The organism is Burkholderia pseudomultivorans (assembly GCF_902499075.1).
Classification (GTDB): domain Bacteria; phylum Pseudomonadota; class Gammaproteobacteria; order Burkholderiales; family Burkholderiaceae; genus Burkholderia; species Burkholderia pseudomultivorans.
This window is the reverse complement of record NZ_CABVPP010000002.1, coordinates 56900-111458: the sequence shown is the minus strand read 5'-3', so window position 1 is coordinate 111458 and position 54559 is coordinate 56900. Positions and strand designations below refer to the sequence as shown.

Sequence of the window (54559 nt, the reverse complement as noted above, 5' to 3'; positions counted from 1 at the left end):
GCCGCCCTTGTGCAGAATCGCAAGCCCCGCGCCCCGAGCGGGGCTTTTCACATCCGGCGGACTGCGCGATGATGACGAGTCGCGTGACTCGGAGCATGCCATGCCTGCCATCAAGCTGCGTATCCCTCGAGAAGACGTTTTCGAGTTCAACGGCGATCTGTCCGCCTGGTCGGCCACCACCGGCGTCGATCCCAAACTGGCAGTTGCCCCTCAGATGGAGACGACAAATCCTGAGTCGCCGACGCTGTACTCTGCCTTCGTCGACGAACGCTTCTTCGAGCAGTATCCCCGGTGGCGTCAGTTCGTCGAGCATTGATTGACTTCCGTCTGATCGGCTGACGACGTCGAACGTCAAGGCGGCGCCCGAGAGGTATGTAGCCGGTACGCCGACGGCCGGCTGTCACGATAAAGGAGCAATCCATGCACGCTGCCGATGCATATTGAGCACAGAGGCGATCACAGGGATTGATCGATTCTTGATGTTTTTCAATTTAAGAGCACCGCTCCTACGAAAGTTGTCGCAATGCTTTGATCTGTCATACGAATGATTTAGCATCGCCCGATGCATTCCAGATCGAGTATTGGGCGTTGCGCCCGACCATCTTCGTCGAGGAAGTACTGCGCTGGTGATCCGCTGGCGGCCACACTGTCTCCGAAGATCTGGGAGGGCCGTTGAACAAGGCCTTCTCATTCTTCCAGCATGTCATTGGCCTGATTCGCAAGCAGCTCGAGCGGATCGCATGGTCGACGGAAGGAGATCACTCCGTCGATGATCTGACGAGCGAAACGTGGCTGATCGTGGACGAACTCCACGCAGATCCAAATGCGGCCCCCGACCCAGACGACGAAAGCCTGCACGCCATGATCGTCGCCCGACTCCAGAAGGAATTCGGAAAATTCGTGAACCGGAAAGAGCGGTTCGCCGTGCGCATCGATCGAGACGACATCGACGACGACGGGGATCTGTTGCCGAATTCCATCGGCGCCAGGCTCACGGCTCCCGAGGCGTCCGAGCCGTTGATCGCGCTCGAGATGAGGGAGGAGGCTGCGGCAGCGGCGCGTGTAATCAGCAGTCGCTTCTCCGAAGCCATTGCCTATCTGCGTATATTCGAGAGGTTCGATGGCGATGCGATGCGCGTTGCAAGCTATCTTGCCATCGGCGCGCGGACGCTCAATCGACGAGTGGCGCGCGCGTCATACGTTGAGGAGACCCAGCCGTCTATGTTTGATGGCATCGAGGCAATTCCAGTTGATTTCGTGCCGCCTCCTGGTCGTTGGAATTCGCCACCTCTCGCGCAACTGTATCGAGGGGCGTGCGTCATTGCTTGGCCTGTTCAACGGCAGTTGTTCATGCGGTCTTGCAAGCTGTTTTTCAGTCGGCGCTGGAGAGGTCGCTCAATCGATACCGCGGATCGCTTTGAGTAACTTGGGCCATCCGATGACGAAGAATGGGAGTGGGCGTGGGAAGATGAAAAGTATGCCGGTCAAAATGGCGGTGATTTGATTGCCCTTCTGCCACGTCGGCGACAGCCCGTAGATTGGAACCACAGTTACGCCTAGCATCCAAACCAATAGCAGAAGTATTTTGCACGCGCGCGAGAACAATAGCGATTTCGAAGCGATTGGGATCAGCGCAACGAGAAGGAGCACTGCTCCGCCGACTTCGATGACGGCATAGCCGATGCCACGCGCAATTTCGTCCATGGTTCCCCTCTGCGTGCTGCGCAACGTGCGTAGCACTGGCGTATTGTTTGTGCTGCCATCTTGCCACGACTCCCCAAGTTTACAAATTCCTGCTTGACGCTTCCGTAACGGCTGGCTATTCTGAAATCGCCGCTGAGACAACAGCGGCCGGGTTTGGCGACCTGTCACTCAAGGCGGATGACGACCGCCGCATGGCGGTATTTTTCGTCTGTACACTACGCATACGTCCAGTCTATGGGCGGGCGATGGTGGGGATACCCGCGAGGGTATGCCGGATGCCTTGAGTGCCGGTTCGCCAACCCTGTCATTTGCCCGCTCACCCCGTTTGGCGACGGAGGGCGGGTCCACACTCAAGGATCTGTCATGTCTACCGTCAAGTCTTCGTCTGCTGTTCCCTCCCCGAAACCCGACTATACCGACGCTGCATTTCGCGGCGCACTCATGCGCGATCATTATGTCGCCGATCACGCGGCCCAGTGCGGCTTCGTCTCACTCTCAGACCTCGGTGACGTTGCGCGTGCAGCTGACGCGCTCCGAACCGTTGCGCGCCTTGCCCACAACAGCCTCTGCGAACCAGAAATGTCGGACGCTGAGCCGCTCGGGTTGTCTGCTCATCTGGGCCTGTTGAACGCGACCGAGGTGATTGCGAAGTATCTCGTCAAGCTCGAAGAGCGGATGCGCGAGACGGCTGACTCATACGCACAATTCAAGAAGGAGCAGGAGGCTCGTCATGGCTGACGTTCTCGCGCCGTCCAGTACACTCAAATGGCTCGGTGACTCGCTGCTTTGTGACGGAGAGCCGGCAATTTTTCAACTCATGCGGCGCGACGGGCGAATCGACACAATGCCGCTCCGCGAATGCCTCGCGGTCGCTGATCGGATCGACTCATACGGCCTCAGCCGTATCGTGTCGGCGCTCGAGTACGGCTTGCAGCACAATATGCTTGCTTACGAGGACCGTGACGCTTGGATGGCCGAGCGTACTCGCGTTCTTTCACTGTCGACCGCAGGATGGGGGGGGGATGATGTCGAACGGAAGACGAACCGGCAGTATTCGCGTATATCCGCGTCGGTTGGGGATAAGAGATAGCATAAAAACGGAAGCGAAAGCGCTCGCTGAGCAAGAGGGAATCACCCGAGAGGAAGCCGAAGAGCGAGTGCTTGCTCAGCGACGAGCAGAGGCGCAAAGAATCGCCGATGAGGCGAAGTCGCGCCGCGCCGGTCGGCAACATGTCGACCCAGTCGAGGTCACCAGAGGCGAGGCTGAAAGATTGGAGCGCCTGTTGGAGGCGCAGCGAGCAGAAGATGCGAGGCGTCGGAGAGAAGACGAGAAGCGGATCTCCACGCTAACGGACCTAGTCGTTTCGCGCGGTACTGCGTTTGGGGCCTTCGTCGTCATCATTGCGAGCAAGGGCTTGCCGGCTCACATCATTGATGAGCGTAAATTGTCCAGCATTGTTGTCGAACGCCGTTGGGATTTGGTTCCCCCGGTATTGGCATGGCTGATCCGAGAAGACGACGAAGTAAAGCAGGCGTTCGATGTATTTTCGGACGCCGCCAATAAGTGCATGGAGAATCTGCGCACTGGTTCGAATAAGGCTAACAAGCGTGCTAACGAAATCATCTCCGAGAAGTATCGAGACATGTACCTCCATGCTGCATCGGCCTATGCACGGAAGCTATCTACGCTCGAATCATCGCTTGATCGCCTGACCGTACTGACGCTCGACGAACTTGAGGTGCTCGTAGCTGACGGAGATGATCTATCGAAGCGCATCGCATCAATCAGCGTGAAAATATCTGAAGAGATCAAGCGCCGAGAAGCTAAGAAGGGCTCGGCAGCCAAGGACGAGAGGCTAAAACCGGTCCGCCAATTTGCCCTCCAACTCGCCAACGAAGGAACCTACCCGAGCCGACGCCAGGCGGTACTTTCCATCAAAGATCATGTGCTCAAATACGCAACTTCGATCGGGGTTGCTATGAGCCAGCAACAGGCCGACAAAACCATCGACGGCTGGCTACGTATTCTTGGATATACCCCGTCTGCAAGTAAACGGGGCACGCCAGCAAGCAAACATACTGCGTCATCAGGCTGACGGCCTATCACGATAAGTCGCCGACGACCATCATTCGCTCACCAACCCCTCTAACGGTGAGCGAAAGTGAAGAAGACAGCAGCGCAGGCCGATTCCTGCCAGCCGACCGAGCCGATCCTCTCGCGGATCGATCTTTTCAAGTGGCGCAAGCGAGCCGACACGTCGCTCGGATCACCTCCGAGCCAGGCGAAGGATGTCATGGGTCAGCATGGAGAACTTCTGCTGCCACTCGCCGCGAACCTCCGGCGTAAATTCAATCGAGGTCACTTTCTCAGCCAAATGATGAAGCGCGTCTGCCGTCCGAAGGAGCAGTTGCTCCATAGCGGCACCGCGGTGTCGCTCGGCCATAAGGGCGGCGTCTGCCGCCGTTTTTAGTGGATCGGCCTGCATTCCGACGACGATGTAGCGCAGCAAAAGGTCATCGAAAGGACGGCCGCTCGTTTCGGAAGCCTTTTCAATGACCTCGGTCACGGACTTTGGCAAGCTCCTACCGGACTGAAAGCTATCCGAAAGGCGCTGGACAATTTCCTGGTTCACGCTTCTGCCCGATTCCTGTGCAACTGCCTCGATCCTCTCGCGAAGGTCTTCAGGCATGCGCAGCGGGTATGAGGTGGGTTGTTTGGTAGCCATTCCGTCATCATACGAATCTTTTTGAATCTATGATAGAAGATCTTTTTGACATCTCTTGCTCTTAGCCTATAATTGCCAAAGATTCTTGGTAAATCTATTGTGGATAAGTGGTAGGTGAAGTTGATGGCAAAGCGCTCGCTGTACCGCGCGCTTACCCAGGCGCTCGATTTGGTGGCCAGCGCTGCCCGCGTGTCCGAAGTGAACTTGATGGAGCCTCACTCGTGCCAATGAAAGCCAAGCGACCGGACGATTCCGGCAACTCTGTTCCACTTGCCTTGCCGACTATCGGCCTCTCCAAGTGGGCTCAGATCGCGCCCTTTATTCCGATGTGCCGCGAGTCCTGGCGGAAGCTCGGACTCGCCGGCAAGGCACCGCAGCCGATTCGCATGAGCCGCACGCATTCCTGTTACAGCAACGCCGAAGTGCACCGGTGGCTGGCGGATCCGCTCGGCTACCGAGCCAACGCGGATCTCGGCGAGGCCGCGTGACTGCTCTTGCGTAAATCAAAAAAATGGAACCGATTATTGACGGGCGCGACCCGCCGAAGATGGCCGAGAGCATCAACAAGCCGACACTCGGACTGTTCGTGAACGTGGTGATCTTTGTCGAAGGTAATCAAGATCGACAAGGTTTATGGCCATGTTCAATGTCTTCGACGACTACTTTCTCGACACGGTAACGGCGTTTCTGCCTCTTGTGTTGGTAGATCCGGAGGTTGTTTCGTGACCTTCATACGAAGAGTCCGCGAAAAAAACGAGAAACCGAATTAGGCTATGTCCGTCGACTGCCAATCGATGGAGGAAGAAGGAAGCCGGTTTTAAGAGGATCCCCTGCAGCAAACCGATCTGGCCGATTACCAGCGGTTCCATAACGAGGGGTTCTTTTTAAGTGATCAAAAGTAGTCCTAAGAGAAAGCGGTGACAGGATGAAGTCGAAGATCAAGCAAGCGTTGATGGCAGGATACAACTGGCGCATTTTGCCGGCGCCGGTTGTTACGTTTTTGATCCGTTCGCTGGATCTGGGGGCATATTGATGAAGCGCGATCAATTAGACGTCTCAATCGTCACCGAAATCGAGAGCCGATTCAGTTCGCATGCGGATCTGATCGGCTTGCATGTCAACGGACTTATTGGGCTGACGATCTATCGGGACAGTCAATTCGAGCTCGAATGGTCACAATCTGGCTATCCGGCTGCGCACAAGTCAATCGCCCGTACTGCGTTCAACCGCGCTGTCGATGAGCGTGTCGTACGCAGATTCCCGAATCACGCCCTTGCCAAATCTTCCCGGGATCGTCTCGAAAATGCAGCAGAAGTCGACCTCTAAACTGCTGAAGCATACGGAAATTCGCCGCGAGATTTCCCTCCAGACGCGGGCGGAGATTAATGTGTCGACCGTTGAGGAGTACAAGGAAGCACTGCAGGGCGGCGCGAAGTTTCCCCCAGTCGTCACGTTCTTCGACGGGATTTACTACTACCTCGCCGACGGCTGGCATCGGTACGAGGCGTATGTCGCTGCGCGAGTCGAGGAAATTCCGGCCGATGTTTATAAGGGCACGCGGCGGGACGCACAACTCTATGCCCTTGGCGCAAATGCGATTCATGGTCTGCGTCGCACGAACGAGGACAAGCGTCGCGCAGTATCGATGATGCTAGAGGATGCCGAATGGGCGGCATGGAGCGATCACGAAATAGCACGTGCCTGTAAGGTATCGCAACCGTTTGTCGGGAAACTTCGCGCAGCTCTCACCGATAACGTTATCGGTGACGATGCATCTAGTCCATCCACTACGTTGCTTCGTGCATCGGTTGAGGACGGCAAACCGCGAATCTATACAACAAGGCATGGCACCGAAGCAGTGATGAAGACGGTCAATATCGGCCGTCATTCAGGGCCCCGAGGCGGAAATTCACGCGCGGATGGTAAAGCAGTAAATCACCCTTTGGCTGACAGCATCGCGGAGCTCCGCGGGTCCGCGGCATTGCGCGCGCCGGACCATCCAGCACCAGTATCGCGTGACACCGTTGAGACCGAGCCGGAATGCGCCGCCGAAATGGCGGCGCGCACCTGCGCCGTAGATTCGAAGCGTCCGCGAACCGCCGAGTCGGCGGAAATCATCGACGAGCTGCGCGAGCAAGTCTCGACGCTTGCCGACGAGCTCGAGGAAGTTCGCGGGGAGCTGGACGCATACCGAGCGGCGGAGTCCGGCCAAGGCGAAGCGAAGCTGATTGAAGCGAGCAAGGAGATCGCGCGCCTGAAAGGTGAGATTCGGCGGTTGCAGGATCGCCGTGACGATCTCATGAACGAGAACGCGGAGCTCAAGCGCGAAGTGAAGCGCCTGCGCAAGCAACTGGGGTACAGGGCGAATGGCTGACCCCATCGTTCTCCGTCCGTATCAGCTGGAATCCGTCGAGGCGCTGCGTGCCGGCATGCGCGCCGGCCATCGCGCGCAGGTGCTCATGGCGCCGACGGGCGCCGGCAAGACGGAAATCGGCGCGTATCTTTGCGACGAGGTCAACAAGAAGGGGCGGCGCGCGGCGTTCGTTGTCGATCGCGTGAACCTCGTCGACCAGACGAGTCAGCGATTCGACAAGTACGGTATCCCGCATGGCGTGATTCAAGCTGATCACTGGCGTCGCCGCGGCTACGAGCGCATCCAGATCTGTTCGGCACAGACGCTCGAGAAGCGCGGTTTTTTCCCGGATCTCGATTTGCTGATCGTCGACGAATGTCACGCGGCGCGGCGTGAAACGACGCGCTTGATCCAAAATCGCGCAGATTTGCGCGTGATCGGCTTGAGCGCGACGCCATTCACGAAGGGGCTGTCGCAGATCTATACGAATCTCGTCAACGTCACCACGACGAACAGGCTCATCGCCGACAACTGGCTCGTACCGCTGCAGGTGTATGCCGCTCGCGCCGTCGACATGACAGGGGCGAAGGTCGTTGCCGGCGAGTGGAGCGACAAGGAGATCGAACAGCGCGGCATGGCGATCATCGGCGACATCGTGTCGGAGTGGATCGACAAGACGCGTCTTCATTTCGGCGGCCCGGTCAAGACGATCGTGTTCAGCGCAACGGTGGAGCACGGCGCCGAACTCTGCCGGCAGTTCAACGAGCAGGGGTTCAACTTCCAGCAGATCAGCTATCGCGACGGGAGCGACGAGCGACGGCGTGAGCTGATCGAAGAATTCCGCAAGCCGGACTCGGAGATTCACGGCCTCGTTTCGTGCGAAGTGTTCACGAAGGGATTCGACGTCTCGGACATTCTCTGTGGCATTGCCGCGCGTCCGTACCGCAAGAGCCTGTCTAGCCATATTCAGCAGCTCGGGCGCGTGATGCGGCCGTCGCCGGGGAAAACCTTCGGCTTGTGGCTCGACCATTGCGGAAACGCACTTCGGTTCGGCATCGACACTGCCCGGATTTTCGAACACGGCCTCGATCGCTTGGACGACGGAGATCTCGATTCGAAGGTGCGCAAGGAACCGTCGCTCGAGGAAAAGAAGCAGATCACGTGTGCCGGCTGCGGCTTTGTGTTGCCGCCGAATTGCACAGCTTGCCCCGCGTGTGGCAAGGAACGCGAGCGTCGCTCTCTGATCGAGAACGTTGCCGGCGTGATGGAGGTTGTGAGCGCGGTCGAGAACTCGACTGCGAAGGGGCCGGACTATCTGCGCGACAAGGCCAGTGTATGGCGTCAGCTGTGCGGACTGGCGATCGAGCGCAAAAACGGCGATACGGAAAAGGCGCGCAAGTTCGCATTGGCACAGTTCAAGAGCCTGTACGGGCACTGGCCGAAGGCCGACTTCTCAGTAACCGACGTTGAGCCGCCGTCTCGCGAGCTGAAAGGGAAGGTTCAGTCACTGCTGATCAAGCGCGCGCACCAACTGGGGAGGTCGGCCAATGCGGTTCGCTGACTTCGCCGCTGCGCACGGACTCATCATCCGCGACCTGATCGCGGACGGCCGTCCCCATCGCGTACCTACCACGGACCATCCGCGTAAGCGCAACGGCGCGTACCTGTACGACGGCCGCACTGGGTGGGTTCAGAACTGGGCTGTACATGAGGCCGCGATCGCATTCCGTCTCGGTCGGGACGAGATTCGCCCGGTCGAGATTCCGAGACGCGACATACAGGCTGAGCGGCGGCGCGAGGCAGAGCGACGCGCGCAAGCGGCGCGGGAGGCCGCTGACATCGTCTCGCGCTGCGAGCACGGCACGCACCCGTATCTCGCGTCCAAGGGCTTCCCTAATGAGATCGGCCTCGTCGACATCGACGGCCGGCTCGTCATTCCGATGCGGTCGGCGGACGACTACGTGCGCGTGAACAGCGTTCAGTGGATCAACGACACGGGCGAGAAGAAGTTTTTGCCCGGCGGCGCGGCGAAGGGTTCCGTATTCATGTTCGGGGCCGGCCGCGAGCACTGGTTCGTCGAGGGGTTCGCGACTGGATTGAGCGTCCGCGAAGCGCTGAACCGCTTGTACCGGCGCGCGCGCGTCGTCGTGTGTTTCTCGGCCGGCAATTTGCAGCACGTGGCGGCCTTGTTCAATGGGCCGCGGTATGTGGTCGCCGACAACGATGCGAGCGGCACCGGCGAGCGCGTCGCGCGAGCGACGGGCCTGCCGTGGACGATGCCGCCGGCCGTCGGTGACGACGCAAACGACCTGCATCAGCGTGCCGGCCTGTCGTCGGTCGTTGCGCTTATTCGTGACCTGATCAAAAGGTGACTATGGAGCATCGCAAACATGTCCCCGTGCGCGTTCTACGAGCGTTCGCTCAAAAAATTAGCGGTTGCGCCGAATCGATTGGCGAGTCGCCGGTACGTCGCGCAGCTCAGCTGCTCGAATCGCTTGGCCGCTTCCGAGAGAGGCGCACTGGGACGACCGCGAGTACCTCGAGGTCTGTATTGACGAGATAACTGAACTGGCGTCCTAAGCGACGTAATCGCATGACTGGCGCTCCGGGCCAGAGAAACTAAGGGCTTGAATGGGCCGCGCGGAGTTGAACACCGAGGCAGCGAATCCTCGTAAAAAAACGTTACCCACCCCGGTGCAATTCCGATGGATGTGGGCTGGTGCTGGCTGACCTTCGGGGCCGCGCTACCAGGGGACCACGGGGAAAAAGAAGCCGATACCCGTGGAAAGCGCGGATTCATGCTGGAGAAACCCTCTTCCTCGCGGAAACCCCGTGGGGGTAGGGGGGCTATTGGCTGGAGAAGTTGAGAAGTACCTCCGTAGCAAATGGCCGCACGCGCGGAGCGGGCGCCGATGCAGGAACGAGATTGAGCGTATGGCACATGCGTTGGCGAAAGCCAGAGCCTACCGGAGCGCGCCGCAGCCCGTAATGTGCCGAGCGGCCGCCTGACCGGCGTAACCGGTCTTCTCACGCATGGCGATGACAGGGTTCGAATCCCGGTGTACGGGCTGAATGCCTTCGACGCGCATACGGTTGCCGTCGCCAGCCGTGAGAGCGAATGCGCAGGCTGATGCGCAAACGGTAGGGTACAGGTTGATGGATAAAAGGGGCCGCCATTCCATCGTTGTAACTGCATGGTGCAAGTTTGCCGACAAAACGAGCTCCCCGTCGGCATGCCGGAGATCAGCACCGGCCGCTCTCACTATCCAATGCGGAACGCCGCGCGATCAGCCCTTTGTCAGGGTGGCCGAAAGGCCGGCGTGACACCTCGGAGAGACGGGGATTCCTACCTCACGGAGAAGACGGATATGAACATGGCAACGCACGCCGCACTGCGGGACGACGACGCGATCGAGCGCGAGATTCAGGTGAAGGGTAAAACCGCGGCGCGCGTGACGCCGCAAGACCTCGAGGCGGTCGTATCCCACGCGTTCTATTTCACCGCCGAAGACGGCGTCGTTGGGGCGCATCAGCGGCGGAGAAGCTCGATCAGTGTGGAGCACTCCAGCGAGCCACATGCGCTCGCGTTGCTGACGTTCTGCGTGCTTGTTCTGCGCAACGGCTTCATCGTGACAGGCGAAAGCGCGTGCGCATCGCCCGAGAACTTCGACGCCGAGATCGGCCGCAAGATCGCGCGCCAGAACGCGATCGCGAAGATCTGGCCGCTCGAGGGGTACCTATTGAAGCAGCGCCTATACGAGCACAACCGGCCGGCCGAAGTCCAGTCCTGACGCGGTGGTGTCATTCACATTTGGGGGATCGATGTCGAACCTGACCTACAAGATCATGTCGTTCATGCGCACGGCTGAAATGCCGATCGGGAGCGGCGTGCTTGCGCGGTTCATCGAGGCCGATCGCGATGCGGTGCAGCGAGCAGTTCCGCGGCTCGTCGCGAAGGGGTTCCTGACTCGCGTCGAGGGTGAGGGATACCCGAAATACACGTGCACGGTCGAGCAGTTCAATCGGTATCTCGCGACGGCGCCGGTGCGCACGATGGCGCAGATGGAGCAGCAGCCGGACAACATCATTTCGCGCAAGCTGAAGTTCCTCGAACTGGTCAACCGTGGCATCTATCAGGGCAATCCGGTGCTGAACGAGATCATCGCGGACTATCGAGAGTTGCGACGCCGTCAGGCGTTGCTCGAGGAGGCGTGATGGACGATCGCGATTTTGAGGCCCGGCGTCGCGAGCTCGCAGATGCTCAAAAGGCGTGGGTTGATCAGGTGTTGAGCGTCGAGCCGCCGCAATTGCCGACGAGGCTTCAGGGGCTCGCGCGCGTGATCCAACTGCGCGAGGGCAACCCCATCGTCGAGCAGTTTCACGATGAGGTGCTGCGGTTGATGATGGAGGACCGCTTCGCGTCTCTCGGTACGGTCGAGGTGGTCGGCGCACTCGAATACGTGAAATGGAATCTGATCAACCGGAGCTGATGATGCGCAGTCTTTTCTACTGTGACGAGCGCGCTTTTGTCGTGAACGAGGGCGGCTACGGGGCGACGCTGACGATTTTCAGGCAACGTTGCAGGAGAGCGGTGCGCGTGTGGATCGGCTATCCGCCGGTGCTGGCCGTAGAGGTGATCGTCGCGCTCGCTCCGCGGTTCTCGTTGATCGTGCGCGCGGAGGAGCGCTGCACGTGGCGCAGGTTGCGCGTCCTAATGCGGCTTGGGAAAGAGTGAGGGCACATGAGAGGGAAGGCCAAGAAGCTGAGCGCGAAGCATCAGCGTTTCGTCGACGAATACCTGATCGACCTGAACGCGACGAAGGCCGCTGAACGTGCGGGATACAGCAAACGCACGGCCGGCCAGATCGGATTCGAGTTGTTGAAAAAACCTGAAATTGCGGAAGCAATCTCCGAAGCGATGAAGGCGCGCGAGCAACGCACCGGGATCACGCAGGATCGTGTGCTGCGGGAACTGGCGCGCATCGCGTTTTTCGACCCGCGCAAGCTGTTCGATGCAGACGGCCGACCGCTGCCCATCAGCGAACTCGACGACGACACCGCGGCGGCGATCGCTGGCCTCGACGTGTTCGAGGAATACGAAGGGAGCGGCGAGGACCGCGCGCTGAGCGGGTACACGAAGAAGTACAAAATCCTCGACAAGAACACGGCGCTCACGAACGCGATGAAGCACCTCGGGATGCTGCGCGAGAAGGTCGATCTTGGCCTGCCAGCCGGCGGGTCGCTGTTGCGCGTCGAGTTCGTCGAGGCAGGCAAGCAGGCACAGGGAGAAACGCATGAATGAGGGACGTTGGCGAGAAGAGCAGGCGCGCGGCCGTCGCGCTGCAGAAATTCTGGAAGACGAAGTGCTGATCAGCGCACTGAACGAGGTCGAGGAAGAGGCGATTTCCGATTGGCGAAGTGGCGACGATCCGCAGTCGACTGTAGCGTTGAATGCATGGCATCGACTGCAGGCGCTTGAAGCGATCAAGGTCAAGTTGCGGTCGATCGTGGATACCGGCCTGATGGCCGCGCAGTCATTGGAGAACGCGAAGAATGGGACGGCCCGGACGCCCCCGCAAGAACGCTGATTCGTCGCCTGCAGCACCTGCTGTCGAGGCGATCGAAAGCGCGTCGGCAGCACAAAACCCTCCCATTTCCCCCGCTAGTTGGGGGACTTTCCGCACCTTCGTCAAAGAGCACGGCCAGACCATCGCACGTGCTCGTTTCCCTTCTCCACCTGAGCCGGTGATTCACACGATCTGGCGTGGTATTCCGGTGCTCGATGGCGCGCCGGCGGTGCTGCGCGATTCGGGCGTGTGGGAGCAGTATGCCGGCGCCGACGCGTAACGAGATTCGGATGCAGATGCCCGCGTGGTCGCGGGCGCTTTTCGAGCCGCAGTGGCGCTTCATCAGCGTCCGCGGCGGCCGCGGTTCGGGCAAGACGGTCAACTTCGCGCGTGCGCTGCTGATTCGTGCGACGCAGAAGCCGTTGCGCGTGCTCTGTACGCGTGAAGTTCAGGACTCGATCAAGGAATCGGTCTACGCGACGCTGGTGTCCGAGATGAAGAAGATGGGCCTCGAGTCGCACTTCGATGTGCTGTCCAACGAGATCCGTCCGAAGCTTGGCGGGGCGTTCATCTTCCGCGGCCTGAGCGACATGACGGCCGACAACGTGAAGTCGCTCGCCGACATCGACATTGCGTGGGTCGAGGAAGCGCAGACGATCACGGAGAACAGCTTTCGAAAGCTGACGCCGTCGATCCGCGCGCCGGGCTCGCAGATCTGGCTGTCGTGGAACCCGGAGCTCGAGACGGACTTTATCTACCAGAAGGTTGTGATCGAGGGACTGCCGAACTGCGCGAGCCTGTTCGTCAACTTCGATCAGAACCCGTGGTTCCCGGACGAACTGCGGCTCGAAGAGCAGGACATGAAGGGCAAGGATCCCGACATGCACCGCCACGTGTGGCTCGGGATGCCGTTGCCGGCCGTCGCCGGCGCGATCTACTTCAACGAGATCTCGCAGATGGAGAGCGAGGGTCGGCTGCTGAACATCCCGATCGACGACGGGCTGAACACCTACATCATCATGGACTTGGGCTTCAACGACTTCACGTCGTGCCCGGTGGTGCAGCAGGTGGGAGGCGAGTTCCGGATCGTGGATTTCTTCGAGAACCGCCGAAAACCGCTGAGCTGGTTCAGCGAGCAGTTCATCGAGGCCGGCTACGAAGGGGCGATCGTCGTCATGCCGCACGACGCCGAGCATGAGCGTCTCGACAGCGATGGCGTCTCGATGAAAGCCAAGATGCAGGCGCTCGGATGGGAAGTCGAGATTGTCGCGAACATGCCTGTCGAGGCCGGCATACGACTCGTTCGCGAGATGCTGCCGCGGACGTTTATCGACAAGACACGCTGCGGCCCGCGCACGTACTCCGATGGCACAAAAACCGTCGGCCTGATCGAGCACATGAAGCGCTACCAGCGCACGAAGGCGGGCCATCCGCTGCACGACGAGCATTCGCATGCGAACGATGGCGTGCGATACGTCGCCGTTCATGCGCCGCAGATGCACAACAACCGCACCGGGTGGGGCGGTGAATTGAACTACCCGAAACTGACATTGGGATCGAGGCGATGAATCAGGACGAACTCATGAATCAGGTGGGGATGGCGATGATGCCAGACACCAACCCGTCGGACGTCGCAATGGTGCCGGCGCCTGTGCAGGTCGTCGAGTCGATCGGCTCGGACGATGAGCCGCGCGGTGCCAGCCGCATGAGCGACGAAACGATTTCGTCGATTCTCGACGCGCACATCCGCAGTGCGGAAGACTGGATCGGAAGCGAGATTCAGCAGCAGCAGGCGAAGGCGATGGAATACTACTTCGGCGAGCCTGAAGGCGATCTGGCACCGCCGAAAGTCGAAGACCGATCCGACATCGTCGATACCGTCGTGAGCGATCAGATCGAGTGGCTGATGCCGACGCTGATGGAGATCTTCTACGCGAGCGGCGATCCTGTGCGGTTCACGCCGAACAGGCCCGGCGACGAAGACGCGGCCGACCAGATGACGATGGTCGTGAATCACGTCGTGAACGTGCAAAACCCCGGTTTCCAGATCTTCGAAGACTGGTTCAAGTCGGCGTTGCTCAGCAAGGTCGGCATCGTGAAGGCGTGGTGGCAGGTCGAAACGACCGACACGCGGGAGACGTATCAGGCGCTCACCGACATTCAGCTCGCGATCCTGACGCAGGATCCGGGTGTCGTCGTGACGAGCGTCGAAAGCTTCGTCGATCCGCAGGCCGAGCGGGCCGCGATGGACCAGTACCAGCAGCAGGTTCAGCTGTATCAGGCGCAACAGGCCGGCCAGCAGTTGCCGCCGGGCCCGGATGGTTCGCCGGCTCCGCAGTTGCCGCCGCCACAACCGATCAACCTCGAGCAACTGCCGCGGCTGCACAACGTCGTGCTGACGCGTTCGAAGAAGGCCGGGCATGTCGCGATCGAGGCCGTGATGCCCGAGGATTTTCTTGTGTCGGCGCGATCGCGGCGCGTGCGCGACGGCTTCTGTGCGCATCGTGTGCGCAAGACGCTGTCCGATCTTAAGGCGGAAGGCTACGAAAACGTCGATCTGATCGATTCGGAGCCGAATGCCGTGGCCGCCGACCTCTCGGAAGTCGCGCTCGCGCGCCAGAACGAGCAAAACCGCGTGGTGACGAATGCGCTCGACGATGGATTCGGCGACGAGTCGCAGCGCGAGGTCGAGCTGTACGAGTGCTACCTCCCGATCGACGTCGACGGTGACGGGATCTCCGAGTGGCGCAAGATCACGAAGGCCGGGAACGCGATCCTCGATAACGAGGTGGTCGACGGGCCGCCGTTCGCGCTGGTCAGCCCGATCTCGATTCCGGGTCTGCTCATCGGGCGATCGATCGCTGACCTCGCTATGCCGATCCAGCGCATCAAGACGAAATTTCTGCGCGGCCTCGACGACAACATGCAGATCCAGATCAACGGGCGCGTCGGGCTCGTCGAAGGGAAGGTCAACGTCAACGACTGGATGAACAACCGTCCGGGCGGCGGTGTGCGCATCAAGAGCGCGGACGCGATCGTGCCGATCAAACAGGGGCTGCCCGATATTGCTGGCGCGATGCAACTGCTGCAGTACGTCGACGCCATGTCGCAGGAGCGCACCGGCATCACGAAGTACAGCCAAGGGCTGGACGCTGACACGCTGAATCACACGGCTGACGGCATCAAGCGGATCACGGCGCGGGCCGACCTCCGTGTGAAGATGATCGCGCGCAAGTTCGCCGAAACGGGCGTGACAGACCTGTTCCGCTTGATCCAGAAGCTGCTGATGCAGCACCAGGACAAGCCGATGTCGATTGCCCTGAGCAAGGGCAAGTGGGTCGACATCGACCCGCGCGTGTGGCGGAACGAGTATTCGATGAAGGTCGTCGTCGGCACCGGGACCGGCGATATGACCGAGCGCGTCGCGCACCTCACGCAGTTGTTCGGCATGCAGCAGACGCTCGCGCAGAGCCCCAATCCGCAGATTGCCGGCATGGTCACGCCGCAAAACCTGCAACGAACGGTTCACGAGATCGTGAAGGCGCTGCAGCTCGGCGAGCCGTCGATGTTCGTGTCCGATCCGCCGCCTCCGCCGCCGGCGCCGCCCGCACCGCCGCCCGATCCGCAAGCGCAGCTCATCGCCGGTCAGATTCAGGTCGAGCGCGAGAAGGCGCATCTGAAGCAGCAGACGGACGCCGCGAAGATCGAGCTCGATGCGCGCCTGCAGACGGAACACGAACGGCTGCTCGATGCGCGCGAGCGCGACGTTGCCGCGCAAAAGCTCGCATGGGAGCGAGAGAAGTTCTATGCGTCGCTGGCGGCCGAGCGCGAACGCGCTGCGTTCAGCGCGAAGATCACCGATCCGTCGGTCGAGCGCGCGATGAACGACTCGATTCAGCTGGACCAGCAGCAGGAGCAAGCGCAAGCACTCGCAGACCAAGAGCGCATTGCGTGGGCGCAGATGAACAACGGCGGCCAACCGGCCTAACAAGGAGAAGATGATGGACGAAGAACTCAACGGTGGCGCACTGGTTGATCTCGCCGGTGCGTTCGATGCTCTCGACGGCGACGCCGAGATCGACAACAACGGCAACACCGATCCCGGAAGCAGCCACTTCGTGGACGATCCGCAGGCCGGTGACGCGAAAAGTCCCGCAGGCGAGGGTGAACAGCTTGACCTGTCCGCTGACGCCGATCAGCATCAGAACGGCGATGATCCGGAAGGTGACGACCCGGTTTTCGAGATTCCGGTCGGCGACGGCCAGAAGGTTTCGAAGAAGCTGTCGGAACTGATTGCGGACGCATCGAAGTATCACGGCGCAAACCGGAAGTTCGAGGAAGCCGCCGCTATCCGAAAGGACGCGGAACAGAAACTGGCACAGCTGCCGGAGCGCGAAAAGCAGCTCGGCATCGTGCTTGAGCATTACATCCGGGCACACGAAGCCCTGATGGCAGAACAGCAGCCCAACTGGGAGCGCTTGCTGGCGGAAAACCCGACCGAATACGTTCGGGCCCGTCACGCTTGGGAGGCTCGCCAGCGGCAAATGCTGGAAGCACGTCAGGTGCAAGAAGTGCTCGCGCAGCGCAACGCTGAAGCTGAAGCGGTATCCAAACGGCGGCGTCTGGATGAGGCTCAAACGAAGCTCATTCAGGCCAACCCGACCTGGGCGGACCCGAAGAAGGCAGAGGAAGGCGCACGGGCGATTGATCAGTATCTCGAGTCGCAGGGCATTCCGGCAAACGTCCGGAGCAATATCGACTCGGCAGAGGTGCTGCTGATCGCTCAGAAGGCGATGCTGTACGACCAAGCCATCGCCCGACAAAAAGCGGCGCAGCAGGGCGGCAATCAGCCGGTCCCGCGTGTCGCGCGTCCGGGTCCGGCGCGAACGACGACGAAGACGCAGCAGGCGCGAGCCAATGCGGAAAAGGCGTTTGCGGCAGACCCCTCTGAAAAAACGCTCGCGAACTTCTTCATGTAAGGGCGCGGCAAGCTGAAAGGGTGAATCATGCCTGCCAATACCTACACCACGTATACCGCGGTCGGCAACCGCGAAGACCTCATCAACAAGGTCTTCCAGATCTCGCCGACCGACACTCCGTTCACGTCGGCAATCGAGAAAACCGACGCCGAGGGCGTCTACCACGAATGGCAGACGGATTCGCTGCGGGCGCCGACCGACAGCAACGCGGCCGTCGAAGGCGCCGATGCGACGTACAACGAGCAGGATCCGACCAAGCGGATCGGCAACCGCTGCCAGATCGTACAGGACACGTTCAGCGTGTCGGGCACGCAAGAAGCGGTGAAGCGCGCGGGCCCGAAGGAAGTCGCGCGTCTGTCGGCAAAGAAGGCGATCGAGCTCAAGAAAGACATCGAAGCGACGTCGCTGGTGAGCGGCGCGGCCGTGGTCGGTTCGAAGACCGTCGCACGCAAGATGCGCGGTGTGAAGGGCTGGTGCGAGACGAACTTCCTCGGCGGCGCCGGTGCGGCCGCGCCGGATCCGGACAACAACACGCCCCCGGTCGCCGGCACCGCACGCCCGTTCACCGAGGATCTGCTGAAAGAAGCGCTGCGGCTCGCCTATGAGGCCGGCGGCAACGTGACGCAGGTGCACATGCGGCCGGTCGACAAGCAGCGTGCGTCGGGATTCGCGGGCAATGCGACCCGCATGGAGTCGGTCAACGGTACGGGCAAGACGGCCGTGCTGCAGACGTCGTACTCGATCTACGCGTCGGACTTCGGCAACGTCGCGATGATCCCGAACCGCGTTATGTCGGCCGTGAACGACACGGCGGTGTATGCGATCGATCCGTCGATGTGGGCGCTCGCGACGCTGCGCGCGTTCGAGAAGGAAGAACTCGCGAAGATCGGCGACGCCCGCAACTGGCAGATCACGTGGGAAGGGACGCTCGAAGCGCGGAACGAGGCGAGTTCGGCGCAGATCCGCGACCTCGCGGCGTGACAGTCGGGCGGCCCTGCGGGGCCGTCCTTCGTTGGAGATCGATCATCATGAAAGCAAGCGGGAAGATGGTAATCGGATCGCCGAAGGCGGCGGCCGCCGCCGCGGCGAAAGGCGCGCGTGCGGCCGCTGCGCCGAAAGCGCCGGCTATGAAGACGTCCACGACGCGGACGCCGACACAGTCGCTCAGCCTCGGCGGAAAGAAGCCGACGTCGGGCGTCAAGCTCGGGAACCACTGAACCATGATCGAGACGCGCGTTCACATCGATCCGGATCGCGATCAGACGATTGTCGAGCGGGTTGGCCATTTCGACGGCTTGCTCGATCTGACCGCGGCGATGCGCAACGAGGGCATTCACGGCTCGAGCGAAATGCGACATGTCGCGGAGATTCCGGGCGTGATCATCGAGTCGTATTGCAATACGCACGGCATCACGTTTCAGGAATTCATGGGCGACCCGAAGCACATCAAAGCCATCTGCAACGATCCGGACCTGTCGTATTTCCGGGTCGCACCTGGACGAGTCTGACATGTTCATTCTGCAAAAATCGGTTGCTCTGCACGGCGTCGACGCTCTGACCGCGGATCTCGGATTCGCCGGCCAGATCGCGCTCGACGACGCAACTGGCGACCGCTACGCGAAGATCGGCATCGCATGGGTCAAAGTGGCGGACGGCGCCGGGAATCCGGTGACGCCGCCCGTGTCCGGCCAGATCACGCTCAAGAACTCGTCGGGTACTGTCTCGCGCACGCTCACGGCGACGAACGGTGTCGCGACGCTGGCGGCCACTGACGCGCTGGTGACGAACGGCGCGACGCTCACGCTGCAGAAGTCGGACGGCACAACGTCGGCCGGCAACGCGGGGCTGAACAGCCCGGCGACTGCGGCAGTCGCGAACGGCGTCGTCACGGCAGTCAAGGCGGCCGCGTAAATGGGGCTGCTCGATCAGCTGATCGGGGGCGCGAGCCGCGAGGCGATCGCCGGGACGCTCGGCGCACCGGTGGACGTCGCCGCAGGCGCCATCAATGGAACGACGGCCGCGCTCGGCTCGGTGCTCCCGCAAGGATTCCCGGCTATCACAAACCCGGTGGGCGGCTCTGATTGGCTTGCGCAGCGGATGCGCGACGTCGGCACGCTCAGCGATACGCCGGGGACGCCGGCAGACGCGGTCGGCGGCTTGCTGCCGATGCTGATCGGCCCTCTGAAGGATGGCGCTCTGAAAGACGCTCGAGGCCTGCTCGAAGCGTTGGCGCGCGGCGAGCGGCCGCGGCCGATTGACATCGGCAATCTGACGCCCGAGCAGTTCGACGCGATCAACAAGGCGCGAGCGCAGCTCAATATGCCGGAATTTTCGTCGCCGGACGTCTACTACCGCGGCACGCACCATTACAACAGCCGTGTGACTGATCAGGTGCCGCCGTACAGCATCGACGACATGCTTCAGCAGATCGACAGCGGCATGTCCGCTCAATCGCGAGTCGTGACGGGCGGCCGAAGCCCGGTGCTGGAAAATCCGACGCCGCGCATCAACGAGTCCGGAGTGCCGGTTCGTGATCAGGCGGTTTTGAACTACGGAAGGGGCGGCCAACCGGAACTCTTTTCGGTCGTGCCGAAGGGCGACGGGAGAAAGAAGAAATGATCCCGCCGCGTCCGGGGACCATCCAGATCTACCCTTTCGGGCGCTGGAGCCGGCTTGCGCCGGCCTCCGGAAAGATGTTCTCACGACGAGATCAGGACCGATGCTACTACAACTCTGCTGCGCTGAAAAGACGGGCCGTCGGTCAAAAAAAGAAAGCCCTGATGGTTTCACGGTGTGAAACAACAGGGCTCAAATGTACTGCGATTGGAAACAGCGGTTGTCGGGACGGCATCGCCGTATCGAAAACCGTGTAGATCTGCCGGACCACGGCAAATCCGAGCGGATTATAGCAACTGAAAAAATTTTGTAAATCGAGCGTCGGCGGAAGATCATGGGAATCAAGTCGTATAGCGAACTGCAAGACATGATGCAGCGCTTTTTGAAGCGCGCGGACCTGAAAGACCTGCTCCCGGATTTCATTATGTTGGCCGAGCAGCACTTCAATCGGAAGATCTTTACGCGAGCTCGCCGCGCGACGTTTCAATTCACGCCGTCTAAATTCACGGTCGATTTGCCGCCGGATTGGGACCGGCTAATCGCGGTGTATTACGGCGGTCATCCGCTGAAACAGCATGCGATCGGCGAGGAATCGGCCTATGCGGGTGGACAGGCGCAGTTGATGATCGGCGGTTTCCAGATCAACGGCGACACGCTGGCGTTCGGCGCTGATCAGCCCGGGCAGGTGCTGCGCATCGATTACTACACGGTGATCGAGCCGCTTTCGGACACGAACGAATCGAACTGGTTGCTCGAGGATGCGCCGGACATTTACCTGTTCGGCGCGCTCCACGAAGCAGCTATGTACGTGCGCGATGACGCGCGCGCGACGCTATGGATGCAGAAACGCGATCTCGCGATCGATGAGCTGACGACCGAAGACGACGCGGCGAAGGCGGCAGATCAGCCGCTCGTCATGCGGAGTTCGTAATGGCCGCGACGATTCCTTTTCGCGGCTTTACGCCTAGCGTAGACCCGACGACGCCGGGCGCAATCGTCGACTGCACGAACATGGTGCCGACGTTGCGCGGCATGCGCGCAGCACCGACGCCGTCGCCGATCAGCACCGATCCGTTTCCGGATGCGGTCACGGGCGGTGCGACGTGCGAGCTGTTGTCCGGCTCGTATCGCACGATCATCGGCACATCGACGAAGCTGTACGAGGTGCTGCAGGACACGCACATCGATGTGTCGGGTATGGAATACACGGGCGGGGCGAATCGCTGGCGCTTCGCTCAGTTCGGGAATGCGACGCTTGCCGTGAACGGGGCCGGCGCGAATCCGCTTCAGCAGTCGATCAGCGTCGGCGCATTTTCGTCGATTGGCGGCGCGCCGAGCGCGGCGATCGTGGAGGTCGTTCAGGGTTTCGTGTTCTTGCTCGACACAACCGACGCGACGGATGGTCATCGGCCGAACGGCTGGTTTTGCAGCGGCATCTATGACCAGACCGTGTGGACGCCTAGCCAAGCGACGCAGTGCGCGAAGGGCGCAATCATCGATACACCGGGCAAAATCACGGCCGGCCGCGCGCTCGGCACGAATATCGTCGTCTACAAGAAATCGTCGATGTTCTACGGCTCGTATCAGGGGCCGCCGATCATTTGGGCGATGAACCAGATTTCGCCTATCGTCGGAACGCCGTGTCAGGAGGCCGTCGTCGCTATCGGCACGCGGCACGTGTTCCTCGGCAGCGATGCGCAGGTGTATCAGTACGACGGCGCGACCGTAACGCCGATCGGCGACGAAGTGCACGAATGGCTCGCGGCGAGCTGGTCGCAGCTATATCGCGAGCGTGTCGAGAGTTATCACGACAAGGAGAACTCTCTCGTCTACTGGTACTTCTGCTCGACCAACTCGACCGATGGGAATCCGGACAAGTGCCTCGTTCTGAATTATCTGACGGGCAAGTTCGGCCGCGCGGACGCGAAGGTCGAGGCGTCGGTGGTGTTTATCAGCGGGCAAATCACGTGGGATGGCCTTGGCGAGCTGCCGGGTGTTTCGACGTGGAGCACGCTGCCGAAGATCCCGTACAACTCGTCATTCTGGGTGCAGGCGTCGGAGATTCCGGCGATCGTCGACACGAATCACCGGCTGCAGTCGCTGTCCGGCGTGTCGGAGAGCAGTTCGCTCACTACGGGCTGGTTCGGCGATGACTACGACTACATGTACGTGCAGGGCATTGTGCCGCGGTTCGCGGCGCGGCCGAAGACGTGCACCGGTGCCGCGCGCACGCTGACCTCGCTCGGCGGGGAGCCGGACGCGGCAACGCTGGGCGACTTGCTCGATGGCGAGCTCGCGGCGGACTTCTCGTGCCGCTATGCGCAGGTCACGTTCAATTTCACGGGCAATCACGAAATCCTCGGCGCCGTGCCGCGGATCGTGAGCGCGGGGAGCATCTGATGCGACTGCGTGCGCCCGATCTCGGTCAACCGGGGAACATCGCGACGCTCATTGCGGCGCTGCGGCGTTGCATGGAGCCGATCGTGAATCAGCTCAATGCGCTGTCTGACGGCCAAGCGGCCGCTGTGAACAACGCTGCCACGGCGCCCCCGGCGGCAACGTCGGTGACACCGTACGCGCGTGGCGATTTCATCAAGAATTCGGCGCCGGCCGAGCTCGGCAATGCCGGCGCGCGCTACATCGTGCTCGGCTGGATGTGCATCGAGGCAGGCAAGCCGGGCCAATGGAGAGAATGCAGATGTCTGACCGGCAATTGATCGTCGTGCCGCCGGCCGAACTGCGCGACGTATGGCCGACAATCCGCGGGCAGTTCGATGAAATCCCAATGTCGGATGGCACGATACCTGAAGAAGTGTTTTTTGCGTGTATGAACGGAAGCGCGGTTCTCTGCCTGCTCTTCGTGGATGGCGAGCGCGTCGGCTGGATGGTAATTCACCTCATCGGGCGGGACTTTCATATCTGGCTGCTATGGGCACGCAACGGCTTCGACGTGATGAGCGTTTTCCGTGCCGATTTGATGCAGATGGCCCGTGCGGCGGGCGCTCGCATGCTTACGTTCGGTTCGTCGCGCCGCGGCTGGGAAAAAGTTGCGGGGCATCATGGGTTCAAGATGCGCAGCACAACGTACGAATGTCCCCTTGACGATTTGACGGCGCAATAGTCGGCATACAAAATCGACTGAAGTTTAAGCCTATCTGCGGACGGCTCGTTTCCCTGAAAGGGGAAGCGAGCCGTTTTGTTTTTGGAGAGCGAAATGGCGGACAGTGGCGGTGGTGGTGGCGGCAGCCAAACGACGACGACGGATTTGCCGGACTGGGCGAAGCCGTACGCGCTCGACCTGCTCAAGCGTTCTTCGGACCTGTCGAAGCAGGACATTCCGCAGTACACCGGGCAGACGGTTGCCGACCTGAACCAGACGCAGACCGGCGCGATTCAGGGGCTGACGAACGCGGCCGGCAATCAAGCGGGCACCGCTGCGGCGGCAATGGACTATTACCGCACGCTCACGGGCAATCCGAACGGTTTTTCGATTTCGAATCCGTTCACGGGCAACGTTACGGCGTCCGACGCCGCGGCGAGGTTCGCGGATCCCGCGAACAACCCGTATCTCGCACAGACGGTCGCTTCGTCGAATCAGGCAATCACCGATGCGTACAAGAACGGTACTGCCGCGAGCACGATGGCGCAGTTTCGCAATGCCGGTGCATTCGGCGGCTCGGCGCAGCAGCAGGTGACGTCGCAGAACGAGCAGAATCTGGCGCGTGCACTGAACGACAACACGTCGAGCATGTACAACTCGGCGTACAACACGGCGGCGAACGTCGCGACGCAGAACGCGGCTCAGCAGAACGCTGTGAATCTCGCGAACCAGTCGGTCGGCACGGCCGCGAACACCGCGTACAACTCGCAGGCGAGCCAGAACTACCAGAACCAGCAGGGCAACATTCTCGGCGCGCTCGGCACGGCGACCGGCGCGAACACCGCGACCTCGAGCCTGTATGGCAATCAGCTGACGGGCGGCACGGTCGCGCAATCGAACGACCAAGACCGGCTGAACGCGCTGTATCAGCAATGGTTCAACCAAGTCAATCAACCGTACCAACAGCTGTCGATCCTCTCGAAGGGGCTCAGCGGCGCGCTTGGCAGCGGTGCCGGCATCACTTCGACGACGCAGTCTGGTGGCAGTGGGAGTGGGATGGGCACACTGCTTGGCCTCGGTCAGTTGGGGCTCGGGATCGGATCGAAGCTCAGCGGCGGCATCTTCGGCTAAACGAAATCGGGGTCAAGAATGGGCATTTTCGGATCCAGCGGCGGCTTGAGCAACGCATCGACTGCCTTTGGTCAGGGCGCATCCGACGTAGGGAGCAACAGTTTCGGCTTCACGATGCCGGACGGCTTTTCGTCGGGCTTTGGTATGCCGTCTCTTGCCGGCCTGTCGGGAATCAGTTCGGGGATGAGTGTGAGTGCGCCGAATGTGGGGCCGAACACGTACGGCTTCACGATGCCCGGGGCCGATACGCTCGGAAAGCTGAGCGACACGCTCGGCGCGGCAAGCAAGGCGCTGTCGGTCCCTCAACCAACGACGATGGGGGGCATGGGTGGCCGCGGCGCGGGGATGGGCTTGCGGGCGCAGGAGTTCAGCGCACCGATTGCGAACTTCGTAGCGGCACCGGGCTCCGTCGGGGGCAACGGCCTGCTGCAAATGCTGATGAATTATAGACCGGGGACAATCGCATGAGCGAAAGCCACAACGGCAGTACGCCGCAACCGAATCCGACTTCGCAGCTGAACTCGCTCGTCGGACTCGGTGCGCGCGGAATGGGCGCTGCGTCGCCATGGATGGCGGCCGGCAATATCTCGGGCGGCCTGATTCAGCGTCTCGTCGACCCGAGCCACAGCGGCAATAGCTTCGGCAACATCGCGGGCGCGACGCTCAAGGGCGCGGGCACCGGTGCGGCCGTCGGCTCTGTTGTGCCGGGGATTGGCACGCTGATCGGCGCCGGTGTTGGCGGCCTCGCTGGCGGCCTGTCGACGCTCCTGTGAGGACGAAATGCCTCTGCTCGACACTTTGATCAACGGGAACTATCCGGCTGCGCCGGCGGCTGGCGCTAACACGCTCAGCGGTCTGCTCGCAGCGCTCGGCGCGCGGCCGACGTCCGTCTCGAGTCTGATCGACCAGCTCGGCCGCAGCGCAGATCGCAATCCGTACGCGGGTGCCGCGCCGACTTCACCGCTCGCGTCTCCGACGATCGTGCCGGACGAAGCGGCACGTGCGCAGGCACAGCAAGGTGGCGCGCTCGTCGGCGTGGGCCCGAATCCGATGCAGCAACCGGCACCGCTCACCGCTGCCGCGGCGTCGCAGGTCGCGCAATCGGCGAATCCTCCGGTGGCAGACGCGCTGCTCGAACGGCGTCTCGCGGGCGCGCCGATGCAGCTGCAGCCCGTAACGGTGCCCGATATGCCAGTAACTCCCGTGATGGCCGATGACGGCTCGACGACGCAGAACGCAACGCCCGCGCCGAGCACGCCTGCTTCCGGCGGTCTGCTCGGCATGCTGTCGGGTGCCGCGCAGGATGCTGTGCAGTCGCCGGCGAAGTCGAAAGGGCTGCTCGAACGTCTCGGCGCAAGCATCTCCAACATGAGCCCGGCCGCGAGTCAGGCGCTGATCGCGTCTGGCCTGACGATGCTCGCGGGTAACGATGGCTCGCGCAATCTCGGGCAACTGATTGGCCTCGGCGGCATCGCAGGGCTGAATGCATACAGCAACGTGAAGCAGACCGACGTCGCGAATCAGCTCGCTACCCGGAAACTCGATCAGCAGCAACAGCAGCAGCAATTCGATAACGGTCTTGCTGCCCGCAAGCAATTGTGGGAAGAGGGCAAGCCCATTTCTGTCGGCGCCGATCAGAGCCTATACGCTCGCAATCCGGACGGTTCGTACAAGCCCGTTGTGCAGGCGCAGCCTTCGGTTGCGCGTACGACGGACATGCTCGGCCCGGACGGCCGTACGTATACCGTTCAGCTCGATCGCTCGGGTAATCAGATCGGTGCGCCGCTTCTGAAGTCGGATCCGTTCAGCGGCCCGCTCAGCGAGTCGCAGCAGAAGTACGTCAACGACGCGCAGAACGCGGCGCTTACTGCGCGGCAGACGTACCAGAACACGGTTGCGCTTGCGAACCAGCTCGCGAACGCGCCGGACTTCGCGAGCGGTGCAGCCGGGACGTTCAACGACTTCCTGACGAAGATCACCGGAAACAAGGATGCGGGCCAGCAGCTGCGCGGCCAGCTCGCGCAGTTCGTGAACAGCACGATCCTGAACCAGCTGCCGCCCGGCGCCGCGTCGGACAAAGACATCCAGCTTGTGCGCAACGGGACGCCGGCCGACAACGCGTCGAAGGAAACGTGGCAGGCATATCTGTCCGCGGTCGGACGCGTGCAGCAGGCGGCCGCCGTGGCCGCGCAAATGCGCGCGGACTACCTCACCGCGAACCGCGGCAGCCTCGGGCCGCTGATGCAGCCGGCGACGATCGGCGGGCGGCAGTTCCCGGCCGGCGCGTCGTTAACCGACGTGCTTGGCGGACGCGCCCCGAGTGCATCGACGGGGGGCCGGCCGGGCGAGATGAGCGCCGAGCAGCGCGCACAGGTCCAGACGCTTCAGCGCATGGCGGCGCAGGGTGATGCGCGCGCGCAGCAATCGCTCCAGGCGCTTCGGGCGCGCGGTTGGGGGGTGTGATGCCGGGCGACATCTACGACGTCAGCGGCTTCGGCCAAGGCGCGTTCACGCCGGCCGCGTTCGCAGCAGCATACGGCGACGTCGCGACGCGAATCGCTGATCAGACCGGTATCGATCCCGTGACGGTTCTCGGGCAGCTCGGACACGAAACTGGGTGGGGGCGCTCGATCATCCCCGGAACGAACAATCTCGGGAACATCAAGGATTTCACTGGGCGTGGCGCGCGTGCGCGCGACAACATGACGGGCTCGGACGACGCGTATCGGGTCTATTCGTCTCCGATGGAGTTCGCCGACGACTACGCGTCGCTGATTCGACGCAAGTACCCGGCTGCGCTCAACACCGGGCCGGACGCGGCTGCTACTGCAGCGGCCCTTGTGAAAGGCGGCTACGCCGAGGATCCCGCATATCGCTCCAAGCTCATCGCAGCGACGCGCACGGTCGGGCAGGCGCTTGGGCTCACCCCTCGCGATCCTGTCGCATCGTCCGGGGGGCTGATTTCGAGCGCGAGCGCGGCCACGTTTGGCCGGGGCACTGGCGATCGAGACGCATCGCCGGCAGACCCTTACGACTTGAGCTCGTTCGGCATCGCGCCGGATGATGGCGGCCCTGTTGTGCCCGGCATTACCGATTTGCCGATTCCGTCGCCCGCCGCTGCGGGTAGCGGTGGAGCACTGCAGTCCCTTGGCGCGGGGATTGGCGAAGGGTTCGGCAAAACCATGCTCGGTGCGCAGGCGCTGATCGGCAAGGGGCTCTCCGCGGTCGGCGCGACGAACACTGGCGACTGGCTCGTCGACGATGCGCGCTCGGGCCGGGACAAGCTCACGCGAGAGGCACAGGATGCTGCGGGGGAAAGTGGCTGGCGCACTGCCGGCAATTTCGTGGGCGCTGCCGCTCCGCTGCTCGTCGCCGGCCCGGAACTGGCGCCGCAGTTGGTGTCTGGTGGCCTGTATGGCGCGAGCCAAGGTGCGCTGAACGATACCGGCATCCTTCCGGGAGCAGTTGAAGGCGCGGGGCTCGGCGCAGGCGGCTATCTGGCCGGGAAAGCGATCGGCGCGATTGGTGCTGCAGCACGGCCCGCGCTGGCCGGCGCGTGGAATGCCGTGCGTGGTGGCGAACGCGCGGCCGCGGCGAAGATCGCGGGCGAGCTCGGCGCGGATCTCGATCCGACCATCGCTACGCTGCGCTCCAACAGCGACGAGCTCATCCCCGGCAGTCTGCCGACGGCGGCAGAGGCCGGCCAGAATCCGACGCTCGTCCGGATCCAGCGGCAACTGCAGAACACCGCCGACGGTCAGGTCGCATTCCCGGCTCGTCAGGCCGCGAACAACGCTGCACGGTTCGCGGAGGGGCAGCGCGTCGTGGGAGCGAATCTCGCAGACGAGATGGACGCGTTCACGCAGCAGCAGGCCGCGCGCGTTGCCGCAGGTCAGGCCGAGTTGCCGCCGCTGACGCAAGCGCAGGCCGACGTGATGCAGTCGCCGGCATATCGGCAGGCAATGAAAACGGCTCGAGCGAGCGCGGAAAGCCGCGGCAGTTCGGCATTCGACGACCAGCAAGCGCCGCTCATGCAATCGCTGCGCGAAGGCATCGAGCGCGTCGCCGGCACGCCGGAGACGATCGACGCACTGAAGGCTGCGCGCGGGCAGACGGCCGATGAACTGTTCGCGCAAACCGACGTTTCCGTGCCGATGGCATGGCCGGAAGCGCAGGAGCTCGCACAGAAGCCCGCGTTTCAGGACGCTATGCGATTTGCGCAGCGCATGTCCGACAACCTCGGCGAAGGCCCGGTGGTGACGGCCGAAGGGGATGGGGTGGGCGCGTGGCTGTCGGGTCGCGGGCTGCTGTACGCGAAAGGGTTCCTCGACGATCAGATCAATTACGCGCTGCAGCGCGAGCGCAATACGGAGGCGCGCGCGCTGATCGCCGTGAAAAACGAGCTCGTCGGGCTGATGGATCGCGCGAGTCCGGAATATGCGCCGGCGCGTGCCCGCTACCAAGCCGATTCGGCTCCGATCGACGCACAGCAGGCGCTGCAAACGCGACTCAACGGTGCGGTAGACCCGCTGTCCGGCGTCGTCAGCCCGAACAAGCTGCGGCAGACGATCAACAGCATCACGGGCGAGCAGTTGAAGCCGGGTATCCGGCCGGCCGATCAGGTGTCCGCGGCGACGCTCGACGATCTGCGCGCACTTGGCGAGCAGGCGCGGGCCACGCCGACGAACCTTGCCGGGCTGAGCGGCGAAGGGCAGGAACTCATGCGTCAGGCGCTCGCGGAGCGTGTGCGAACCGCAGCCGACACGCTGATGCGGCAAGACGCGAACGGGGCGGCCGCCGATTTCAGCTCATACCTCCGTTCGCAATCGCCGTCGTACGCGCGCTACTTCGACGAGGCAGCGACGACCGGTGCCGATCTTCAGTCGCGGCAGGCAGTGCAAGAAGCGCTGCAAAAGCTCGGGCTGATGGCGAGCAATGCTTTCGGCGACGCACAGATGACCTTCCAGGGCGCGAAGGCGGCTTTGTCCGGCGCCGGCGACCTCACCGGCTCGGCAAAGGAGTATGCGCGCAATCTGCTCGCCGATCTGCAGCGCGCGACTGCGACGAACGCGCCGCTCGGGGCCGCAGGCAGTCAGACGGCAGCGAACCTGCAGCTCGGGGGCGGCCTGCTCGGCAACCTGATTCGCGGCCGCACTGGTGATACGGCAATCATCGGCACGGCAGCGACGGGGAACATCCCGGCGGCGGTCGGTGCGTACGTCGTTCAACGCGCGGTCGCGAAGGCGGCGGCGCGCACCGAGAAGGCGGCGATCGACCTGCTGTTGAACCCGAAGAAGCTCGCGCGCGCGCTCGAGGAATTCAAGGGGCAGCCGAAAGCGCGGCAGGCGTTCGTCGGCGCACTGAAACAGAAGGCGACTGCAGCGGGTCGCGCAGGAGTACGGGCCGTGCAGGCGTACGAAGCACGTCGCGAGCAAAAGAAACCAAGGAGTGACCGAGGGAAATGAGCACGCCTCCGCAAAGCAGCAGCCGCCGCATTTTCGACCTCACTGTGAACGTGCAATCAATGATTTACTCCGCCATCGCTGCGGCGCTCGGCGCGATGGCGATGTGGTATTCGCTCGTCGGCCGCGTTCAGACACTGGAAGAGCACGACAAGCAGCAGGAAGTGCATTTCGCGCAGATCGAACGCGCTATCGATCAGCAGCGAAACGACGTCAAGGAGCAATTGCGCGGAATCGGGCAGGACGTGAAGGACACGAACGCGAAGCTCGACCAGTTGACGCAGCAGTTGATCTACAGTGCGGCCGGCAATCGCGTTGGCATGCGGGGGTGGACGCGATGAAATGGAAAATCACTTTGGCCGACAACTGGCGCACGCTTCACCGGCGCGGCACCGTCATCGTGAGCGGCGCGCTCGCGGTTGTGACGGCCGCCGGGCCGGCGATCGTCGACGCGTGGAACTCGATGCCCGCGGATCTCAAGGCGTTGTTGCCGCAAGGCGTGCAGCGCTACGCGGCGCTCGTCGCGTTCGCTCTGATCCTCGTCGTGCGCTACACCGCGGTGCGCCGCGTGGCGCCGCCGGCGGCCGACGCGGCGCAGGGGAGCGGCGATGGCGCTCAGTGACCTGTTCGGCGCCCTCGCGCGACTGTTCGGCATGAAAGCGGTGCCGGTCGTTGACGTGCCGACGCCGTCGATCTCGCCAAGTAGCGCGTCGAGCGCTGCGCCGACGCCCCCAATCGATCCGAAAAAAACGGACATGAGCATGCCTGCAATGCAAGCATTCTCCCCGCAAAGCACCGTGCTACAAGGCTCACCGGCTCCGGCGGGTGCCGACGACTGGCTCGAGCTCTGCCGGCCGCTGTCTCAGCACTTCGAAAGCTGCTACCTCACTGCCTATCCTGACCCGGCGTCGCCGCTCGGCAAGGCGCTGCAGGCGCGCGGCATCTGGTACAAGGTGCTCGGCGGCGCGCCCATCCCGAACGATCCCGCGCTGCGCGCACTGAGCGGCGCGCCGTGGACGTGCGGATGGGGTTCGACGGGGCCGGACGTGCGCGAGGGCACTGTCTGGACGCAGGCGACCGCCGACGCGCGACACGACGCGAACCTCCGTGCATCCGCGGCGCTCGTCGACAACGCCGTGCGCGTGACGCTGTCGCCGCAACAGAAAGCGGCGCTCGTCAGCATCATGAACAACGTCGGGCCGGGCCGCGCGCGTCGTGCTGGCGACCCCGGTCGCGACGGAATTGTCACGCTTGCGAGCGGGCAGCCATCGACACTCCTGCGGAAGCTCAACGGTGCCGATTATGCCGGGGCAGCCGATCAGTTCCCGGCATGGGACAAGGCCGGCGGCGTCGTTCAACCGGGACTGGTGCGGCGGCGCGCGGCCGAGCGCGATTTGTTCCTCAACGGGAAATGGAGCGCGTGATGTACGGCCGTTGGATCCTGTTCGCATTCGCAAATCTCGTGATGCTTGCGCTCGGCTATGTGCTCGCGCCGATTCTGCCGCTGTTCGCGATCGGTCGCGAAACGCTGCCGGTGTGGCTGTCCTGGTTCCAGACACCGGACAACCCTCTCGACGGCGATTCGGGTTGGAAAACCGTTCACTGGCAATGGCGCTTCAGGCTACCGCGGCCGATTGCGTGCTACGTCGGGCGCGTTGGCTGGTTGTGGCGAAACCCGAGTTACGGCTTCGATGTGAACGTGCTCGGATTCGAGGCCGCGGCCGGCACGGAGATCGACCGGCACGGGCCATCGCCGTTATCAGGCGATCTGGTGACTGGCTGGTACTTCGCAAAGGCGGTCACTCCGGACGGCTGTCGAGCATGGCAGCTCTATGCAGTGAAGGTGTGGGGACGGCGTGCATCGCGCATCAACTTGGGCTGGAAGCTCTGGTCGGTGCCCGGACGCTGCCAGTTCGCTATGACCGTTAATCCATTCCTTTCGACACAATGAGGCACGCATGAGCGCGATGGTGATTTCTCTGTTCGCGAAATTCTGGCCGCTGATTTTGGGTCTCACCGGGATCGCGACCGGTCTTGTCTTCGGATGGGGGAAGACGAAATCGGCGGCGACCACGACGGCGCAGGCACAGCAGGATGTCGCGGCCGCCGGTGAGCGAGTCGCCAAGGCCGCGGCGGCCGAAGCTCAAGCGAATGCCGCTGCAGAGGCAACCGGCCGGGAGGCGGCCGCGGCTCGCACTTCGATCGACAGCGAGGTCGCGGCCCAGTCGGCAAGCGAGGTGAAAAGTGAGCTTCAAAACTGGACTCGCCGGTAAGGCGCTGTTGGTAGTGCTTGCCGGCTGCACATCGACCTGTCCGCCTCCATCCGCGCCACGGGTCGAAACGAAGACGCGCGTCATCGATACAGCGTGCGACTGGACGAAGCCGATCTATCTCGATCGTGCCGATGTTCTGTCGGATGCGACAGCTCGCGCGATCCTGGAGCACAACCGCGCCGGCGCCCGAGTGTGCGGTTGGAAACCGCTAACAGCGCAGAAGTAAGCGCACAGACAAACGAGGTGAACCATGCCCGTACCGGGATCGATCAATGACCTGAGCCCGACTCCGAGCCAGAACAGCCCGCAGGGCTCGGAGCCGGTCGGGTCGCAGGCGAACGAATACATTCAGGCGTTGAGCGCGTTCGTGCGGCAGCTCGCCGACGGCAAGGTGAACAACGGAACGCTCGACGCGCCGAAGGGCACGCGCATCGTTCTGCAGCAAGCCGCGGCGCCGACGGGATGGACTGTCGACGCTGATCCGGCATTCACGGACTGCGCGATGCGGTTCAATCAGTCGGTCGGCAAGCAGAACGGTGCAGTTGGCTGGAGCGGCTGGAACTGGGGCGGTCAGTTCGCGGTTGACGGTCACGCGATTACCGTCGCTGAAATGCCGTCGCACGCGCACGGTGTATCCGATCCGGGCCATTCGCACGGTGTGGCCGATCCGGGCCATTCGCACGGTGTGAACGACCCCGGACACGCGCATCCCTTTGTCGTGATCGCGCACAGCGTGGATGGCGCGGGTTCTAGCCAGCTGACGGGCGGCGGCTACCAGTCCGACAACGATGGTCAGTACAACGGCGTGACGAGCGGAAGCGGCACAGGCATCTGGCTGAGCGCGTCCGGAACAGGGATCGGTATTTACGGTTCAGGGACGAACATCGGCATTCAGGCCAATGGTGGCAATGCTGCGCACAACCATACGTACCGTGCGCCGCAGGTCAAGTACGCCGATTGCATCGTGGCGGTGAAGCAATGACGAAAGCGAAAAAAGTTGTGTGCCCGCTGCTCAAGAAACCGTGTCTCGAGCATGAATGCGCGTGGTTTTCGCATGTCGTCGGTCGCGATCCGCAGACCGGCCGCGATGTCGATCACTGGGACTGCTCGGTGCGGTGGCTGCCGGTGATGATGACCGAAGGCGCACGGCAGACGCGCGGTGTTCAGGCTGCCGTCGAGTCGATGCGCAACGACGTCGTCCAGCGGCAGGACGGCCTCAATACAGCGCTGCTGACGATGGCCACCGGGATTCCAAACGCTCGCGCGGTGGTCGACGTTACCGAACGGCCGTCGCTCATCGAAGGGCAGGGGGATTGAAGATGCTGACCGTCTATATCGGATCGACGTTCAAGCTCGTCGGTGGCCTGCAGAAAGATGGCGCACCGGCCGATTTCACCGGCTCGACGTTGACGGCCGTGCTGTTCGACAGCGCGGGCAAGAAGCAGATTGCAGCCCTCAATGTCGAATGGCTCGACGTCACAAAGGGGCTGCTCACGCTGACGGCCGACTCCACGGCTGGCTGGTCGCCACAGAAGGCGCGCATCGATGTGCGACTCGCTTTGGCGACGGGCGACGTTGTGCTCGGGCCACCCGTCTATATCCGAATCGAACAATCTCCGCTGAGCTGACATGGAACTTTCTCTCATCCTGTCCGACGACACCGAGACCTATCAGGCAATTCTCGGCCAGTTCATCGAATCCAGCGCGGCAGAAACGCACGCGGACCGTATTCTGGCTCAGCAGGCGGCCGAAACGGCGACGAGCAGCGCAAACAGCGCGCTCGATTCCGCCGGCCAAGCTGCGCAGTCGGCCGCCGCGAGCGCGGATTCTGCAACGCAGGCGGCGGCGAGCGCGGCTGCGGCATCAACGAGCGAACAGCATGCATCGCAGTACGCGACGGCCGCGCAAGCGGCATCGACGGATGCTGCGGGTTCCGCAAGCAGTGCTGCATCGAGCGCATCGTCCGCTACGTTGTCGGCAACGAGCGCTGCAAACTCCGCGACGGCTGCGTCGGTCAGCGAGCAGAATGCCGCAGCGACGCTCGCGAACGCGTTGAAGAAGGCGAACAATTTGTCGGACGTGGCCGACGCGGCAACGGCGCTCGCGAATCTCGGCGGCGCACCGAAGGCAAGTCCGACCTTCATCGGCAACGTCGGTGTGCCGACGCGTACAGCGGGCGACTCGACGGATAACGCGGCGAGTACAAAGTTCGTATCGGCCGCGTTGACCGCGATTGCGAAGGGGCGATTGCTGAACGTCCGAGTCATGACGGCCAGCGCCCAGTATGTCCCGACGCCGGGCACGGGCGGTGCGCTCGTCTTCGGATGGGGCGCAGGCGGCGGGGGCGGCGGCTGCGGCACTGGTCCGAGCGGTACGGGCAACTCGCAAAACATCGCCCCGGCCGGCAACAGTGGCGCGGGCGCAATCTGGTGGTGGCCGAATCCGACCGCGCAGGCCGTGACGGTTGGCGCTGGCGGCGCGGCGGGGACGCCGAGCGTCAGTGGTGGTCAGGGGGGCAATTCGTCGATCGGATCGCTGCTCGTTTTGCCGGGAGGCAGGGGCGGCGTGTCGAACGGCACGCAAGGCAATGCCGCCAGCAACAGCGCAACGGTGCAGGGTGATATGCCGGCTATTACGGCCGGAACGCTCTTGTTCCAGCGTGCAACCGAAATGGGCGATCACGGCATCTTCGCACTCGCGCCGTACAATCCGCGCGGCGGCGCCGGCATGTTCAGCGGCCGACCGCCGTTTGCGATGAGCCCCGGCTCGGGGTGGGGGCCGGGCTTCGGGCCGGGCATGGGCGGTGATGGCGCATTCTGCAACAACTACGGTCAGCAATACAACGGTTCGGCCGGGGCTAACGGGCAGTTCATCATTTTCGAATATGCTTAAACGGAACTGAATATGGGTCGCGTTGCTCTTGTGAAAAACGGCACCGTCGAGAATGTTATCGTTCTCGACGCGAATGCTCCGGCATTCGAGCCGGACGATGGGTCACAACTTGTTGCACTGCCGGAAGATTCTCTGGTCGGGCCGGGTTGGGCGCGCTCCGGCGATAATTGGACGGCTCCGCCGGCACCGGCGCCGGTCGCCACGCAGCCCGTCGACCCGGTCGAAAAGCTGCGCGTGTTCCTGATCGCGAACCCTGACGTCGCCGAGCTCGTTGGTGCGGATCCGGGCGGCGCTACTGCGTCTGGAGGATGATTGCCGGGGTATTGGCCGGCAGAGGGTAGGCGATCGGGCCGGGCGTGCCTGGAGCGGCCGGCGTGTTGGCGAATGCATCGATGCGTCGTTGGGCGGCGTCGAGTGCCTCTTCTGTCCGGCGCCGACTTTCAGCGAGCCGGTCGTTCCATTCGCGGTTTGCGCGGACCGTATTGATGCAGTCGGCAACCTGATACCGCTGCTTGTCTGTCAGCTCTCCGTCGTCCAGAGCGCGACCGCGCGCGTCGAACACTTTGCAGCCGAGCTGTGGTGTCGGCGCGTCGTAGGGGCCGACGTAGGCTTTTTGCGTGGCCGCTTGCGGGATACCGAACGAACTGAGGTCGTAGATATTCGCGGGTACCCCGTCCGCATGGGCGTAGGTCGCAACGGACGCAACTGCGCAGATGAGCCCTCGGACAATCGACATGCAACATGCCGCACGGAAGTTCGTTACCATGTTGACCCCTTACGCGATGGTGAGATCCGCTGATTCGTTGTTTCACAACAACGCTAACGGCAGCAATTTTGCAAGGGGGCATATATGGGGGCATCCGCAAAATACGAACTGGTGGGATCCCAATAGCAGAAAGACAGAACGCCTTTAATGTGGTTCTGGCCTCAGCACCAGAAGTCGCACGTGCCCTAGTCAGGGACCGTGCATGAAAAAAGCGCTGCCGGTCGATCGACCGCAGCGCTTTTTTCGTTGGCGCCGCTTCTTTCCGGCAAGCAGGCACGGACAGGCGATGCAGGGCGCGGACAATCGCCCCGTGTGTAATATCATCGTGTCCAAGCTTCATCGAATCAGCACGATCACACCGAGGGACAACCGATGAAAAACACCGTGCGCATGTCGATTTCCACGCTGGCGCTCACGCTGGCTGCGCCGGTATTTGCCTCCGTATCCATCCCGGCCGACAACATTGCATGGAGCGCCCGGCCCGCGCAGACGGTCGTATCGTCGTCGGCGTGTTCCGCGTACTCCGGACGGCCGATGTCGAGCGGCGAGTCGCTGTCGGGCGGCACAGCGCTGAAGGCGATCGGCACGTCGCTGGCCGGCACGGCGCTGGGCCTCGTCACGGGCGGATATCAGGGCGCAGCGCCCAATCCGTGTGCGCGCCCCGGTCTGTGAGCGATTCGCAGCGGAATTGCCGAGGTAATCGCTTCCGACCCGAGCTCGAGCTCGACAACAAGCGCCGCGCGTCGCCCGACCGCGGCGCTTTGTCATTGATGCGCATCTAATCCCAGAAACTCCGGATCGCGACCGCCACGATCACCGGCACCGAGAACACCAGCGGAATCGCGAAATACTGCGCTTCGCGATCGACGATCCAGCTATGGATCACCCACGCCGCGCCGATCGCGAAGGTCGCGATGCCGGCCAGCACGGCGACGAGATTCGGGATCAGCGTCGAAGACCGGCGGTGCGCTTTGTCGGCATCGGCGTTGTTGTTATCGCGCGGGGACGATTTCATCGGAACAGTGCGGCCTCGGGTCCGGTCAGGGTCAAAGACACAGGAAACCGCATCCGCGCGGATCGCGCAAGGGCCGGCGCTGGCCGGCCCTGCGTTGCCGATGCGCCGGCGTTACAGCCCGAACGACTCCGCCAGTTCGTCGAGCAGTGCGCGCTGGAACGCGACGAATCGTTCGCCCGGCTGCTGCGCGATCGCAAGGTCGAGCATCGGATCGGTCACGCCGGTGCGCACGCCCGCCAGTTCCTCGACGATGGCCAGCCCGCAGAACGGCACGTAGGCCTCCGAATAGCCGCCTTCGTGCACGATCACCAGCCGCCCGCCGCAGTGACGCTGCGCGGCCTCCTTCAGCGCGCGCGTCATGAAGCGGTAGCTGTCGGTGTGCAGCTGCATCCGCGCGAGCGGATCGACCGCGCTCGCATCGAGCCCGCTCGCCACCACGATCAACTCGGGACGGAAGCGCTCGAGCGCCGGCAGCACGATTCGCTCGAACGCATGCCGATACGCGTCGTCGCCGCTGCCGGCGAGCAGCGGCACGTTCAGGTTCGCGCCGATGCCCGCGCCTTCGCCGCGATCGTCCGCGCCGCTGTAGCCGGGCGGAAAGCAGCGGTCCTGGTGCAGCGAGATCGTCAGCGTGTCCGGATCGTCGTAGTAGATCGACTGCGTGCCGTTGCCGTGGTGCACGTCCCAGTCGATCACGGCGACGCGCTCGACGCCGTGCTTCGCGCGCGCGGCTTCGATCGCGATCGGGATGTTGGCGAGCAGGCAGAAGCCCATCGGACGGTCGCGCAGGCAGTGATGACCGGGCGGGCGCGACAGCGAGAACGCATTGGCCGCGCGTTCGCCGACGACCGCATCGACGGCCGCGATCGCGAGACCGGCCGACAGGGCGGCGATTTCGTAGCTGCCCTTGCCGAACGGCGCGAGATCGCCGAGGTCGCCGCCGTTCGCGTCGCTGAGGGCGCGGAACGCATCGAGATAATGCGCCGGGTGAATGCGCAGCAGGTCGGCGGCGGTCGCCGCTTCCGCGCCGTGCATGTCGAGCTGCGCGGCGAGTCCCGACGCCTGCACGAGCGACAGGAAGCGGCGTTTCGAATCGGGCGATTCCGCGTAGCCCGCGCTCGACGGCGGCTGGACCCAGCCGCCGACCGGGAAGAACAGCGCGTGCGTGCCGCCGGTATGCCAGAAGGTACGTTCATCGGTGAAGAATGCGGTGCGATTCATGGATAGGCGAGACCTGTCACGGTTGGGAGGAAACGGACGCGTGCGCGCGTCGATCGATATGGCGCAGCGCCGCGAACGACACGATCGCGACGGCTGTCGCGGCTGCGAACAGCGCGTGCATCGTGCCGCCCGCATCGAGCATCAGCCCGGCGAGCAGCGGGCCGGCCGCGAGGCCGGCGCCGATCACGAAATTGAGCGTCGCGACGAGGCGGCCCGACGCGTCGATCTGCGCGACGGTCGCGAGAATGAACGGCAGCACGAACGTCCACGCGAACTTGAACGCGAAGATCGCGACGCTGAAGCCGCCCGGATGCGGCAGCGCGGCGAGTGCGACCAGCGACGCGGCGAGCAGCGCGTAGCCGGCGGCCAGCATCGCGCGCCGCGCGAGCCGGCCGCCCGCGCACGAGGCGAGCGCCGCGCCGGCGATCCCCATCACGCTCGCGATCGCCAGCACGTTGCCGGTCGACTGCGGATCGAGCCCGGCTTCGGCCGCCGCGCGGCTCGCGAAGGTCCACACGCTGCCGATCGCGAGATAGAACGTCAGCACCGCGCCGATCGCGAGCGCGACCCACGCGCCCGGGGTGCCCGTCGCGGCGCCGCGTGCGGCCTGCGCGGCTGCCGGTCGTGCGCCGAGCGACGCCGGAAAGCCGCGCGACAGCGGGGCCGCGCCCAGCGCAAGCGCCGCCAGCGCGAAGTAGAGTGCGCGCAATCCGAACGCGGCGAACACGTGCGGCAGCACGAACAGGCCGATCGCGCCGGCGATCAACTGGCCGACGACCCACAGCCCGTACACGCGGTCGCTGTTCTCGCTGGTCGCCGCGCTCGTCATGCAGAGCACCATCAGCGAGCCGCCGCCGAGCGCGGTCGCCGCGCGCAGCGCGAGCAGCGCGCCGAAGCCCGGCATCCACAGCGCGGTCAGCAGGTTGCCCGCGCCGAACAGCGCGATCGCGCACGCCGCGACGCGGCGTGCGTCGACCCGGCCGAGCCACAGGTACGACGGCACGGTCGCGAGGCTGAACGCGCCGAGTTCGACGAAGAAGTACGTGCCGATCTGCGACGCGGACAAGCCGAGCTGCGTCGCGAGCTGGCCGGCGACCGCCGGCGCGACCAGCAACAGCAGCGGCGTGATGGCTGCGAACACGACGAGGGCGACGAGCGTGCTGCGCGCGAAGGTCGACGCGCGCGCGTCGGACGGCAGCGCGGCATCCGGGGAAAGGGTCTTCATGATGACGGGTCTCGCTGAGGGTTCAGAACAGGTGGTACATGCCGACCATCGCGCCGAACTGCGACGCGCCGGCCAGCGGGGTGGGGTCGTATTCGTAGACGGTCTGCGAGCTTTGGCCGCTGTTGCGCGCGTAGCCGAGGTTCACGTACGCGACGGTGCGTTTCGACAGTGCATAGGTGGTGCTCGCGATGAACAGCGTCGGATGGCCGATCGCCGGCGTGCGCGAGTCGGTGTGATAGACGCCCGCGTTCAGGCCGATGCCGTTCGACGTCAGATAGCGCGCGCCGCCCCAGACGATCGTGCGCGCCGCGTCGAGATCGCCGGTCAGGCGCTCGACGCCCGCGTAGACGGTGAGCGGCAGCGCGGCGAACGCATAGCGCGCGGCGAGCGTGCCGAGTTCGCGGCGGCGCGCGGATGTGTCGTCGGCCGCCGACACGTCGCCGTGCGACTGGTGCAGCACCGCACTGACGGACAGCCCGTTGCTCGCGTACTGGCCGCCGAGCTCGAGCACGCGGCCGGCGCGCGTGTTGCCGGCGACGCCGGCCGTCGCGGCGAGCGCCTCGACGTCGAAGCCGGCCAGCGTCGGCGACTGATATTTGATCGAGTGATCGATGAAGTTCGCGGACATCGGCACGATCACGCCCTGGCCGCTGTACGACGCGTACCACAGCGGGTCGTAGAACAGCGTCTTGTCGAACAGCACGCTGAACTGGCGGCCGAGCGTGACGGTGCCGACCGGTCCGGCGAGGCCGACGTACGCGCCGCGGAAGAACGCGTAGCCGGGTGCGGTCGCGGTGCCGTCGTTGAGATTGAGGCCCTGTTCGAGCTTGAACAGCGCGCGCCAGCCGCCGCCGAGGTCCTCGTTGCCTTTCAGGCCGATCTGCGACGGCAGGATGCCGTAGTTCTGCAGCTGCACGGCCGAGTGGCGCCCGTCGGCGTGCGTCAGGTATTGCACGCCGGCGTCGAGTGCGCCGTACAGCGTGAGGGTCGACTGCGCATGTGTGGCGGCGGCGCACGCGGCAAGCGTCGCGGCGGCGGCCGTGCGGATCAAGCGGGATTTCGTCACGTGGGGTTCTCCATACCGTCCTGCATCGACGTGTCGTTGTTGGTGTTGTCGCGACGCAGTGTCCGCAGCAGGAAAAACCGCGAACAGTCGTCCAGATGAACGCTGCGGAAAACCCGCAGTGCGCGGGACGAGCGCACCGGCACGACGCCGGTCGGCGTGCTGCGCTGCAGCAATGCGTCCCGCACCGTTCAAATGGATGGGGTTGCGGCCCGTTCCGGCGCAGCGGGCCGCCAAAAATGCCGGCCGCTATAATCGGCCGGTCTGCGTTGCGCGTATCAGCAGCCCGATCGGGCAGGGGAGCGGAAAGTGAGGATCACGACGGATATCGGGCAGGATTTCGATGCGTTGCGCGACGTGCCGGCAGCGATCGTGCTCGACGAATCCGCATGGCCGCCGCTGCCGTCCCGCCGCGCCGACTTCGACGGCGTCGCGCGCGGCGACGCATCGCGGCGCGAGCTGAGCCTGATGCTGCTCGATCTGTACGCGGTGGCCGCGCAGTCCGGCATCGGCGAGTTCGAATGCCGCTTCTTTGCGCTGCTGCAGGCCTTGATTCCGTTCGATGCCGCGTGGACCGGCGTCGCGACGCATCTGTCGACCGGCCCCGTGATGCACAACAGCTTCCTGTATCGTCTGCCGCATGCGTTCTTCGGCGACTGGAAGCGCGTGCGCGATTGCGATCCGCTCGCGCATCGCACGCTGCGCGGCGCGCATGGCCGCGCGGTGCGGCTGTCGGTCGTCGAGCCGGGGCTCGACGCGCGGTTTCGCGACTGGTGCGTGAAGTACGGGCTCGCGCAGCTGATGTGCGTGTGCACGCTCGATCGCCGTTTCGGCCTGACGACCTTCATGTCGATCTATCGTCAGGGCCTGAACCGGCCGTTCAGCGACGACGACGCGCAGCGCTTCGAGGAAGTGATCCCGCACCTGGCCGCCGCGCTGACGATCAACCGCGCGGCGCAGCTCACGCGCGAGCGCGCCGACACGTTGGCGCCCGCGGCGCGCGCGCTGTGCGACAACTTCGGCGTGCTGCATCACGCCGATCACGGCTTCGACGACGTGCTGCGCGCCGAATGGCCGGCGTGGACGGGCCCGCGCGTGCCGGAGCCGCTCGTCGCGCATCTGCGGCGCCAGTGCGCGCAGCCGTTTGTCGGCGACGCGCTGCGGATCCGCTGCGTGCCGGTCGCTGGCCTGTTCCAGCTCGAGGCGCGGCCGCGCTCGCTGCTCGACCGGCTGAGCCCGCGCGAGCTGGCGGCGATCCGCTACTACGGCGCGGGACGCTCGCACAAGGAGGTCGCGCAGCAGATGGCGATCTCGCCGACGACCGTGCGTCATTACCTGCGCTGCGCGTATCGCAAGCTCGGCATGCACGACAAGAGCCAGATCGCCGGCGTGCTCGGCGCGACGGGCGACGCGGCCAACGACGAACCGGCCGCGCTGGACCGTACGCCGGGCTGAGCGGCGCGAACGCGCAGCCTCGGCGCAGGGTCGGCATGCGCACGCACAAATGGTTGTATCCGCAACCATTGAGCGTTATGCTCGTCAACTTCCAGGAGACGGAAGGCGATCATGAACGACACGAATTCAGGGTCGATGCGCGCGGCGGTGGTGGGCGTCGGCGCGATCGGCGGATTGCTTGCGGCCGCGCTGTCGCGCGCCGGCATGAGCGTGAGCGCGTACGCGCGCGGCGCGACGCTCGATGCGCTGAATACGCACGGCGTCCGCGTGATCGACGAGACGGGCAGCTCGGCATCGGTCCCGGTGCATGCGAGCGACGACGCGGCCGCGCTCGGCGTGCAGGACTACGTGGTGATCGCGCTGAAGGCGCAGGCGCTGCCCGCGCTGGCTGCGCGCATCGCGCCGCTGGTCGGCCCCGACACGGTGATCGTTGCGGCGATGAACGGCCTGCCGTGGTGGTTTACATACGGGCTCGCGGGGCCGCTCGCCGGCGTGCCGCTCGAAGCGGTCGATCCGGGCGGTGCGGTGTCGGCGGCGCTGCCGCCCGCGCAGGCGATCGGTTGCGTCGTGCATCTGTCGTCGAGCACCGATGCGCCGGGCATCGTGCGGCGCGGACGCGGCAATCGGCTGATCGTCGGCGCGCCCGACGCGCGGCTCGACGCGCCCACCGCGCGGTTCGCGGCGGCGCTGGCCGCGGGCGGCTTCGACGTCGAGTCGACGCCCGCGATCCGCACCGAGATCTGGGCGAAGCTGTGGGGCAACATGAACATGAATCCGCTGAGCGCGTTGACCGGCTCGACCGCCGAGCAGCTGCTCGACGATCCGTTCACGCAGGATCTCGCGCTGCGGATGATGGAGGAGGCCGCGCAGATCGGTGCGAAGCTCGGGCTGTCGACCGGGATGAGCGGCCCCGAGCGGATCGCGGTGACGCGCAAGCTCGGTGCGTTCAAGACCTCGATGCTGCAGGATTTCGAAGCGGGGCGCCCGCTCGAGATCGGCCCGATCCTCGGCGTGTTTCCGGAACTGGGCCGCAAGCTCGGCGTGCCGACGCCGTATTGCGACGCGGTGCTGGGGTTGCTGCGCCAGCGCGCGGCCAACAGCGGGTTGTAGCGGCGAGAGCGGCGACGTTGCCGCGCCGCTGACTCGCGCGGGCGCGGCGTGGGAGTATCGATTGCCGACTGCTACAAGGCAGGCCGCCCGATTCGCCGTCAATGCGAATCGGGCGGCCTGGTCATTTCATCCGATCAATTTCCGCGTGCTGGCCGCGACAGATTCAGCTGTTGCCGTCATTCGCATGGCCGCGACGCAAACGTTTGGACCCTGCGCCGGAGCGAAGCGGCGCAACCTGCGCGCCGGTTCAGTCGTCCCGCTCGGTCGCGTGCGCGACGACCTTGTCGAGCAGCCGCTCGAACGTCTGACGTTCGCTGTCGGACAGGCACGCGAGCAGTCCGTCGTTCCACTTGCGCACGATCGGCATGATCTTGCGGTGCAGTGCGCGGCCGTCGGCGGTCAGCGCGATCAGCACGATCCGGCCGTCGTCCTCGCTGGCGCTGCGTTCGAGCAGACCCTGGCGCAGCAGCGCCTCGGCCGCGCGGCTTGCCTGGCTCTTGTCGAGGTTGGTGTGGCGCGCGAGATCCATGATCGAAAACGGACCGAATGCGCCGACGGCGGCGATCACGCGCGCCTCGGGCAGCGAGATGTCGAGCTTGTGCCGGTACACCTCGCCGATTCCGCGATCGGAGCGCTTCGTGAGCGCGTGGAGGCGATAGGTCAGAAACTGATCGAGCCCGGCTTGTCGGCCTTTCATGTCGAATCCTGAAGATAAAGGGCGGGCCCGATTGTTCCTGTATCGCGCGCTCGGGTCAACGGTCAGTGTGCGCCGTATTTCAGGCGCGTCAACTGTTCCGCTTCGTTGGCGAGCAGATTGGCCGCATCGCGGATCGCGACGTCGAGCGTGATCGGCCCGGGCGCCGGCGAGAAGCAGCCGGAAAAATGCTCGGACAGGCGCGGCAGCGCGGCCGGATCGACCGCACCGGACAGCAGCGACGCGGGCACGCCGGCGGCCTGCGCATGACGGCAGGCGATGAACGGCGCCTTGCCGTGCAGCGTCTGCACGTCCGAGCGCCCTTCGCCGGTGATCAGCCAGTCGGCGCCGGCGAGCGCCGCATCGAGCCCGATCTGCCGCGCGACGACTTCCGCGCCGGTCTCGAACTGCGCGCCGAGCATGTGCAGCGCGAAGCCGAGGCCGCCCGCGGCGCCGGCGCCCGGCAGCTCGCGCGCGCGGCGGTCGAGCGCGGCCTCGAGCAGATCGGCGAAGCGCCCGAGCGCCGCATCGAGGGTCGCGACCTGTTCGGGCGTCACGCCCTTTTGCGGACCGAACACGGCGGTCGCGCCGTGCGCGCCCGTCAGCGGGTTGTCGACGTCGGACATGCCGACGAATTCCGTTTCGGCCAGCCGCGGGTCGAGCGCCGACGCGTCGACCCGCGCGATGTCGGCGAGCCGCGCCGGCACCGGCTCGACCGGCTGGCCGGCCGCGTCGAAGCATTGCAGCCCGAGGCCCGCGAGCAGCCCGGCGCCGGCATCGTTGGTGCTGCTGCCGCCGAGCGCGACGAAGAAGCGGCGCACGCCTTCGTCGAGCAGCGCGCGGATCGCCTCGCCCATCCCGCGCGTGCTGCGCGCGTCGACGGGCACGCTCATCCCGACCGGGTCGGTGATGCCGACGACCTCGGCCGTCTCGACGATCGCGGTGCGCGCGTCGATCACGCCGACCGCCGCGTCGCGCGGCGCGAGCGACGCGCCGGCCACGCGCAGCGCACGCCGCGTGCCGCCGCCCGCGAGCATCGCGTCGAGCGTGCCTTCGCCGCCGTCGGCCATCGGGCAGCAGCGCACGACGGCATCGGGCCGCGCGCGGCGGATGCCGGCGGCGATCGCGTCCGCGACCTGCTCGGCGGAAAGCGAGCCTTTGAACGAATCGGGCGCGATGACGACGACAGGCGCGGACGGGTGTTGCGGCATGGTGTCTCCGGAATGCGTGATTGGTGTGAAGAATGAGCGCCGCCGCGGCGGCGCAGCTTGTCATTCGGAGCTTACAGGATGGCGGGCGCGGCTGGATATGGCGCGCGGCATAACGGCCATCCATGCGCGGCCCTGGATGCGCGCGGCGCAAAAGCGGGGGACGGATGCGGGCGGCAAAGCGGGCGGCGCGGCAATCCGCACGCAGGTCGCGCCGATCTGGCGGTGTGATGAAAATTGTTTGCTAGAATAGTCGATTCTTCCGGCCAAAGCCGTGCTCCGAGCCGCTTGCGCTAGCCATCCGGCGCGTGCAGGGATGGCGTGGCGCTCCGGCGCGGCGCGTGTGTATGACACACGGGGCGCCGCAGGCAGGCACGGCAAGGAAAACCCGATTCGCTCGAATAATTTTAGGACGATTGAAGCCATGGCTAACGTTGTTGAGAACCTCGGCAAGCTTGAACGCCGCGTGACGATTTCTTTGCCGAAAGAGACGGTGCAGAAGGAAATCGACGCCCGTATCCAGAAACTCGCGAAGAACGTGCGCATGCCGGGTTTCCGCCCGGGCAAGGTGCCGCTGAAGATGGTCGCGCAGCAATACGCGGGTCAGGTCGAGGCGGAAGTGCTGAGCGACAAGATCGGCCAGGAATTCTTCACGATCAGCCGCGCGGAAAACCTGCGCGTCGCCGGCCAGCCGAGCTTCGCACCGAAGCAGGACCAGGCCGAAGACGCATACGCGTTCGACGCGACCTTCGAGGTCTACCCGGAAGTGAAGATCGGCGATCTGGCGACGGCTGAAGTCGAGCGCTCGACGACGTCGATCGGCGACGCCGAAATCGACCGCACGCTCGACATCCTGCGCAAGCAGCGCGTGCACTTCCACGCACGCGGCGAAGGCGGCGAGCACGGCGACGGCGGCGCGGACACCTCGGCGCAGAACGGCGACCGCGTGACGGTCGACTTCGTCGGCAAGATCGACGACGTCGCGTTCCAGGGCGGCACGGCCGAAGACTTCCCGTTCGTGCTCGGCGAAGGCCGCATGCTGCCGGAATTCGAAAAGGCGGCGCTGGGCCTGAAGGCCGGCGAATCGCGCACGTTCGACCTGGCGTTCCCGGAGGACTATCACGGCAAGGACGTCGCGGGCAAGACGGCGCAGTTCACGGTCACGATGAAGAAGGTCGAGTGGCCGCACCTGCCGGAGATCGACGCCGAATTCGCGAAGTCGCTCGGCATCGAAGACGGCGATCTCGCGAAGATGCGCAGCGAGATCAAGGAAAACCTCGAGCGCGAAGCGAAGCGTCGCACGCAGTCGATCGTCAAGAACCAGGTGATGGACGCGCTGCTGAAGATCTCCGAGCTCGACGTGCCGAAGGCGCTGATCGAGCAGGACCAGCAGCGCCTCGTCGAAATGGCGCGTCAGGACCTCGCGCAGCGCGGCGTGCCGAACGCGAAGGACGCACCGATCCCGGCCGAAATGTTCACCGAGCAGGCCGAGCGCCGCGTGAAGCTGGGCCTCGTGCTGGCCGAGCTGGTCAAGGCGAACAACCTCGAAGCGAAGCCGGAACAGATCCGCGCGGAAGTCGACGAGTTCGCGAAGAGCTACGAAGACCCGAAGGAAGTGGTCCGCTGGTATTATTCGAACCAGCAGCGCCTCGCCGAGATGGAAGCGTTCGTCGTTGAAAGCAACGTCGTCGATTTCGTGCTGGGCAAGGCGAAGGTGACGGACAAGGAAGTGAGCTTCGAGGCACTCGCGAGCGCATCGGCGCAAGCGTAACTGTCGCTCTTGCGGCGTGCCGGCTGTCGGAGCGACGGCCCGCACGCCGTTTTTACGTCGAGCGCACGGTTGCCATTAATATGGCGATTGAGCGGGCGGCTTCCTCCGTTCAATTTTCCATTCGAACAAGGTTCATTGAATGATCACTCGCGCTGAATTGCTGGACATGCTTGCTTCGAATGCGCCGCAGGGTTTCGAGGCGCAAGCGCTGGGGCTCGTGCCGATCGTCGTCGAAACGAGCGGCCGCGGCGAGCGTTCGTACGACATCTATTCGCGTCTCCTGAAGGAGCGCCTGGTGTTCATGGTCGGCGAAGTCAACGACCAGACCGCCAACCTCGTCGTCGCGCAACTGCTGTTCCTGGAGAGCGAGAATCCCGACAAGGACATCAGCCTCTACATCAACAGCCCGGGCGGCTCGGTGTCGGCCGGCATGGCGATCTACGACACGATGCAGTTCATCAAGCCGGACGTGTCGACGCTGTGCATGGGCCTCGCGGCCAGCATGGGCGCGTTCCTGCTCGCGTCGGGCGCGAAGGGCAAGCGCTTCGCGCTGCCGAACTCGCGCGTGATGATTCACCAGCCGCTGGGCGGCGCGCGCGGCCAGGCGTCCGACATCGAGATCCAGGCGCGCGAAATCCTCTACCTGAAGGAGCGGCTCAACCACCTGCTCGCGCAACACACGGGGCAGGACGTCGAGCGCATCGCGCGCGACACCGACCGTGATAACTTCATGTCGAGCGAAGACGCGAAGGCGTACGGGCTGATCGACCAGGTGTTGCTGAAGCGTCCGTGAACTTAAGTGGGGTGCCGCCCCGATTCGGGTGGCACCTCGCGCAGAATCCGTTACGCCCCGAGCATCTGCGGCAAAGCGCATCCAGCCGGCTCCGGTCGCGTCCCAGGCGCGGTGTCCGGAGTATTCGGCGTATCATGTCATTTACCTGTCCGGAGGCTCTACATTCATGGCGGACAAAAAAGGTTCGAACAGCGAGAAGCTGTTGTATTGCTCGTTTTGCGGGAAGAGCCAGCATGAGGTGAAAAAACTCATCGCGGGCCCGTCGGTGTTCATCTGCGATGAATGTATCGACCTCTGCAACGAGATCATTCGCGACGAGGCGGCTGCCGCCGGCGTCGAGGCCAGCCTGTCCCGGTCGGATCTGCCGAGCCCGCAGGAAATTCGCGACATCCTCGATCAGTACGTGATCGGGCAGGAGCGCGCGAAGAAGATCCTCGCGGTGGCCGTGTACAACCACTACAAGCGCCTGAAGCATCTCGACAAGAAAGACGACGTCGAGCTGTCGAAGAGCAACATCCTGCTGATCGGCCCGACCGGTTCCGGCAAGACGCTGCTCGCGCAGACGCTCGCGCGGTTGCTCAACGTGCCGTTCGTGATCGCCGACGCGACGACGCTGACCGAAGCCGGCTACGTCGGCGAGGACGTCGAGAACATCATCCAGAAGCTGTTGCAGAACTGCAACTACGAGGTCGACAAGGCCCAGCGCGGGATCGTCTACATCGACGAAATCGACAAGATCAGCCGCAAGTCGGACAACCCGTCGATCACGCGCGACGTGTCGGGCGAGGGCGTCCAGCAGGCGCTGCTGAAGCTCGTCGAGGGCACGATGGCATCGGTGCCGCCGCAGGGCGGCCGCAAGCACCCGAACCAGGATTTCATCCAGGTCGACACGACCAACATCCTGTTCATCTGCGGCGGTGCGTTCGACGGTCTCGAGAAAGTGATCACCGACCGTACCGAAAAGACCGGCATCGGCTTCGGCGCGACGGTCAAGAGCAAGCAGGAGCGCGACGCGGGCGAAGTGCTGCGCGAAACGGAGCCGGAAGACCTGATCAAATTCGGTCTGATCCCCGAATTGATCGGCCGCCTGCCGGTCGTCGCGACGCTCGGCAAGCTCGACGAGGCCGCGCTGATGAAGATCCTGGTCGAGCCGAAGAACGCGCTCGTCAAGCAGTATCACAAGCTGTTCGCGATGGAGCGCGTCGAGCTGGAGATCCGGCCGGGCGCGTTGCAGGCAGTCGCCCGCAAGGCGATCCGCCGCAAGACCGGCGCGCGCGGCTTGCGTTCGATCATCGAACAGGCATTGCTCGACGTGATGTACGAGCTGCCGACGATGAAAGGGGTCAGCAAGGTCATCATCGACGAGAATGTCATCGATGGCGACGGCAAGCCTCTGCTGATCTACGAGGACACGCCGAAGGTGGCGGGTTCGAACTGACCGGCTTGCCGACGATGTTCAGCGAAAAAGGCCGTTCATGAGACCGTGGGCGGCTTTTTTTCGTTTATCTTGTGGGTAACTCTGACTCGACACGCGGTGGTTACTTTCTTACCGAATATTTCCCGCACTTGAAGGCTTGCAATTCGTTGTGGCGGCCTCAATTACCGAACAATTGATTCCACTCATGGGGAAATGAAATGTCAGGCACCCAACTTCTCCCGCCGGAACGCATCACGCTCCCGCTGCTGCCGCTGCGGGACGTCGTCGTTTTCCCGCACATGGTGATTCCGCTCTTCGTGGGCCGGCCGAAATCGATCAAGGCCCTCGAAGCAGCGATGGAAGGCGGCAAGCACATCATGCTGGTCGCCCAGAAAACCGCGGCCAAGGACGAACCGACCGAAAAGGACATGTACGAGGTCGGTTGTATCGCCAACATCCTGCAGATGCTGAAGCTGCCGGACGGCACCGTGAAGGTGCTCGTCGAGGGCCTGCAGCGCGCGAAGGCGTTGTCGATCGAAGAGCAGGAGACGCAGTTCTCCAGCGAAGTGATGCCGCTCGAGCCCGATCACGCGGACAGCGCCGAAACGGAAGCGCTGCGTCGCGCGATCGTGTCGCAGTTCGACCAGTACGTGAAGCTGAACAAGAAGATCCCGCCGGAGATTCTCACGTCGCTGTCGGGCATCGATGAAGCGGGCCGTCTCGCCGACATGATCGCCGAGCGCCTGCCGCTGAAGCTCGACCAGAAGCAGCACATCCTCGAGATGTTCCCGGTCATCGAGCGTCTCGAGCACCTGCTCGCGCAGCTCGAAGCCGAGATCGACATCCTGCAGGTCGAAAAGCGCATCCGCGGGCGCGTGAAGCGCCAGATGGAAAAGAGCCAGCGCGAGTACTACCTGAACGAGCAGGTCAAGGCGATCCAGAAGGAACTGGGCGAAGGCGAGGAAGGCGCGGATCTCGAGGAACTCGAGAAGCGCATCAACGCCGCGCGCATGCCGAAGGAAGCCAAGAAGAAGGCTGACGCCGAGCTGAAGAAGCTGAAGCTGATGTCGCCGATGTCCGCGGAAGCGACCGTCGTGCGCAACTACATCGACACGCTGATCGGCCTGCCGTGGCGCAAGAAGAGCAAGGTCAACAACGACCTGTCGAACGCCGAGCAGGTGCTCGACGAGGATCACTACGGCCTCGAGAAGGTCAAGGAACGGATCCTCGAGTATCTCGCGGTGCAACAGCGCGTCGACAAGGTCAAGGCGCCGATCCTGTGCCTCGTCGGGCCTCCGGGCGTCGGCAAGACCTCGCTCGGCCAGTCGATCGCCCGTGCGACGAACCGCAAGTTCGTGCGGATGGCGCTCGGCGGCGTGCGTGACGAAGCCGAGATCCGCGGCCACCGCCGCACGTATATCGGCTCGATGCCGGGCAAGATCCTGCAAAGCCTCGCGAAGGTCGGCGTGCGCAATCCGCTCTTCCTGCTCGACGAAGTCGACAAGATGGGGATGGATTTCCGCGGCGATCCGTCGTCGGCGCTGCTCGAAGTGCTCGATCCGGAACAGAACCACACGTTTGCCGACCACTACATCGAAGTCGACTTCGATCTGTCGGACGTGATGTTCGTCGCGACGTCGAACTCGCTGAACATCCCGCCGCCGCTGCTCGACCGGATGGAAGTGATTCGTCTGTCGGGCTACACGGAAGACGAGAAGGTCAGCATCGCGCAGCGTTACCTGCTGCCGAAGCAGAAGAAGAACAACGGCCTGAAGGACGGCGAGATCGAGGTCACCGAGCAGGCGATCCGCGACATCATCCGCTACTACACGCGCGAAGCCGGTGTGCGTTCGCTCGAGCGGGAAGTGTCGAAGATCTGCCGCAAGGTCGTGAAGATGCTGCTGCTGAAGAAGGCATCGGGCGCGATCAAGGTCGATGGTGAAAACCTCGATACGTTCCTCGGCGTGCGCAAGTACGACTTCGGCCTCGCGGCGAAGGAAAACCAGGTCGGTCAGGTGACGGGCCTCGCGTGGACGGAAGTCGGCGGCGACCTGCTGACGATCGAGGCCGCAGTGATGCCGGGCAAGGGCAACGTGATTCGCACCGGTTCGCTCGGCGACGTGATGAAGGAGTCGGTCGAGGCGGCGCGTTCGGTCGTGCGTTCGCGTTCGCGACGTCTGGGCATCAAGGACGAAGCGTTCGAGAAGCAGGACATTCACATCCACGTGCCGGAAGGTGCGACGCCGAAGGACGGTCCGTCCGCCGGCGGCGCGATGACGACCGCGCTGGTGTCGGTGCTGACCGGTATCCCGGTGCGTGCCGACGTCGCGATGACGGGCGAAATCACGCTGCGTGGCGAAGTGCTGCCGATCGGCGGGCTGAAGGAGAAGCTGCTCGCGGCGCATCGCGGCGGCATCAAGCTGGTGCTGATCCCGGAAGAGAACGTGAAGGATCTCGCCGAGATTCCGGACAACGTGAAGAACGCGATCGAGATCGTGCCGGTCCGCTGGATCGACAAGGTGCTGGAGCTCGCGCTCGAACGTTCGCCGACGCCGCTGCCGCCGGAAGAAGAGGCGAAGGCTGCGGCACCGGTTGCCGATGCGGCGAAGGATGCCGGCTCGACGGAAGTCGTCAAGCACTGAACCCGAACGCCGTTCTGACGGTGGTTCACGAAAACCCGCGGCATGTGTCGCGGGTTTTTTTATCGGCGTCGTCGGGATCGTGCGCGTAGGCTTGTGAAAAAAATCGTGCTCGGGGCTAGTAAAGTATTCGGGGATGAATTAGAATCGCAGGCTCGCTGGTTGTTGATGCGGAAACGCAGATCGCAGCCAGATCGAATCGGAAACGGGTGCTTAGCTCAGCTGGTAGAGCGGCGCCCTTACAAGGCGTAGGTCGGGGGTTCGATCCCCTCAGCACCCACCAGTTTCGCGATTCGGCAAGACCAAGGAGCGGTAGTTCAGTCGGTTAGAATACCGGCCTGTCACGCCGGGGGTCGCGGGTTCGAGTCCCGTCCGCTCCGCCAAACAAATGAAGAAGCCCGCCTCGTGCGGGCTTTTTCATTTGTGTTTCCGGCTGCGCCCGCTTGCGGGCGCGTGACCGCGGAGCGGAGGAAGCCGCCTGCGCGGCGCTAGTCGAAGAGCGTGATCTTGGTAGGCGTTGCGTTGGCGATTGTATTCAGGATCGCGAATTGATTGGGCGCAGCCATCCCCGATACGGTTCCGGCCCAACTGGCACGCCGCAGGCAGCCTACGCTGATGCCTGTCGGGTATGAATGCAGATCGCGTCGGTATTGGACGGCCGCACCGCTTTACTTTAACTTTCGATGAGTCGTGCGCGGGCGGCGTTATCCGGCCGCGCGCGACTTCGTATATTGCGTCGTCGCCTCGGCAAGCCGCGCAAACGACATGAACCCCGACCCAATCATACGGACAATGATTAGGTCTGCTTTTCATGTGTGCGCAATATCCGAAAGAAACAGAACAATTTCAACATGGAGTGGAGACCGATGAAGCTTGCGAAGTGGATGGTTGGCGGACTGGGCTTGCTGAGCGTGCCCGCGTTCGCGCAAAGCAGTGTGGCGTTGTACGGCGTGATCGACACGGGTATCGAGTATGTGACGCACGCGAATGCGGCAGGCGACAGGCTGGTCCGCATGCCGGGCATCACCGGCGAAGTGCCGTCGCGCTGGGGATTGCGCGGCAGCGAGGATCTCGGCGGCGGATTGAAGACGGTGTTTCAGCTCGAAAGCGGCTTCAATCCGCGCGGCGGCGACCTCGGGCAGGGCGGCAGGCTGTTCGGCCGTCAGGCATGGGTCGGGCTGCAAGGACCGTGGGGCAAGCTGTCGTTCGGGCGCCAGTACTCGATGACGTTCTGGGGGCTCACGGAGTCGGACATCCTGGGCCCGGACATCTATGGCAGCGCATCGCTCGATGCGTATATTCCGAATGCCCGCAGCGACAATGCGATCGCGTACATGGGCACCTTTCGCGGCTTGACGCTCGGCGCGATGTATTCGTTCGGCCGGGATTCCGCGGGCACCGGCAATTCGCCCGGGCAGGGCACCTGCGCGGGTTCGGTCGCGGGGCATTTCACGCAGTGCCGCCAGTGGAGCGCGATGATCAAGTACGACACGCAGGCATTCGGCGTGTCGGCCGCTTACGACGAACAGCGCGGCGGCGCGGGCGCGGCCGCGAACTTTTTCAACGGTGTCACGCCGTTCGCGCTGACCAACGAGGGCGACAAGGACATCCGCATGCAGGTCAGCGGGTACGGGAATATCGGGCCGGTCAAGCTGGGCGCCGGCTGGGTCGGACGTCATGTCGAGACGGTGTCGCCGACGGTGCCCGATGTGCGGTCGAACCTGTTCTTCGTGGGCGCGGCGTATCAAATCACGCCAGCCGCCGTGCTCGACGGCGAGGCCTTCCGGATCGTCAATCGCGAGCAGAACACGCGCGCGACGATGACGACGCTGCGCGGCACCTATTTCCTGTCGAAGGCCACCGCCGTGTATCTGCAGGGCTCGTATTTGTGGAACAGCGCCCAGGCCCGTTACAGCCTGAGTTCCGGCGGTGGCGGCACGACTCCCGCCGCAGGCGTCGGTCAACTCGGCGTGATGGCGGGCATCCGGCACATGTTCTGAACGCGATGCGGGACGGGTGCGGGCTCGCGTTCTGCCGGGAGGCCCGGGTGCGTCGACAGTAGCGAAACGGCGATCCGGCGAAGCCGGCGCAGCCCCGCACGAGCGTGACGGAGGCACATAAAAACAAGCAGCAGACAACTGGACGCGTGCCGGATCGTCGCATTCGGCACGAGGACCTCAGGTTAAAGGAGACCCCAATGCGAAATATCGACGTATGCAAATTGTCCGACGACGCGCGGTTTGGCCGCTTTCATGCCGGCATCCTGTTCTGGTGCGCGCTGATCATCATCTTCGACGGCTATGACCTCGCGGTGGTCGGCATCGCGCTGCCTTCGATCATGGCCGAGATGAAGGTCGGTCCGACCGGCGCGGGGCTGATGGTCAGCTCGGCGCTGTTCGGGATGATGCTGGGCGCCGTGTTTCTGGGCACGATCGCCGATCGCATCGGCCGCGTGCGCGCGATCGTGATCTGCATCCTGCTGTTCAGTATTTTTACCGCGGCGGCGGGCGTCGCCCACGAGCCTGTCACATTCTGCATTGCGCGCTTTCTGGCCGGCCTCGGCATCGGCGGGGTGATGCCCAACGTCGTCGCGCAGATGACCGAATTCTCGCCGCGGCGGATCCGCAGCACGCTGGTCACGCTGATGTTCAGCGGCTACTCGGTCGGCGGCATGCTGGCCGCGCTGGTCGGCAAGGCGATGATTGTCCGCTACGGCTGGCAGTCGGTATTCATCGCGGCGGGTCTGCCGGTGCTGCTCGTGCCCGCGATTCTCGCCTATATGCCGGAGTCGATGAGCTTCCTGATCCGCAAGGGGCGCACCGATACCGTCCGGCACGTGCTGTCGCGCATCGAGCCCGGCTATCGGCCGCAGGACGGTGACAGCTTCTCGATCGCGGGCCAGGAGAAGGGCGGCGCGCCGGGCATTCGAAGCCTGTTTGCCGACGGACGCGGCTTCAGCACGGTAATGCTGTGGGTCGCCTTTTTCATGTGCCTGTTCATGGTCTATGCGCTGAGTTCGTGGCTGACGAAGCTGATGGCCAGCGCGGGCTACAGCCTCGGTTCGGCATTGACCTTCGTGCTGGTGCTGAATTTCGGCGCGATGATCGGCGCGATCAGCGGCGGCTGGCTGGCCGATCGCTTCAACATGAAGCACGTGCTGGTCGCGATGTATGCGCTCGCGGCCGTGTCGATCAGCCTGCTGGGCGTGAAGGTGCCCGAGCCCGTGCTGTTCGTGCTGGTCGGCCTCGCCGGCGCATCGACGATCGGCACGCAGATCGTCACCTACGCGTTCGCCGGGCAGTTCTATCCGATGGCCGCCAAATCCACCGGGATCGGCTGGGCGTCCGGCGTCGGGCGCAGCGGGGCCATTCTTGCGCCG

The 54559-nt window shown here is 63.9% G+C and carries 63 protein-coding genes and 2 tRNA genes (1 of these 65 only partly in view); 55 read left to right on the top strand and 10 right to left on the bottom strand.

The window, feature by feature from the left end; genetic code table 11:
* Positions 1 to 100: 100 nt before the first annotated feature.
* A complete protein-coding gene (locus BST28156_RS02890; RefSeq protein WP_006417241.1) occupies positions 101 to 316 on the top strand; it encodes a hypothetical protein in 216 nt (71 codons plus the stop codon).
* A gap of 356 nt (positions 317 to 672) precedes the next feature.
* Positions 673 to 1425, top strand: a complete 753-nt coding sequence (locus BST28156_RS02885; RefSeq protein ID WP_105813402.1) for a hypothetical protein — start codon at positions 673 to 675, stop codon at positions 1423 to 1425.
* Here BST28156_RS02885 and BST28156_RS02880 read toward each other — a convergent pair.
* Positions 1396 to 1704 (bottom strand): hypothetical protein, encoded by a 309-nt coding sequence (locus tag BST28156_RS02880; RefSeq protein ID WP_174901435.1) that lies wholly within the window; start codon positions 1702 to 1704, stop codon positions 1396 to 1398. The genes BST28156_RS02885 and BST28156_RS02880 overlap by 30 nt on opposite strands.
* 363 nt (positions 1705 to 2067) lie before the next feature.
* Here BST28156_RS02880 and BST28156_RS02875 point away from each other — a divergent pair, with 363 nt between their 5' ends.
* Positions 2068 to 2442: a hypothetical protein gene (locus tag BST28156_RS02875; protein ID WP_146124363.1), complete on the top strand. Its 375-nt coding sequence runs from the start codon at positions 2068 to 2070 to the stop codon at positions 2440 to 2442.
* Between the two features lie 284 nt (positions 2443 to 2726).
* Entirely contained in the window at positions 2727 to 3800 is a 1074-nt protein-coding gene (locus BST28156_RS02870; RefSeq protein ID WP_174901434.1) for a hypothetical protein, read from the top strand.
* Positions 3801 to 3971: 171 nt separating this feature from the next.
* On the opposite strand, the gene BST28156_RS02865 is transcribed toward BST28156_RS02870, so the two are convergent.
* On the bottom strand, positions 3972 to 4430 hold the full coding sequence (locus tag BST28156_RS02865) for an Arc family DNA-binding protein (RefSeq protein WP_105814776.1): 459 nt from the start codon (positions 4428 to 4430) through the stop codon (positions 3972 to 3974).
* Positions 4431 to 4657: 227 nt separating this feature from the next.
* Here BST28156_RS02865 and BST28156_RS02860 point away from each other — a divergent pair, with 227 nt between their 5' ends.
* The 38 genes from BST28156_RS02860 (at position 4658) to BST28156_RS02675 (ending at position 35115) form a co-directional block, all read left to right on the top strand.
* A complete protein-coding gene (locus BST28156_RS02860) occupies positions 4658 to 4918 on the top strand; it encodes a helix-turn-helix transcriptional regulator (RefSeq protein ID WP_174901433.1) in 261 nt (86 codons plus the stop codon).
* Positions 4919 to 5462: 544 nt separating this feature from the next.
* Complete coding sequence (locus BST28156_RS02855; protein ID WP_146608043.1) at positions 5463 to 5756, top strand: hypothetical protein; 294 nt, start codon at positions 5463 to 5465, stop codon at positions 5754 to 5756.
* A complete protein-coding gene (locus BST28156_RS02850) occupies positions 5734 to 6804 on the top strand; it encodes a ParB N-terminal domain-containing protein (protein WP_174901432.1) in 1071 nt (356 codons plus the stop codon). The genes BST28156_RS02855 and BST28156_RS02850 overlap by 23 nt, the downstream gene beginning before the upstream one ends.
* Positions 6797 to 8344: a DEAD/DEAH box helicase family protein gene (locus BST28156_RS02845; RefSeq protein WP_174901431.1), complete on the top strand. Its 1548-nt coding sequence runs from the start codon at positions 6797 to 6799 to the stop codon at positions 8342 to 8344. Before BST28156_RS02850 ends, BST28156_RS02845 begins: the two co-directional genes overlap by 8 nt.
* A complete protein-coding gene (locus BST28156_RS02840) occupies positions 8331 to 9155 on the top strand; it encodes a toprim domain-containing protein (RefSeq protein WP_174901430.1) in 825 nt (274 codons plus the stop codon). The genes BST28156_RS02845 and BST28156_RS02840 overlap by 14 nt, the downstream gene beginning before the upstream one ends.
* Before the next feature lie 1002 nt (positions 9156 to 10157).
* On the top strand, positions 10158 to 10574 hold the full coding sequence (locus BST28156_RS02835) for a Gp49 family protein (RefSeq protein WP_254596339.1): 417 nt from the start codon (positions 10158 to 10160) through the stop codon (positions 10572 to 10574).
* 31 nt (positions 10575 to 10605) lie between these two features.
* Positions 10606 to 10998 (top strand): MarR family transcriptional regulator, encoded by a 393-nt coding sequence (locus BST28156_RS02830; RefSeq protein ID WP_174901428.1) that lies wholly within the window; start codon positions 10606 to 10608, stop codon positions 10996 to 10998.
* On the top strand, positions 10998 to 11273 hold the full coding sequence (locus BST28156_RS02825; protein WP_006405683.1) for a hypothetical protein: 276 nt from the start codon (positions 10998 to 11000) through the stop codon (positions 11271 to 11273). The genes BST28156_RS02830 and BST28156_RS02825 overlap by 1 nt, the downstream gene beginning before the upstream one ends.
* Positions 11249 to 11518 (top strand): hypothetical protein, encoded by a 270-nt coding sequence (locus BST28156_RS02820; RefSeq protein ID WP_174901373.1) that lies wholly within the window; start codon positions 11249 to 11251, stop codon positions 11516 to 11518. The genes BST28156_RS02825 and BST28156_RS02820 overlap by 25 nt, the downstream gene beginning before the upstream one ends.
* A 6-nt stretch (positions 11519 to 11524) precedes the next feature.
* Entirely contained in the window at positions 11525 to 12085 is a 561-nt protein-coding gene (locus BST28156_RS02815) for a terminase small subunit (RefSeq protein WP_070556275.1), read from the top strand.
* Complete coding sequence (locus tag BST28156_RS02810; RefSeq protein WP_006405680.1) at positions 12078 to 12371, top strand: hypothetical protein; 294 nt, start codon at positions 12078 to 12080, stop codon at positions 12369 to 12371. Before BST28156_RS02815 ends, BST28156_RS02810 begins: the two co-directional genes overlap by 8 nt.
* Entirely contained in the window at positions 12337 to 12630 is a 294-nt protein-coding gene (locus BST28156_RS02805) for a hypothetical protein (RefSeq protein WP_006405679.1), read from the top strand. Before BST28156_RS02810 ends, BST28156_RS02805 begins: the two co-directional genes overlap by 35 nt.
* Positions 12631 to 12640: 10 nt before the next feature.
* Positions 12641 to 13918 (top strand): PBSX family phage terminase large subunit, encoded by a 1278-nt coding sequence (locus tag BST28156_RS02800; RefSeq protein WP_006405678.1) that lies wholly within the window; start codon positions 12641 to 12643, stop codon positions 13916 to 13918.
* On the top strand, positions 13915 to 16338 hold the full coding sequence (locus BST28156_RS02795) for a portal protein (protein ID WP_174901427.1): 2424 nt from the start codon (positions 13915 to 13917) through the stop codon (positions 16336 to 16338). The genes BST28156_RS02800 and BST28156_RS02795 overlap by 4 nt, the downstream gene beginning before the upstream one ends.
* A 13-nt stretch (positions 16339 to 16351) precedes the next feature.
* Complete coding sequence (locus tag BST28156_RS02790) at positions 16352 to 17329, top strand: response regulator receiver protein (RefSeq protein WP_174901426.1); 978 nt, start codon at positions 16352 to 16354, stop codon at positions 17327 to 17329.
* A 27-nt stretch (positions 17330 to 17356) separates the two neighbouring features.
* Positions 17357 to 18310, top strand: a complete 954-nt coding sequence (locus BST28156_RS02785; RefSeq protein WP_174901425.1) for an SU10 major capsid protein — start codon at positions 17357 to 17359, stop codon at positions 18308 to 18310.
* A gap of 239 nt (positions 18311 to 18549) precedes the next feature.
* Positions 18550 to 18837, top strand: a complete 288-nt coding sequence (locus tag BST28156_RS02780; protein WP_006405674.1) for a hypothetical protein — start codon at positions 18550 to 18552, stop codon at positions 18835 to 18837.
* A 1-nt stretch (position 18838) separates the two neighbouring features.
* On the top strand, positions 18839 to 19240 hold the full coding sequence (locus BST28156_RS02775) for a hypothetical protein (RefSeq protein ID WP_174901424.1): 402 nt from the start codon (positions 18839 to 18841) through the stop codon (positions 19238 to 19240).
* Positions 19241 to 19948: a hypothetical protein gene (locus tag BST28156_RS02770; protein ID WP_174901423.1), complete on the top strand. Its 708-nt coding sequence runs from the start codon at positions 19241 to 19243 to the stop codon at positions 19946 to 19948.
* 331 nt (positions 19949 to 20279) lie between these two features.
* The gene (locus tag BST28156_RS02765; RefSeq protein WP_174901421.1) at positions 20280 to 20876 is read left to right on the top strand and encodes a phage adaptor protein; all 597 of its coding nucleotides are present in this window, start codon (positions 20280 to 20282) and stop codon (positions 20874 to 20876) included.
* A complete protein-coding gene (locus BST28156_RS02760; protein ID WP_006405671.1) occupies positions 20876 to 22345 on the top strand; it encodes a hypothetical protein in 1470 nt (489 codons plus the stop codon). Before BST28156_RS02765 ends, BST28156_RS02760 begins: the two co-directional genes overlap by 1 nt.
* A complete protein-coding gene (locus BST28156_RS02755) occupies positions 22345 to 22662 on the top strand; it encodes a hypothetical protein (RefSeq protein ID WP_105825034.1) in 318 nt (105 codons plus the stop codon). The genes BST28156_RS02760 and BST28156_RS02755 overlap by 1 nt, the downstream gene beginning before the upstream one ends.
* Positions 22644 to 23066, top strand: a complete 423-nt coding sequence (locus BST28156_RS02750; RefSeq protein ID WP_233632903.1) for a hypothetical protein — start codon at positions 22644 to 22646, stop codon at positions 23064 to 23066. The genes BST28156_RS02755 and BST28156_RS02750 overlap by 19 nt, the downstream gene beginning before the upstream one ends.
* 93 nt (positions 23067 to 23159) lie before the next feature.
* Positions 23160 to 24176, top strand: coding sequence for a hypothetical protein (locus tag BST28156_RS02745; RefSeq protein WP_233632902.1), 1017 nt, complete (start codon positions 23160 to 23162; stop codon positions 24174 to 24176).
* Positions 24177 to 24194: 18 nt separating this feature from the next.
* A complete protein-coding gene (locus BST28156_RS02740; protein WP_233632901.1) occupies positions 24195 to 24644 on the top strand; it encodes a hypothetical protein in 450 nt (149 codons plus the stop codon).
* Positions 24641 to 24949, top strand: a complete 309-nt coding sequence (locus BST28156_RS02735; RefSeq protein WP_070556289.1) for a hypothetical protein — start codon at positions 24641 to 24643, stop codon at positions 24947 to 24949. Before BST28156_RS02740 ends, BST28156_RS02735 begins: the two co-directional genes overlap by 4 nt.
* A gap of 7 nt (positions 24950 to 24956) precedes the next feature.
* A complete protein-coding gene (locus tag BST28156_RS02730) occupies positions 24957 to 26639 on the top strand; it encodes a hypothetical protein (RefSeq protein WP_254596338.1) in 1683 nt (560 codons plus the stop codon).
* Positions 26639 to 29641 carry a glucosaminidase domain-containing protein gene (locus tag BST28156_RS02725; RefSeq protein ID WP_174901419.1) on the top strand — a complete coding sequence of 1001 codons (3003 nt, stop codon included), beginning with the start codon at positions 26639 to 26641 and terminating at the stop codon, positions 29639 to 29641. Before BST28156_RS02730 ends, BST28156_RS02725 begins: the two co-directional genes overlap by 1 nt.
* Positions 29638 to 29979, top strand: a complete 342-nt coding sequence (locus tag BST28156_RS02720) for a hypothetical protein (protein WP_174901417.1) — start codon at positions 29638 to 29640, stop codon at positions 29977 to 29979. Before BST28156_RS02725 ends, BST28156_RS02720 begins: the two co-directional genes overlap by 4 nt.
* Positions 29976 to 30260, top strand: coding sequence for a DUF7940 domain-containing protein (locus tag BST28156_RS02715; RefSeq protein WP_174901495.1), 285 nt, complete (start codon positions 29976 to 29978; stop codon positions 30258 to 30260). Before BST28156_RS02720 ends, BST28156_RS02715 begins: the two co-directional genes overlap by 4 nt.
* Positions 30247 to 31062 (top strand): lysozyme, encoded by an 816-nt coding sequence (locus BST28156_RS02710; RefSeq protein ID WP_174901416.1) that lies wholly within the window; start codon positions 30247 to 30249, stop codon positions 31060 to 31062. Before BST28156_RS02715 ends, BST28156_RS02710 begins: the two co-directional genes overlap by 14 nt.
* A complete protein-coding gene (locus BST28156_RS02705) occupies positions 31062 to 31589 on the top strand; it encodes a DUF7338 family protein (protein WP_174901415.1) in 528 nt (175 codons plus the stop codon). Before BST28156_RS02710 ends, BST28156_RS02705 begins: the two co-directional genes overlap by 1 nt.
* A gap of 7 nt (positions 31590 to 31596) precedes the next feature.
* Entirely contained in the window at positions 31597 to 31911 is a 315-nt protein-coding gene (locus BST28156_RS02700; protein ID WP_174901414.1) for a hypothetical protein, read from the top strand.
* A 250-nt stretch (positions 31912 to 32161) separates the two neighbouring features.
* Entirely contained in the window at positions 32162 to 32893 is a 732-nt protein-coding gene (locus BST28156_RS02695) for a hypothetical protein (protein WP_174901413.1), read from the top strand.
* Entirely contained in the window at positions 32890 to 33228 is a 339-nt protein-coding gene (locus BST28156_RS02690) for a hypothetical protein (RefSeq protein ID WP_174901412.1), read from the top strand. The genes BST28156_RS02695 and BST28156_RS02690 overlap by 4 nt, the downstream gene beginning before the upstream one ends.
* Before the next feature lie 2 nt (positions 33229 to 33230).
* Entirely contained in the window at positions 33231 to 33539 is a 309-nt protein-coding gene (locus tag BST28156_RS02685) for a hypothetical protein (RefSeq protein WP_233632899.1), read from the top strand.
* 1 nt (position 33540) lies between these two features.
* Positions 33541 to 34803 carry a hypothetical protein gene (locus BST28156_RS34640; protein WP_254596337.1) on the top strand — a complete coding sequence of 421 codons (1263 nt, stop codon included), beginning with the start codon at positions 33541 to 33543 and terminating at the stop codon, positions 34801 to 34803.
* A gap of 12 nt (positions 34804 to 34815) precedes the next feature.
* Positions 34816 to 35115: a hypothetical protein gene (locus BST28156_RS02675; RefSeq protein WP_174901411.1), complete on the top strand. Its 300-nt coding sequence runs from the start codon at positions 34816 to 34818 to the stop codon at positions 35113 to 35115.
* Here BST28156_RS02675 and BST28156_RS02670 read toward each other — a convergent pair.
* Positions 35096 to 35539 (bottom strand): hypothetical protein, encoded by a 444-nt coding sequence (locus BST28156_RS02670; RefSeq protein WP_174901410.1) that lies wholly within the window; start codon positions 35537 to 35539, stop codon positions 35096 to 35098. The genes BST28156_RS02675 and BST28156_RS02670 overlap by 20 nt on opposite strands.
* Before the next feature lie 232 nt (positions 35540 to 35771).
* Between BST28156_RS02670 and BST28156_RS02665 the strand changes: the two genes are divergently transcribed.
* The gene (locus tag BST28156_RS02665; protein ID WP_174901409.1) at positions 35772 to 35945 is read left to right on the top strand and encodes a hypothetical protein; all 174 of its coding nucleotides are present in this window, start codon (positions 35772 to 35774) and stop codon (positions 35943 to 35945) included.
* Positions 35942 to 36241 (top strand): hypothetical protein, encoded by a 300-nt coding sequence (locus tag BST28156_RS02660; protein WP_174901408.1) that lies wholly within the window; start codon positions 35942 to 35944, stop codon positions 36239 to 36241. Before BST28156_RS02665 ends, BST28156_RS02660 begins: the two co-directional genes overlap by 4 nt.
* 106 nt (positions 36242 to 36347) lie before the next feature.
* On the opposite strand, the gene BST28156_RS02655 is transcribed toward BST28156_RS02660, so the two are convergent.
* From BST28156_RS02655 to BST28156_RS02635, 5 genes are all read right to left on the bottom strand, one after another.
* Positions 36348 to 36584, bottom strand: coding sequence for a hypothetical protein (locus BST28156_RS02655; protein WP_174901407.1), 237 nt, complete (start codon positions 36582 to 36584; stop codon positions 36348 to 36350).
* A gap of 111 nt (positions 36585 to 36695) precedes the next feature.
* Positions 36696 to 37805 carry a class II histone deacetylase gene (locus tag BST28156_RS02650; RefSeq protein ID WP_174901406.1) on the bottom strand — a complete coding sequence of 370 codons (1110 nt, stop codon included), beginning with the start codon at positions 37803 to 37805 and terminating at the stop codon, positions 36696 to 36698.
* A gap of 16 nt (positions 37806 to 37821) precedes the next feature.
* Complete coding sequence (locus tag BST28156_RS02645) at positions 37822 to 39030, bottom strand: MFS transporter (RefSeq protein ID WP_174901405.1); 1209 nt, start codon at positions 39028 to 39030, stop codon at positions 37822 to 37824.
* A 22-nt stretch (positions 39031 to 39052) separates the two neighbouring features.
* Entirely contained in the window at positions 39053 to 40096 is a 1044-nt protein-coding gene (locus BST28156_RS02640) for a porin (RefSeq protein ID WP_174901403.1), read from the bottom strand.
* Positions 40093 to 40269: a hypothetical protein gene (locus BST28156_RS02635; RefSeq protein ID WP_174901402.1), complete on the bottom strand. Its 177-nt coding sequence runs from the start codon at positions 40267 to 40269 to the stop codon at positions 40093 to 40095. Before BST28156_RS02635 ends, BST28156_RS02640 begins: the two co-directional genes overlap by 4 nt.
* Positions 40270 to 40402: 133 nt before the next feature.
* On the opposite strand from BST28156_RS02635, the gene BST28156_RS02630 reads away from it, so the two are divergent.
* Together BST28156_RS02630 and BST28156_RS02625 are read left to right on the top strand one after the other, a co-directional pair.
* The gene (locus BST28156_RS02630; protein ID WP_060239624.1) at positions 40403 to 41548 is read left to right on the top strand and encodes a helix-turn-helix transcriptional regulator; all 1146 of its coding nucleotides are present in this window, start codon (positions 40403 to 40405) and stop codon (positions 41546 to 41548) included.
* A 111-nt stretch (positions 41549 to 41659) separates the two neighbouring features.
* Entirely contained in the window at positions 41660 to 42658 is a 999-nt protein-coding gene (locus BST28156_RS02625; protein WP_174901401.1) for a 2-dehydropantoate 2-reductase, read from the top strand.
* Positions 42659 to 42905: 247 nt separating this feature from the next.
* Here BST28156_RS02625 and BST28156_RS02620 read toward each other — a convergent pair whose 3' ends face one another.
* Entirely contained in the window at positions 42906 to 43355 is a 450-nt protein-coding gene (locus tag BST28156_RS02620; RefSeq protein WP_060239617.1) for a MarR family winged helix-turn-helix transcriptional regulator, read from the bottom strand.
* A gap of 62 nt (positions 43356 to 43417) precedes the next feature.
* Positions 43418 to 44563: a glycerate kinase gene (locus BST28156_RS02615; RefSeq protein ID WP_174901400.1), complete on the bottom strand. Its 1146-nt coding sequence runs from the start codon at positions 44561 to 44563 to the stop codon at positions 43418 to 43420.
* Here BST28156_RS02615 and BST28156_RS02610 point away from each other — a divergent pair.
* From BST28156_RS02610 to BST28156_RS02570, 9 genes are all read left to right on the top strand, one after another.
* Positions 44562 to 44813: a hypothetical protein gene (locus BST28156_RS02610; protein ID WP_174901399.1), complete on the top strand. Its 252-nt coding sequence runs from the start codon at positions 44562 to 44564 to the stop codon at positions 44811 to 44813. The genes BST28156_RS02615 and BST28156_RS02610 overlap by 2 nt on opposite strands.
* 171 nt (positions 44814 to 44984) lie before the next feature.
* Entirely contained in the window at positions 44985 to 46331 is a 1347-nt protein-coding gene (tig, locus tag BST28156_RS02605; protein ID WP_060239612.1) for a trigger factor, read from the top strand.
* 139 nt (positions 46332 to 46470) lie between these two features.
* Entirely contained in the window at positions 46471 to 47124 is a 654-nt protein-coding gene (clpP, locus tag BST28156_RS02600; protein ID WP_006408392.1) for an ATP-dependent Clp endopeptidase proteolytic subunit ClpP, read from the top strand.
* A gap of 166 nt (positions 47125 to 47290) precedes the next feature.
* Positions 47291 to 48562 carry an ATP-dependent Clp protease ATP-binding subunit ClpX gene (gene clpX / locus BST28156_RS02595; protein WP_006489345.1) on the top strand — a complete coding sequence of 424 codons (1272 nt, stop codon included), beginning with the start codon at positions 47291 to 47293 and terminating at the stop codon, positions 48560 to 48562.
* Positions 48563 to 48759: 197 nt separating this feature from the next.
* On the top strand, positions 48760 to 51183 hold the full coding sequence (lon, locus tag BST28156_RS02590; protein ID WP_174901398.1) for an endopeptidase La: 2424 nt from the start codon (positions 48760 to 48762) through the stop codon (positions 51181 to 51183).
* Positions 51184 to 51387: 204 nt separating this feature from the next.
* Positions 51388 to 51463 (top strand) — tRNA-Val (locus BST28156_RS02585).
* 23 nt (positions 51464 to 51486) lie between these two features.
* Positions 51487 to 51563 (top strand) — tRNA-Asp (locus BST28156_RS02580).
* Positions 51564 to 52046: 483 nt separating this feature from the next.
* The gene (locus tag BST28156_RS02575; protein ID WP_060239610.1) at positions 52047 to 53180 is read left to right on the top strand and encodes a porin; all 1134 of its coding nucleotides are present in this window, start codon (positions 52047 to 52049) and stop codon (positions 53178 to 53180) included.
* A 197-nt stretch (positions 53181 to 53377) separates the two neighbouring features.
* Positions 53378 to 54559, top strand: partial view of an MFS transporter gene (locus BST28156_RS02570; protein WP_174901397.1) — the 5' portion only. 165 nt of this gene lie beyond the right edge of the window; the window shows 1182 of its 1347 coding nt (coding positions 1-1182); the start codon lies at positions 53378 to 53380; the stop codon falls past the right edge of the window.

Coding starts and splice junctions, on each gene's coding strand:
- BST28156_RS02890 (WP_006417241.1), top strand. CDS start 101: ATGCCTGCCATCAAGCTGCGTATCCCTCGAGAAGACGTTTTCGAGTTC.
- BST28156_RS02880 (WP_174901435.1), bottom strand. CDS start 1,704: ATGGACGAAATTGCGCGTGGCATCGGCTATGCCGTCATCGAAGTCGGC.
- BST28156_RS02875 (WP_146124363.1), top strand. CDS start 2,068: ATGTCTACCGTCAAGTCTTCGTCTGCTGTTCCCTCCCCGAAACCCGAC.
- BST28156_RS02870 (WP_174901434.1), top strand. CDS start 2,727: ATGATGTCGAACGGAAGACGAACCGGCAGTATTCGCGTATATCCGCGT.
- BST28156_RS02865 (WP_105814776.1), bottom strand. CDS start 4,430: ATGGCTACCAAACAACCCACCTCATACCCGCTGCGCATGCCTGAAGAC.
- BST28156_RS02860 (WP_174901433.1), top strand. CDS start 4,658: ATGAAAGCCAAGCGACCGGACGATTCCGGCAACTCTGTTCCACTTGCC.
- BST28156_RS02855 (WP_146608043.1), top strand. CDS start 5,463: ATGAAGCGCGATCAATTAGACGTCTCAATCGTCACCGAAATCGAGAGC.
- BST28156_RS02850 (WP_174901432.1), top strand. CDS start 5,734: ATGCAGCAGAAGTCGACCTCTAAACTGCTGAAGCATACGGAAATTCGC.
- BST28156_RS02845 (WP_174901431.1), top strand. CDS start 6,797: ATGGCTGACCCCATCGTTCTCCGTCCGTATCAGCTGGAATCCGTCGAG.
- BST28156_RS02840 (WP_174901430.1), top strand. CDS start 8,331: ATGCGGTTCGCTGACTTCGCCGCTGCGCACGGACTCATCATCCGCGAC.
- BST28156_RS02835 (WP_254596339.1), top strand. CDS start 10,158: ATGGCAACGCACGCCGCACTGCGGGACGACGACGCGATCGAGCGCGAG.
- BST28156_RS02830 (WP_174901428.1), top strand. CDS start 10,606: ATGTCGAACCTGACCTACAAGATCATGTCGTTCATGCGCACGGCTGAA.
- BST28156_RS02825 (WP_006405683.1), top strand. CDS start 10,998: ATGGACGATCGCGATTTTGAGGCCCGGCGTCGCGAGCTCGCAGATGCT.
- BST28156_RS02820 (WP_174901373.1), top strand. CDS start 11,249: ATGGAATCTGATCAACCGGAGCTGATGATGCGCAGTCTTTTCTACTGT.
- BST28156_RS02815 (WP_070556275.1), top strand. CDS start 11,525: ATGAGAGGGAAGGCCAAGAAGCTGAGCGCGAAGCATCAGCGTTTCGTC.
- BST28156_RS02810 (WP_006405680.1), top strand. CDS start 12,078: ATGAATGAGGGACGTTGGCGAGAAGAGCAGGCGCGCGGCCGTCGCGCT.
- BST28156_RS02805 (WP_006405679.1), top strand. CDS start 12,337: ATGGGACGGCCCGGACGCCCCCGCAAGAACGCTGATTCGTCGCCTGCA.
- BST28156_RS02800 (WP_006405678.1), top strand. CDS start 12,641: ATGCAGATGCCCGCGTGGTCGCGGGCGCTTTTCGAGCCGCAGTGGCGC.
- BST28156_RS02795 (WP_174901427.1), top strand. CDS start 13,915: ATGAATCAGGACGAACTCATGAATCAGGTGGGGATGGCGATGATGCCA.
- BST28156_RS02790 (WP_174901426.1), top strand. CDS start 16,352: ATGGACGAAGAACTCAACGGTGGCGCACTGGTTGATCTCGCCGGTGCG.
- BST28156_RS02785 (WP_174901425.1), top strand. CDS start 17,357: ATGCCTGCCAATACCTACACCACGTATACCGCGGTCGGCAACCGCGAA.
- BST28156_RS02780 (WP_006405674.1), top strand. CDS start 18,550: ATGATCGAGACGCGCGTTCACATCGATCCGGATCGCGATCAGACGATT.
- BST28156_RS02775 (WP_174901424.1), top strand. CDS start 18,839: ATGTTCATTCTGCAAAAATCGGTTGCTCTGCACGGCGTCGACGCTCTG.
- BST28156_RS02770 (WP_174901423.1), top strand. CDS start 19,241: ATGGGGCTGCTCGATCAGCTGATCGGGGGCGCGAGCCGCGAGGCGATC.
- BST28156_RS02765 (WP_174901421.1), top strand. CDS start 20,280: ATGGGAATCAAGTCGTATAGCGAACTGCAAGACATGATGCAGCGCTTT.
- BST28156_RS02760 (WP_006405671.1), top strand. CDS start 20,876: ATGGCCGCGACGATTCCTTTTCGCGGCTTTACGCCTAGCGTAGACCCG.
- BST28156_RS02755 (WP_105825034.1), top strand. CDS start 22,345: ATGCGACTGCGTGCGCCCGATCTCGGTCAACCGGGGAACATCGCGACG.
- BST28156_RS02750 (WP_233632903.1), top strand. CDS start 22,644: ATGTCTGACCGGCAATTGATCGTCGTGCCGCCGGCCGAACTGCGCGAC.
- BST28156_RS02745 (WP_233632902.1), top strand. CDS start 23,160: ATGGCGGACAGTGGCGGTGGTGGTGGCGGCAGCCAAACGACGACGACG.
- BST28156_RS02740 (WP_233632901.1), top strand. CDS start 24,195: ATGGGCATTTTCGGATCCAGCGGCGGCTTGAGCAACGCATCGACTGCC.
- BST28156_RS02735 (WP_070556289.1), top strand. CDS start 24,641: ATGAGCGAAAGCCACAACGGCAGTACGCCGCAACCGAATCCGACTTCG.
- BST28156_RS02730 (WP_254596338.1), top strand. CDS start 24,957: ATGCCTCTGCTCGACACTTTGATCAACGGGAACTATCCGGCTGCGCCG.
- BST28156_RS02725 (WP_174901419.1), top strand. CDS start 26,639: ATGCCGGGCGACATCTACGACGTCAGCGGCTTCGGCCAAGGCGCGTTC.
- BST28156_RS02720 (WP_174901417.1), top strand. CDS start 29,638: ATGAGCACGCCTCCGCAAAGCAGCAGCCGCCGCATTTTCGACCTCACT.
- BST28156_RS02715 (WP_174901495.1), top strand. CDS start 29,976: ATGAAATGGAAAATCACTTTGGCCGACAACTGGCGCACGCTTCACCGG.
- BST28156_RS02710 (WP_174901416.1), top strand. CDS start 30,247: ATGGCGCTCAGTGACCTGTTCGGCGCCCTCGCGCGACTGTTCGGCATG.
- BST28156_RS02705 (WP_174901415.1), top strand. CDS start 31,062: ATGTACGGCCGTTGGATCCTGTTCGCATTCGCAAATCTCGTGATGCTT.
- BST28156_RS02700 (WP_174901414.1), top strand. CDS start 31,597: ATGAGCGCGATGGTGATTTCTCTGTTCGCGAAATTCTGGCCGCTGATT.
- BST28156_RS02695 (WP_174901413.1), top strand. CDS start 32,162: ATGCCCGTACCGGGATCGATCAATGACCTGAGCCCGACTCCGAGCCAG.
- BST28156_RS02690 (WP_174901412.1), top strand. CDS start 32,890: ATGACGAAAGCGAAAAAAGTTGTGTGCCCGCTGCTCAAGAAACCGTGT.
- BST28156_RS02685 (WP_233632899.1), top strand. CDS start 33,231: ATGCTGACCGTCTATATCGGATCGACGTTCAAGCTCGTCGGTGGCCTG.
- BST28156_RS34640 (WP_254596337.1), top strand. CDS start 33,541: ATGGAACTTTCTCTCATCCTGTCCGACGACACCGAGACCTATCAGGCA.
- BST28156_RS02675 (WP_174901411.1), top strand. CDS start 34,816: ATGGGTCGCGTTGCTCTTGTGAAAAACGGCACCGTCGAGAATGTTATC.
- BST28156_RS02670 (WP_174901410.1), bottom strand. CDS start 35,539: ATGTCGATTGTCCGAGGGCTCATCTGCGCAGTTGCGTCCGTTGCGACC.
- BST28156_RS02665 (WP_174901409.1), top strand. CDS start 35,772: ATGAAAAAAGCGCTGCCGGTCGATCGACCGCAGCGCTTTTTTCGTTGG.
- BST28156_RS02660 (WP_174901408.1), top strand. CDS start 35,942: ATGAAAAACACCGTGCGCATGTCGATTTCCACGCTGGCGCTCACGCTG.
- BST28156_RS02655 (WP_174901407.1), bottom strand. CDS start 36,584: ATGAAATCGTCCCCGCGCGATAACAACAACGCCGATGCCGACAAAGCG.
- BST28156_RS02650 (WP_174901406.1), bottom strand. CDS start 37,805: ATGAATCGCACCGCATTCTTCACCGATGAACGTACCTTCTGGCATACC.
- BST28156_RS02645 (WP_174901405.1), bottom strand. CDS start 39,030: ATGAAGACCCTTTCCCCGGATGCCGCGCTGCCGTCCGACGCGCGCGCG.
- BST28156_RS02625 (WP_174901401.1), top strand. CDS start 41,660: ATGAACGACACGAATTCAGGGTCGATGCGCGCGGCGGTGGTGGGCGTC.
- BST28156_RS02620 (WP_060239617.1), bottom strand. CDS start 43,355: ATGAAAGGCCGACAAGCCGGGCTCGATCAGTTTCTGACCTATCGCCTC.
- BST28156_RS02610 (WP_174901399.1), top strand. CDS start 44,562: ATGGTGTCTCCGGAATGCGTGATTGGTGTGAAGAATGAGCGCCGCCGC.
- BST28156_RS02615 (WP_174901400.1), bottom strand. CDS start 44,563: ATGCCGCAACACCCGTCCGCGCCTGTCGTCGTCATCGCGCCCGATTCG.
- tig (WP_060239612.1), top strand. CDS start 44,985: ATGGCTAACGTTGTTGAGAACCTCGGCAAGCTTGAACGCCGCGTGACG.
- clpP (WP_006408392.1), top strand. CDS start 46,471: ATGATCACTCGCGCTGAATTGCTGGACATGCTTGCTTCGAATGCGCCG.
- clpX (WP_006489345.1), top strand. CDS start 47,291: ATGGCGGACAAAAAAGGTTCGAACAGCGAGAAGCTGTTGTATTGCTCG.
- lon (WP_174901398.1), top strand. CDS start 48,760: ATGTCAGGCACCCAACTTCTCCCGCCGGAACGCATCACGCTCCCGCTG.
- BST28156_RS02575 (WP_060239610.1), top strand. CDS start 52,047: ATGAAGCTTGCGAAGTGGATGGTTGGCGGACTGGGCTTGCTGAGCGTG.